Origin of the sequence: Streptomyces sp. NPDC060049, assembly GCF_042736715.1 — a bacterium.
In the GTDB taxonomy this organism is placed as follows: Bacteria; Actinomycetota; Actinomycetes; order Streptomycetales; family Streptomycetaceae; genus Streptomyces.
Genome location: NZ_JBHWVV010000008.1, coordinates 310,589 through 368,259, shown reverse-complemented (window position 1 = coordinate 368,259; position 57,671 = coordinate 310,589). Strand labels below are relative to the sequence as shown.

At 72.9% G+C, this 57,671-nt stretch carries 45 protein-coding genes (2 of these 45 running past the window's edge); 28 read left to right on the top strand and 17 right to left on the bottom strand.

What is annotated here, in order from left to right; genetic code table 11:
* On the top strand, positions 1–526 hold the 3' portion of the coding sequence (gene recX / locus ACFWBY_RS17935) for a recombination regulator RecX (RefSeq protein ID WP_385340298.1). It extends 113 nt beyond the left edge of the window; 526 of the gene's 639 nt are visible here — the last part of the coding sequence; the start codon falls outside the window, past its left edge; its stop codon occupies positions 524–526.
* 142 nt (positions 527–668) lie between these two features.
* Here the strand turns inward: recX and ACFWBY_RS17930 are convergent, their stop codons facing one another.
* The 8 genes from ACFWBY_RS17930 to ACFWBY_RS17895 all read right to left on the bottom strand — a co-directional run bounded on the left by ACFWBY_RS17930 (position 669) and on the right by ACFWBY_RS17895 (position 7,029).
* Entirely contained in the window at positions 669–1,058 is a 390-nt protein-coding gene (locus ACFWBY_RS17930) for a rhodanese-like domain-containing protein (protein WP_385340338.1), read from the bottom strand.
* A complete protein-coding gene (locus tag ACFWBY_RS17925) occupies positions 1,049–1,591 on the bottom strand; it encodes a cysteine dioxygenase (RefSeq protein ID WP_385340297.1) in 543 nt (180 codons plus the stop codon). Before ACFWBY_RS17925 ends, ACFWBY_RS17930 begins: the two co-directional genes overlap by 10 nt.
* Positions 1,592–1,659: 68 nt before the next feature.
* The gene (locus ACFWBY_RS17920; protein WP_385340336.1) at positions 1,660–1,707 is read right to left on the bottom strand and encodes a hypothetical protein; all 48 of its coding nucleotides are present in this window, start codon (positions 1,705–1,707) and stop codon (positions 1,660–1,662) included.
* Positions 1,708–1,778: 71 nt separating this feature from the next.
* On the bottom strand, positions 1,779–3,368 hold the full coding sequence (locus ACFWBY_RS17915) for an FAD-dependent monooxygenase (protein WP_385340295.1): 1,590 nt from the start codon (positions 3,366–3,368) through the stop codon (positions 1,779–1,781).
* A 263-nt stretch (positions 3,369–3,631) separates the two neighbouring features.
* The gene (locus ACFWBY_RS17910; protein ID WP_385340293.1) at positions 3,632–4,510 is read right to left on the bottom strand and encodes an amino acid ABC transporter permease; all 879 of its coding nucleotides are present in this window, start codon (positions 4,508–4,510) and stop codon (positions 3,632–3,634) included.
* Positions 4,507–5,181 (bottom strand): amino acid ABC transporter permease, encoded by a 675-nt coding sequence (locus ACFWBY_RS17905; RefSeq protein ID WP_385340291.1) that lies wholly within the window; start codon positions 5,179–5,181, stop codon positions 4,507–4,509. Before ACFWBY_RS17905 ends, ACFWBY_RS17910 begins: the two co-directional genes overlap by 4 nt.
* A 119-nt stretch (positions 5,182–5,300) precedes the next feature.
* Positions 5,301–6,155: a glutamate ABC transporter substrate-binding protein gene (locus tag ACFWBY_RS17900; RefSeq protein ID WP_385340290.1), complete on the bottom strand. Its 855-nt coding sequence runs from the start codon at positions 6,153–6,155 to the stop codon at positions 5,301–5,303.
* Positions 6,156–6,243: 88 nt separating this feature from the next.
* The gene (locus ACFWBY_RS17895) at positions 6,244–7,029 is read right to left on the bottom strand and encodes an amino acid ABC transporter ATP-binding protein (protein WP_385340288.1); all 786 of its coding nucleotides are present in this window, start codon (positions 7,027–7,029) and stop codon (positions 6,244–6,246) included.
* A 342-nt stretch (positions 7,030–7,371) separates the two neighbouring features.
* Between ACFWBY_RS17895 and ACFWBY_RS17890 the strand changes: the two genes are divergently transcribed.
* Positions 7,372–8,115, top strand: a complete 744-nt coding sequence (locus ACFWBY_RS17890) for a response regulator transcription factor (RefSeq protein ID WP_385340286.1) — start codon at positions 7,372–7,374, stop codon at positions 8,113–8,115.
* Between the two features lie 12 nt (positions 8,116–8,127).
* Positions 8,128–9,546 (top strand): ATP-binding protein, encoded by a 1,419-nt coding sequence (locus tag ACFWBY_RS17885; RefSeq protein ID WP_385340284.1) that lies wholly within the window; start codon positions 8,128–8,130, stop codon positions 9,544–9,546.
* Between the two features lie 8 nt (positions 9,547–9,554).
* Here the strand turns inward: ACFWBY_RS17885 and ACFWBY_RS17880 are convergent, their stop codons facing one another.
* Positions 9,555–11,651 (bottom strand): endo-beta-N-acetylglucosaminidase, encoded by a 2,097-nt coding sequence (locus tag ACFWBY_RS17880; RefSeq protein WP_385340335.1) that lies wholly within the window; start codon positions 11,649–11,651, stop codon positions 9,555–9,557.
* A 964-nt stretch (positions 11,652–12,615) separates the two neighbouring features.
* Here ACFWBY_RS17880 and ACFWBY_RS17875 point away from each other — a divergent pair.
* On the top strand, positions 12,616–13,584 hold the full coding sequence (locus ACFWBY_RS17875) for an ROK family protein (protein ID WP_385340333.1): 969 nt from the start codon (positions 12,616–12,618) through the stop codon (positions 13,582–13,584).
* A 22-nt stretch (positions 13,585–13,606) separates the two neighbouring features.
* On the opposite strand, the gene ACFWBY_RS17870 is transcribed toward ACFWBY_RS17875, so the two are convergent.
* Positions 13,607–14,602, bottom strand: coding sequence for a TAXI family TRAP transporter solute-binding subunit (locus ACFWBY_RS17870; RefSeq protein ID WP_385340282.1), 996 nt, complete (start codon positions 14,600–14,602; stop codon positions 13,607–13,609).
* A gap of 103 nt (positions 14,603–14,705) precedes the next feature.
* Between ACFWBY_RS17870 and miaB the strand changes: the two genes are divergently transcribed.
* Together miaB and ACFWBY_RS17860 are read left to right on the top strand one after the other, a co-directional pair.
* Positions 14,706–16,220, top strand: coding sequence for a tRNA (N6-isopentenyl adenosine(37)-C2)-methylthiotransferase MiaB (miaB, locus tag ACFWBY_RS17865; protein ID WP_385340280.1), 1,515 nt, complete (start codon positions 14,706–14,708; stop codon positions 16,218–16,220).
* 127 nt (positions 16,221–16,347) lie between these two features.
* The gene (locus tag ACFWBY_RS17860; RefSeq protein ID WP_385340279.1) at positions 16,348–17,055 is read left to right on the top strand and encodes a hypothetical protein; all 708 of its coding nucleotides are present in this window, start codon (positions 16,348–16,350) and stop codon (positions 17,053–17,055) included.
* A 266-nt stretch (positions 17,056–17,321) separates the two neighbouring features.
* Here the strand turns inward: ACFWBY_RS17860 and ACFWBY_RS17855 are convergent, their stop codons facing one another.
* Together ACFWBY_RS17855 and ACFWBY_RS17850 are read right to left on the bottom strand one after the other, a co-directional pair.
* A complete protein-coding gene (locus ACFWBY_RS17855; protein ID WP_385340062.1) occupies positions 17,322–17,567 on the bottom strand; it encodes an antitoxin in 246 nt (81 codons plus the stop codon).
* Between the two features lie 25 nt (positions 17,568–17,592).
* A complete protein-coding gene (locus ACFWBY_RS17850) occupies positions 17,593–17,808 on the bottom strand; it encodes a gliding motility protein (protein WP_385340060.1) in 216 nt (71 codons plus the stop codon).
* A 232-nt stretch (positions 17,809–18,040) separates the two neighbouring features.
* Here ACFWBY_RS17850 and miaA point away from each other — a divergent pair, with 232 nt between their 5' ends.
* The 6 genes from miaA to hflX all read left to right on the top strand — a co-directional run bounded on the left by miaA (position 18,041) and on the right by hflX (position 26,093).
* Positions 18,041–18,979, top strand: a complete 939-nt coding sequence (miaA, locus tag ACFWBY_RS17845) for a tRNA (adenosine(37)-N6)-dimethylallyltransferase MiaA (protein ID WP_385340058.1) — start codon at positions 18,041–18,043, stop codon at positions 18,977–18,979.
* A 125-nt stretch (positions 18,980–19,104) separates the two neighbouring features.
* Positions 19,105–19,686 (top strand): hypothetical protein, encoded by a 582-nt coding sequence (locus ACFWBY_RS17840; RefSeq protein WP_385340056.1) that lies wholly within the window; start codon positions 19,105–19,107, stop codon positions 19,684–19,686.
* A 69-nt stretch (positions 19,687–19,755) separates the two neighbouring features.
* Entirely contained in the window at positions 19,756–20,631 is an 876-nt protein-coding gene (gene dapF / locus ACFWBY_RS17835) for a diaminopimelate epimerase (RefSeq protein WP_385340054.1), read from the top strand.
* A gap of 140 nt (positions 20,632–20,771) precedes the next feature.
* Positions 20,772–22,853, top strand: coding sequence for a RelA/SpoT family protein (locus ACFWBY_RS17830; RefSeq protein ID WP_385340052.1), 2,082 nt, complete (start codon positions 20,772–20,774; stop codon positions 22,851–22,853).
* A 76-nt stretch (positions 22,854–22,929) separates the two neighbouring features.
* Complete coding sequence (locus tag ACFWBY_RS17825; protein WP_385340050.1) at positions 22,930–24,378, top strand: M1 family metallopeptidase; 1,449 nt, start codon at positions 22,930–22,932, stop codon at positions 24,376–24,378.
* 206 nt (positions 24,379–24,584) lie between these two features.
* Positions 24,585–26,093: a GTPase HflX gene (gene hflX / locus ACFWBY_RS17820; RefSeq protein ID WP_385340048.1), complete on the top strand. Its 1,509-nt coding sequence runs from the start codon at positions 24,585–24,587 to the stop codon at positions 26,091–26,093.
* 119 nt (positions 26,094–26,212) lie between these two features.
* Here hflX and ACFWBY_RS17815 read toward each other — a convergent pair whose 3' ends face one another.
* Entirely contained in the window at positions 26,213–27,382 is a 1,170-nt protein-coding gene (locus tag ACFWBY_RS17815; protein WP_385340046.1) for a trypsin-like serine peptidase, read from the bottom strand.
* 757 nt (positions 27,383–28,139) lie between these two features.
* Between ACFWBY_RS17815 and ACFWBY_RS17810 the strand changes: the two genes are divergently transcribed.
* The 5 genes from ACFWBY_RS17810 to ACFWBY_RS17790 all read left to right on the top strand — a co-directional run bounded on the left by ACFWBY_RS17810 (position 28,140) and on the right by ACFWBY_RS17790 (position 39,171).
* Positions 28,140–29,459, top strand: a complete 1,320-nt coding sequence (locus ACFWBY_RS17810) for a diaminobutyrate--2-oxoglutarate transaminase family protein (RefSeq protein WP_385340065.1) — start codon at positions 28,140–28,142, stop codon at positions 29,457–29,459.
* A 3,023-nt stretch (positions 29,460–32,482) separates the two neighbouring features.
* Positions 32,483–34,345, top strand: coding sequence for an IucA/IucC family protein (locus ACFWBY_RS17805; protein ID WP_385340044.1), 1,863 nt, complete (start codon positions 32,483–32,485; stop codon positions 34,343–34,345).
* A gap of 32 nt (positions 34,346–34,377) precedes the next feature.
* Entirely contained in the window at positions 34,378–35,049 is a 672-nt protein-coding gene (locus ACFWBY_RS17800; protein WP_385340042.1) for a GNAT family N-acetyltransferase, read from the top strand.
* A 131-nt stretch (positions 35,050–35,180) separates the two neighbouring features.
* On the top strand, positions 35,181–37,148 hold the full coding sequence (locus ACFWBY_RS17795) for an IucA/IucC family protein (protein WP_385340040.1): 1,968 nt from the start codon (positions 35,181–35,183) through the stop codon (positions 37,146–37,148).
* A 52-nt stretch (positions 37,149–37,200) separates the two neighbouring features.
* Complete coding sequence (locus tag ACFWBY_RS17790) at positions 37,201–39,171, top strand: ATP-dependent DNA helicase (RefSeq protein ID WP_385340038.1); 1,971 nt, start codon at positions 37,201–37,203, stop codon at positions 39,169–39,171.
* 125 nt (positions 39,172–39,296) lie between these two features.
* On the opposite strand, the gene lexA is transcribed toward ACFWBY_RS17790, so the two are convergent.
* Positions 39,297–40,088, bottom strand: a complete 792-nt coding sequence (gene lexA, locus ACFWBY_RS17785; RefSeq protein ID WP_385340037.1) for a transcriptional repressor LexA — start codon at positions 40,086–40,088, stop codon at positions 39,297–39,299.
* A 476-nt stretch (positions 40,089–40,564) separates the two neighbouring features.
* Between lexA and nrdR the strand changes: the two genes are divergently transcribed.
* From nrdR to ACFWBY_RS17750, 7 genes are all read left to right on the top strand, one after another.
* A complete protein-coding gene (nrdR, locus tag ACFWBY_RS17780; RefSeq protein WP_385340035.1) occupies positions 40,565–41,077 on the top strand; it encodes a transcriptional regulator NrdR in 513 nt (170 codons plus the stop codon).
* A gap of 139 nt (positions 41,078–41,216) precedes the next feature.
* A complete protein-coding gene (locus ACFWBY_RS17775) occupies positions 41,217–44,114 on the top strand; it encodes a vitamin B12-dependent ribonucleotide reductase (RefSeq protein WP_385340034.1) in 2,898 nt (965 codons plus the stop codon).
* A gap of 345 nt (positions 44,115–44,459) precedes the next feature.
* A complete protein-coding gene (locus ACFWBY_RS17770; RefSeq protein WP_385340032.1) occupies positions 44,460–45,314 on the top strand; it encodes an arylamine N-acetyltransferase in 855 nt (284 codons plus the stop codon).
* A gap of 32 nt (positions 45,315–45,346) precedes the next feature.
* Positions 45,347–45,952 (top strand): YdbC family protein, encoded by a 606-nt coding sequence (locus ACFWBY_RS17765; RefSeq protein WP_112451534.1) that lies wholly within the window; start codon positions 45,347–45,349, stop codon positions 45,950–45,952.
* A gap of 100 nt (positions 45,953–46,052) precedes the next feature.
* Positions 46,053–46,712 carry a histidine phosphatase family protein gene (locus ACFWBY_RS17760; protein ID WP_385340030.1) on the top strand — a complete coding sequence of 220 codons (660 nt, stop codon included), beginning with the start codon at positions 46,053–46,055 and terminating at the stop codon, positions 46,710–46,712.
* A gap of 11 nt (positions 46,713–46,723) precedes the next feature.
* Positions 46,724–47,635, top strand: coding sequence for an ADP-ribosylglycohydrolase family protein (locus ACFWBY_RS17755; protein ID WP_385340028.1), 912 nt, complete (start codon positions 46,724–46,726; stop codon positions 47,633–47,635).
* A gap of 551 nt (positions 47,636–48,186) precedes the next feature.
* Entirely contained in the window at positions 48,187–49,953 is a 1,767-nt protein-coding gene (locus ACFWBY_RS17750; protein ID WP_385340064.1) for a DUF4153 domain-containing protein, read from the top strand.
* Positions 49,954–50,105: 152 nt separating this feature from the next.
* Here ACFWBY_RS17750 and ACFWBY_RS17745 read toward each other — a convergent pair whose 3' ends face one another.
* Entirely contained in the window at positions 50,106–51,659 is a 1,554-nt protein-coding gene (locus ACFWBY_RS17745) for an MFS transporter (RefSeq protein WP_385340026.1), read from the bottom strand.
* 139 nt (positions 51,660–51,798) lie between these two features.
* On the opposite strand from ACFWBY_RS17745, the gene ACFWBY_RS17740 reads away from it, so the two are divergent.
* The 3 genes from ACFWBY_RS17740 (at position 51,799) to ACFWBY_RS17730 (ending at position 53,960) form a co-directional block, all read left to right on the top strand.
* Positions 51,799–52,401 (top strand): TetR/AcrR family transcriptional regulator, encoded by a 603-nt coding sequence (locus ACFWBY_RS17740; protein WP_385340025.1) that lies wholly within the window; start codon positions 51,799–51,801, stop codon positions 52,399–52,401.
* Positions 52,402–52,558: 157 nt separating this feature from the next.
* Positions 52,559–53,269, top strand: coding sequence for a ribonuclease HII (locus ACFWBY_RS17735; protein ID WP_385340023.1), 711 nt, complete (start codon positions 52,559–52,561; stop codon positions 53,267–53,269).
* 49 nt (positions 53,270–53,318) lie between these two features.
* A complete protein-coding gene (locus tag ACFWBY_RS17730) occupies positions 53,319–53,960 on the top strand; it encodes a hypothetical protein (RefSeq protein ID WP_385340021.1) in 642 nt (213 codons plus the stop codon).
* A gap of 160 nt (positions 53,961–54,120) precedes the next feature.
* On the opposite strand, the gene ACFWBY_RS17725 is transcribed toward ACFWBY_RS17730, so the two are convergent.
* Together ACFWBY_RS17725 and ACFWBY_RS17720 are read right to left on the bottom strand one after the other, a co-directional pair.
* On the bottom strand, positions 54,121–54,750 hold the full coding sequence (locus tag ACFWBY_RS17725; RefSeq protein WP_385340019.1) for a hypothetical protein: 630 nt from the start codon (positions 54,748–54,750) through the stop codon (positions 54,121–54,123).
* A 214-nt stretch (positions 54,751–54,964) separates the two neighbouring features.
* On the bottom strand, positions 54,965–57,124 hold the full coding sequence (locus ACFWBY_RS17720; RefSeq protein ID WP_385340017.1) for a RecQ family ATP-dependent DNA helicase: 2,160 nt from the start codon (positions 57,122–57,124) through the stop codon (positions 54,965–54,967).
* A 153-nt stretch (positions 57,125–57,277) separates the two neighbouring features.
* On the opposite strand from ACFWBY_RS17720, the gene ACFWBY_RS17715 reads away from it, so the two are divergent.
* Positions 57,278–57,671, top strand: the beginning of a protein-coding gene (locus tag ACFWBY_RS17715; RefSeq protein WP_385340015.1) for a DUF4192 domain-containing protein. The gene runs 884 nt beyond the window's last position; only the first 394 of its 1,278 coding nucleotides appear in the window; it begins with the start codon at positions 57,278–57,280; the stop codon falls past the right edge of the window.

Genomic DNA, 57,671 nt, shown 5'->3' with positions numbered 1-57,671 from the left:
CGACGGCCGTCAGGAGCTGCCGCCCCAGAGTCCCGAGGAGCAGGCGCGGGCCATCTGTCTGCGCCTGCTCACCGGGATGCCGCGCACCCGGCGGCAGCTCGCGGATGCCCTGGCCAAGAGGGACATCCCCGAGGAGGTGTCGGAGCAGGTCCTCTCCCGCTTCGAGGAGGTGGGCCTGATCGACGACGCCGCGTTCGCCGGTGCCTGGGTCGAATCCAGGCACCGGGGCAGGGGCCTGGCCCGCCGGGCGCTCGCACAGGAGCTGCGCACCAAGGGGGTGGACGCCGCCCTCGTGCAGGACGCCCTGGAGCAGCTGGACTCCGACCAGGAGGAGGAGACGGCCCGGGAGCTCGTGGAGCGCAAGCTCCGCGCCACCCGGGGCCTGGAGCGGGACAAGCGGATCCGCCGCCTCGCCGGGATGCTCGCCCGCAAGGGGTACCCGGAGGGCATGGCCCTGCGGGTGGTCCGCCGGGCGCTGGAGGCGGAAGGCGAGGACGCCGACGACCTGGGGTACCCCGGGAGCTGAGCCCCCTCCCGGGGTGGGAGCGGCACCTGCCCCGCCCAGCGGCACCTGCCTCGCCCACGCGGCACCTGCCCCGCCCGGCAGGACGCCCGTAGCCCCCGAACGGCGCGTCAGCGGCCGGAGCCCCGTGGCGCCCGGAGGCGCGTCAGGGAGGGGCGGTCACCGGCAGGCCCGCCGCACGCCAGGCCTGGAAGCCGCCCGTGAGGTCCGTGGCGTTGGCGAGGGACAGCGCGTGGAGCGAGGCCGCCGCCAGGGTGGAGGCGTAGCCCTCGTTGCAGATGACGACGATGCGGACATCGTGGTCCGTGGCCTGCGGCAACCGGTGGGAGCCCTCGGGGTCCAGACGCCATTCCAGCTCGTTGCGCTCGATCACCAGCGCACCCGGGATCAGACCGTCCCGCTCGCGCAGGGCCTGGTACCTGATGTCGACCAGGAGCGCCCCGGCCAGGAACTCCCTGTGCGCCTGGCCCGGTTCCACGCGGGTGTACGTCGCCCGGAGCCGCTCCACGAGGGCGTCGATGCCGCTCACTGCCAGTCCGCCGGGCGCTCGACCTGCTCCAGGGTCAGCACCGGGCCGGTGCGGCTGTAGCGGCGGATCAGGGGGAGCGGTGGGTCGTAGGCGTGGACGGAGACGGCGTGCTCGGTGCGGGACTCGTTCAACACCTCGTGCACGTGGTGCTCTCCGAAGGCGCGCCCGGTACCCGGCCCGAGGCCGCGCGTGCGGTCCACGTCGGGGGCCAGGGAGAGGGACCGCCAGCCCTCGGCGGGCAGGCGCACCGTCAGGGAGTTCTCGGTGAGGCGGCCCCGGGCGGTGGTGAACGCGCCCCGGGACTCGGCGTGGTCGTGCCAGCCGGTGCCGGTTCCCGGCGGCCAGCCGATCAGCCAGGCCTCGCTGCCGCCCGGGCCGTCGAGCCGGATCCAGGTCCGGCCCACGGGGTCGAGGGGGAGGGAGTCGATCAGCCCGGCGTCGGAGGCGACGCGGCGGGTGAAGGCGAGGAGTTCCGCCGTCGTGACCGGGGCAGGGGCGACGGCGGGCGAGGGCACGGCGGCGTGCGTGGGCGCAGACATGGAGGATGACCGTCCTGGAGGTTCGCGAGAGCGCGCGGCACACGGCGGGCGCGCGGGAGGAAGGCGAATCAGCGGGAAGGGCGACACACGCAGCCCGCGTAGCGGAGCAGGTCCATATGGACCCTCCGCCACAGGCGTACGTCGTTGCCGGTCATGTCGGCGAGTGAAGCACGAGTCGGGCGGACGGTCAATCGATCACAGGTGTCGGCGCGGGCGCCGCCGTGGGCGCGGAGGCGGCCGAGGGCGTGGCCGTGGGCGCGCCGTGGCGGACCGCGTCGGCTGCTTCGTACAGCTCCGCCGGCCGGACCCCGGCGAACGTCGCCGCGAGGTGTCCGTCGGGCCGCACGAGGAGCACGGTGTGCGCCGCCGCCCCCGGATAGCCGTCGGCGACGAGCAGGTCCGCCCGGACGGGGAGCGCGCTGACCGCCGCCGCGAGCCGGGGCATCAGGCCGGCGCCCAGCCAGTGCCGCCGGTCCCAGACCCCGGTGCCCGGGGCGACGAGGACGACCAGCAGCCGGCCCCGGCCCAGTTGGTCGCGCAGCGGCACCGTCGCGCCGTCGGGCGCGGTGACCGGGATGTTCGCGACGGGCCCGCCCGGCTCGGTGGCGGTGGGGACCTCACGGACGGCGACGGCCGGGGCGTACACCGGCTCCGCGCCCAGCGGGCCCCGCCCCAGGTGGCCGTCGGTCAGGAGGGATTCGGCGGAACGCGAGGCTCCGGGGAGGTAGGTGCGGATCCCGCCCGCCGCGCGCAGTGCGGGCATGGCCTGGTCGGCGGCGCGCAGTCGGGCGGCCACCGCCCTGCGGCGCTCGGCTTCGTAGCTGTCGAGGAGTTCCTCGGAGGCACCCTGGTGCCAGGCGAGGGCGAGTTTCCAGGCGAGGTTCTCGGCGTCCCGGAGCCCCTCCTCGACGCCCTGGGTGCCGAGCGCGCCGAGCAGGTGCGCGGCGTCCCCGGCGAGGAAGGCGCGGCCGTCGCGCCAGCGCCGGGCGAGCCGGTGGTGCAGGGTGTGGACCCCGGTGTCGAGGAGGTCGTACGGGGGTGTCGTGCCGCCGCACCACGCGGCGAGGGTGTCTCGGATGCGGGCCACCAGGGCGTCGGGGGTGACGAGGTCGCCGCGCGCCGGGAGCAGCCAGTCCAGCCGGTACACGCCGTCGGGCAGCGGCCGGGCGATGACCTCCTCGGGCGGGCTGCGGTGCAGCAACGCCTCGCCGGGCCAGGGAAGTTCGGTGCGCAGCGCGGCGACGGCGTGCCGCTCGACGGCGGTGCGGCCGGGGAAGCGGATGCCGAGGAGCTTGCGCACGGTGGAGCGGGCTCCGTCGCAGCCGACCAGGTAGCTGCCGCGCCACCACGTGGTCTCGGCGCCCCGGGTGTGGGCGGTGACGCCGTGGCCGTCCTGCTCCAGGGAGTCGAGCTTGCTCTCGGTGATCAGTTGGACCAAGGGGTGCGCGGTGGCGGCGTCGCGCAGTCCGCGCGTCAGGGCGTGCTGGGGCAGGTGGGCCGGGGCCGGGCCGTCCTCGAAGGTGATCCGCTGCGCGTCGCGGCCGCGCCGCAGGGTGCGCCAGGCGGCGAAGTACGTGCCCTCGTCGCGCAGGGTCGCGCAGCCCAGGCGGTGCACCATGGCGGCGGTGTCGGCGTGCAGGGCGACGGTGCGGGCGGGACGGGCTTCGTCCTTGCCGGGTCCGTCGTCGAGCACGACGCAGGGCACGCCCTGGCCGGCCAGGGCGAGGGACAGGGACAGCCCGACGGGCCCCGCGCCGACGACGATCACCGGGTCCATGATGTGGCTCCCGATGTCCGGTATGTGATCACAGAACGTATGCAACCCACTGGAGGTGCCTGCGTCAAGTGACGCCGGGCCGGACAATGCCGAGTGGTGCGGCGGATGAGTTCCGCCGCACCACACGTGTCCCGCCAGTGTACTGACCGACTGTCAGCCCGGACGCCCGAGGCCTGTCCGACCACATGTCCGAAGCCCCGCCGGACCGCCCCCGCCGGATCGTCCCGCCGGATTGCCCCGCCGGGGCCCTTCCGGGTCTGCGGTCAGATGCCGGCTGAGTTCTCGCCCGCGTCGAACTGGGCCACCGGGACGGTGGCGTCGGTGGTCCGCTTCGACTTCCGCAGCCGTCCTTCGAGCCAGGAGGCGAAGGTGGTGAGGGCGAAGTTCACGGCGATGAACAGCGCCGCGATCACGACCAGGGCGGCGATGGTGTTGCTGTAGTTCGCCGCGATCGGCCGGTACATCGACAGCAGTTCGGCCAGGCCCAGCACCGCTCCGCCGATCGCGGTGTCCTTGAGGATCACCACGAGCTGGCTGACCAGGGCCGGCAGCATCGCGGTGACCGCCTGCGGGAGCAGGACGTACCCCATGACCTGGCCCTTGCGCATGCCGATCGCCTTGGCCGCGTCGGTCTGGCCGTTCGGCAGGGACTGGACGCCGGCCCGGACGATCTCGCCGATGACCGCGGAGTTGTACAGCACCAGGCCGGTGATCACCGCGTACAGCGGCCGCATCTCGGAGCCGACGGCGGTGTACTGGACGTAGAAGGCGGAGCCGAAGAGCATCAGCATCAGCACCGGGATGGCACGGAAGAACTCGACCCAGACGCCCACGGCGGAGCGGACCCACGCGTGGTCGGAGAGCCGGCCGATGCCGAGCAGGGCGCCCAGCGGCAGGGCTATCACCATGGCGATGGCGCCGGCCCGCAGGGTCTCGCCGAGGCCGGGCACGAGGAACGTGGTCCAGATCTGCCCGTCGGTGACGAAGGGCGACCACTTGTCGGCGTCGAGCTGGCCCTTGTCCGACATGACGGACAGCACCCACCACAGGACGGCCGCGGCCGCCACGAGGAAGACGCCGCTGTAGATCCAGTTGCGGGCCTTGGCCTTGGGGCCGGGGGTGTCGTACAGCACGGAGGTCATCGCTTCACCGCCACTCGCTTGGCCACCCAGCCCAGGAGCAGGCCGGTGGGCAGGGTCAGGAGGACGAAGCCCAGGGCGAAGACCCCGAAGATGGCGAAGAGCGCGTCCGCCTCGTTCTCGATCATTTCCTTCATCAGCAGGGCCGCTTCGGCCACGCCGATGGCCGCTGCCACCGTGGTGTTCTTGGTGAGGGCGATCAGTACGTTGGCGAGCGGTGCGACGACCGCCCGGAAGGCCTGGGGCAGCACGATCAGGGTGAGCACCTGGAAGAAGCCCAGGCCCAGGGCGCGGGCCGCCTCGGCCTGCCCGACCGGGACCGTGTTGATGCCCGAGCGCAGCGCTTCGCAGACGAACGTGCCGGTGTAGGCGGTGAACCCGAGGACCGCGAGCCGGAAGCCGATGTCCTTGAAGGTGCTGCCGCCGAGCGTGACGCCGAGGGTCTGGTTGAGGCCCAGCGAACAGCCGATGATCAGCACGGTCAGCGGGGTGTTGCGCACGAGGTTGACGTACGCGGTGCCGAAGCCCCGCATCAGCGGGACGGGGCTGACCCGCATCCCGGCCAGGACGGTGCCCCAGATCAGCGACCCGACGGCCGAGTAGAGGGTGAGCTGAACCGTCACCCAGAAGGCTCCGAGCAGGTCGTACTGCCCGGAATCAAGAAAATCGAACACGATGGCCTGCGCTCTCCCAGGATGGCCAGGTTGGCCGGTGAGGCAACGCCGCCGCCCGTGACAGGCGGGCGGCGACGCCCCCTCACCGATGGATCAGCCGGCGAACGCCGGCCGCCGGGTCAGCTTCCTTCGGTGACCGCGGGAGCCGGCTCGCTCTTGTAGTTCGCCGGACCGAAGTTCTTCTGCACGGCCGCCTCCCAGGCGCCGTCCGCTTCCATCTTCTTGATGGCGGCGTTGACCTTGGTCTGAAGGTCCTTGTCGCCCTTCTTCAGGCCGATGCCGTAGTTCTCGTTGCTCAGGGTCAGCCCGACGAGCTTGAACTTGCCCTTGTTCTTGTCCTGCGAGGCGTAGCCGGCCAGGATCGAGTTGTCCGTGGTCAGGGCGTCGACGGACTTGTTCTCCAGGCCGGTGAGGCACTCGGAGTAGCCCGCCTGCTGGAGCAGGTCGGCCTCGGGGGCCAGCTTGGTCTTGACGTTCTGCGCCGACGTGGAGCCGGTGACCGAGCAGAGCTTCTTCTTGTTCAGGTCCTCGGCCTTGGTGATCGAGGTGTCGTCGGCGCGGACGAGCAGGTCCTGGTGCGCGAGGAAGTACGGGCCGGCGAAGTCGACCTTCTCCTTGCGCTTGTCGTTGATCGAGTAGCTCGCCACGACCAGCTTCACGTCGCCGTTGGCGATCAGGTTCTCGCGCTCGGCACTGACGGCCTGCTTGAACTCGATCTGGTCGGGCTCGTAGCCGAGCTCCGTGGCCACGTACGTCGCCACGTCCACGTCGAAGCCCGTGAACTTGCCGTCGGGGGTCTTGAGGCCCACGCCCGGCTGGTCGAACTTGATGCCGATGACGATCTTGTCCTTCTTGGACCCGCCCGACGGGCCGGCGTCACCGGCGGCCTTGTCGCTGTCGCCGCCACAGGCGGTCGCGGTCAGGGCGAGGGCAACGGCGATGGCGGCGGCCGCGCCGACCTTGGAGAGCTTCATGGTGGACTTCCCTCGAAGTGAGACGTGAGACAGACGTGAGACGTTGCCGGAAGGCGATCCGTCACCGGATCACTACCAGACGCGAAGCTCAGTGGTGCAGGATCTTCGACAGGAAGTCCTTGGCACGGTCGCTTCGCGGGTTGCTGAAGAACTGATCGGGCGTCGCCTCTTCGACGATCTTCCCGTCGGCCATGAAGACCACGCGGTTGGCGGCGGAGCGGGCGAAGCCCATCTCGTGCGTGACGACCACCATGGTCATTCCCTCGCGGGCGAGCTGCTGCATGACCTCCAGCACCTCGTTGATCATCTCGGGGTCGAGGGCCGAGGTGGGCTCGTCGAAGAGCATCACCTTCGGGTCCATCGCCAGCGCCCGGGCGATCGCCACGCGCTGCTGCTGGCCACCCGAGAGCTGCGCCGGGTACTTGTCGGCCTGCGAGCCCACGCCCACGCGGTCCAGCAGGGACTTCGCCTTCTCCAGCGCCGCCGCCTGGCTCATCTTGCGGACCTTGAGCTGGCCCAGCATGACGTTCTGCAGCACCGTCTTGTGGGCGAAGAGGTTGAAGGACTGGAAGACCATGCCCACGTCGGCGCGGAGCCTTGCCAGCTCGCGTCCCTCCGACGGCAGTTGCCTGCCGTCGACCGTGATGGTGCCCGAATCGATCGTCTCCAGCCGGTTGATGGTCCGGCACAGGGTGGACTTGCCCGACCCCGAAGGGCCGATGACCACGACGACCTCGCCCCGGGCGATGCTCAGGTCGATGTCCTGCAGCACGTGCAGCGCGCCGAAGTGCTTGTTGACGTTGTTCAGCACGACCAGGTCGTCCGCGGCACCGGCCGCGTCCCGCACGTCCTTGGTCACTGATACTCCGCTCATCGGCTTTTTGCTCCGTCCTCCTCGGTTGGGAGGACAGTAGTGACGTGACGTCCACAGCGTCAGCACATCTGAGGGAGAATTGAGCATAACGATCCGGCCTCGCACCGATACGCTCCGTACGCGCGGACGCGGCGCACCGACCACGGCCGTACCGGGTGGGTAACGGAAGCCCCCGTCGGACCGGAACCGCCTTGACGTGGCAGTCTGCATCGGCGTGGATGCTTGGTGGCCGCCGGGCGAACGAGCCAAGGCCGGCGACGGACGGCCGCGACGAAGACCAGTGACGAAGAACCAGTGCGAACGACCAGTGACGGACGAGGAAGAAGTGGTGAGGGGGACGGCATGAGACTGCTGCTCGTCGAGGACGACGACCACGTCGCCGCCGCCCTGTCAGCGATCCTCGCCCGGCACGGCTTCCGGGTGACGCACGCGCGCAGCGGTGAGGAGGCCCTGCAGGCCCTGCTCCCGGCCGGTGCCCCGCCGCAGGTGGCCCCGTACGGGGTGATCCTGCTCGACCTCGGACTGCCCGACCAGGACGGTTACGAGGTCTGCGGCAAGATCCGCAAGCGCACCAGTACGCCCGTCATCATGGTCACCGCGCGGGCCGACGTGCGCTCCCGCATCCACGGCCTCAACATGGGCGCCGACGACTACGTGACCAAGCCCTACGACACGGGCGAACTCCTCGCCCGCATCCACGCCGTCGCCCGCCGTACCGGGGCCTCCGAGGAGGCCGCCGCGGGCGGGAACGCCACGCCCGGCGTCGTCCGGCTCGGCCCCGTCTCCATCGAGCTGTCCACGCGCCGGGTCGGCGTGGACGGCACCGACGTACCGCTCACCCGCAAGGAGTTCGACCTGCTGGCCCTGCTCGCGCAGCGCCCCGGAGTCGTCTTCCGCCGCGAGCAGATCATCAGCGAGGTCTGGCGCACCAGCTGGGAGGGGACGGGCCGGACCCTCGAGGTGCACGTGGCCTCGCTGCGCTCCAAGCTGCGCATGCCGGCCCTCATCGAGACCGTCCGAGGCGTCGGGTACCGGCTCGTCGTCCCGCCGGCGCCGCCGGCCCAGCCCGCGCCACCCGCGCCCTAGCGGGGAGCCGCCGTGCGCGCCCGTCTGCTCCCCCTGCTCGTCGTCCTGATGGCGGGCGTCCTGCTCGCCCTCGGCCTCCCGCTCGCGGTGGCCTTGGCCGCCGGGCAGCAGCAGCGGGTGGTCGTCGACCGGATCGACGACAGTGCCCGCTTCGCCGCACTCGCGCAGTTCGTCATCGACGCCGAGGGCTCGGGCGCCGGCGGAGCCGACGAGCGCCGTGACACCCTCCAGCGCGAACTGGCCCGCTACCACGAGCTGTACGGCATCCGCGTCGGCATCTTCCTGCGCAACGACAACGCCATGGTCCGCTCCCCGGGCTGGTGGGAGCTCCCGGCGGAGGGGGAGGGCCGCCGCGCTTTCCTCGAGGCACTCGCGGGCCGGCGCAGTCACGATCCGGGCCAGGTGTGGCCCTGGCAGACCCACGGCAAACTCCTCGTCGCCTCCCCGGTCGTCCTGGACGGGGACGTGGTCGCCGTCGTCGCCACCGAGTCGCCCACGGACCAGATGCGGGCCCGGATCCTGCGGGGATGGCTGCTGATCGCCGGCGGACTCGGCGCCGCCATGCTCGTGGCCTTCGGCGCCGCGCTGCGGCTGACCAGCTGGGTGCTCAAGCCCGTACGGACCCTGGACGCGGCCGCGCACGGCATCGCCACCGGTCGGATGAACTCCCGGGTCGCGGCGGCCGGCGGCCCGCCGGAACTGCAGCGCCTGGCACGCTCGTTCAACGAGATGGCCGACAATGTCGAAGAAGTCCTGGAACAGCAGCGGGCGTTCGTCGCGGACGCCTCCCACCAGCTGCGCAACCCGCTCGCGGCGCTGCTCCTGCGGATCGAGCTCCTCGCCCTCGAACTGCCCGACGGCAACGAGGAGATCGCTTCCGTACGGACCGAGGGGAAGCGCCTGACGCAGGTCCTGGACGACCTGCTGGACCTGGCGCTGGCCGAGCACGCCAGCGCGGAGATCAGCCTCGTCGACATCGCGGCCCTGGCCGCCGAGCGGGTCACCGCCTGGCGGCCCTACGCCGAGGAGAAGGGCGTGCGGCTCACCGGGACGGGGCGGGCCGCGGCCGCGGGCTGGGCCGATCCGATCGCGCTCTCCAGCGCGCTCGACGCCGTCATCGACAACGCCCTCAAGTTCACCCCGGAGGGCGAGGACGTCGAGGTGAGCCTCAGCGTGGTGGGCGACCAGGTGCGCGTCGTGGTCGCCGACCGGGGGCCCGGCCTCACCGAGGAGGAGCTGCTCCGCGTCGGCGACCGGTTCTGGCGCAGTGGCCGCCACCAGAACGTCAAGGGTTCGGGGCTCGGCCTGTCCATCTCCCGTGCCCTGCTCGCCGCGGGCGGCGGGTCCCTCTCCTACGAGACGAACCCGCCGCACGGGCTGCGGGTGACGGTGGCGGTCCCGCGCAGCGACCCCGCCGCCCTGCGCGAGTGACGCGTGCTTCAGCGGGCCCCGGTCCAGGTGAGGGTGGTGCGGGCGGGGGCGGAGACGGCGTACAGCTCGTCCACGGACCGGACTTCGAAGACGGCCGACCTCTCGCGGCCGGCGCGCTCGACGGCCGGTAGGTACAGGGCGGTCGCGCAGGTGCCTCCGAGGAAGCGGCGGGTGCCGTCCGGCAGGAGGCGGGACACCTCGTAGTGGCGCAGCGGGTGGTCCGGGCCGGCCGGCCGCTGCCAGGACAGCCGCAGGGCCGCCGTACCGGACTGCTGGACCGAGGCGGTCACGGCCGGTGTCCCCGGAGTGCCCGGGCGGGGCCGGGCGGCTGCGTCGCGTACCGCCAGGGCGCCGAGCCGCCAGCGCACCGGCTCCGTCCCGAGCCGCGTGATCCGTACGGCCAGACCGTGGGCGGTCGCGCCCGCCAGGTCCGCCAGCCGGACCCGGGCCCTGCTCCAGCCCCGCGCGGGGCCGGGGCCCTTCGCCTCCAGCCAGGTGTACGGGACCTCCTGCCCCGGGGCGGCCGGCTCGCGCGTGGCGACCCCGAGCTCGACGGTGACCGGGCCCGACTCGGTGGCGTGGACCAGCTCGACGACCGTCGAACGGGTCAGCGGCAGCCGGGTGGAGTGCAGCCCGACGGCCGCCGGAGCGGTGAGTTCGCCGGCGACGAGGAGGCTGGAGCCGCCGCGCCAGGCCCTGGCGAAGTCGAGGGTGACGTCGGGGCGGATTCCGGCGGTGTCCACCACCCATCGGCGGCCCGGGAGCCGGTCCTGGAGACCGAGATGGTTCCACGGAGTGTCGGAGACGGCCTTGCCGTCCTCGTACCAGCCTTCGCCGTGACCGGTGTTGAAGGAGCAGGCGAAGGGCAGGGCGGTGACGGTGGACCGGTCGGCGACGACGGTGGCGGGCGCCCGCCAGCCGCCTTCGGGGCCGGGGCGTGCCGGGTCCAGTGACTCGCCCGTCCAGAACCGGTCGTCGGCCCGGTGGAAGGCACCGGGGGAGCGGTCGGCGAGGTGGTTGCGGGTCCACTCGGGCCGGTAGAAACCGTAGGAGACGACGTGGTCGCGGTCGCGCGGGACGATCGCGTCCCAGTCGACCTGGGCGTTCCAGCCGTGGGATTCCGTGTCCACGGCCGCCCACAGTTCGTGGCGGTCGCGCCCCAGGCCGTCCGCGAGCGCGCCGGAGGCGGCCAGCTTCGCCGGGGTCCAGCGGAAGTCCACGAACATGGTGTCCGCGACCTTGCCCCGGCGGTCTTCGAAGAACTCCTGGTTGAGCTCGTTCAGCGCGCCCTGCCAGCCGACCCGGCCGGTGGAGTTCATCGCGTCGTACCACGTGACGCGCAGTCCGTGCGGCTCACCGGCGGCGCGCAGGGCGCGGAGGAACCGCTGGGTGAGGGACGCGAGTCGGCTGTCGCCTCCCCCCGTCTCGGCGTTGACGAACCAGCCGTCGAACCCGTACGTCCGCGCCACCAGGGCGAGCTGCTCGGCGACGGGGAAGCGGCCGAGGGAATCCCGCTGGACCAGGTCCCGGGTCCACTGGAGGTCGCCGCCGTAGGCCACGGGCGGCAGGAAGACGTTGCCCAGCACCCGCACGCCGTTGCGGTGCGCGGCGTCGACGACGGGCGCGTTCGGGGCGAGCACGATGCCCTCGCCGCTGGACCCGCCCCAGAAGACCAGCTCGTCGATGTACGCCCAGTGCGTCAGGGCGTAGTGGTCGGCGGTCGCCGAGCCCTGGGACGGGTTCCCGGCGGTGCTCCCGAAGGAGACGAGCGAGGCGATGCGGGCCTGGCCGGCGCGGGCGGAGGTGTTCGGCGGCACCGTGGTGAAGCGGGGCGCCAGCGGCACCGTCGAGGTGTTGTGCGCCAGATCCGGGTCGGTCCCGGGGCTCCAGCGCATGAGGGAGCGCCAGGTGATGCCGGGGCCCGGGACGCCGTCGGGCAGCGAGTCCGGGAACCAGTACGAGGCGTACGGGGCCGGGCCGGCGGGGGCTGCCGGAGCCCCGGGCGCCGCGGCGGCGGGCCCCGCGGCTTTGGCGAGCAGCCCGGCGGCTCCGGTACCGGCCGCGGCGGCCAGCACCCCGCGCCGGGTGGGCCGTGCCGGGGTCATCGGCGGGGTGCCCGGCGCGGCGGCGGCCGGTGCTGCCGCGGTACGGGCGGTACGGGGGTCGGCGCCGTTGCCGGACTCGGACATGCGGGTTCTCCTCCGTCGGGGCCGGTCAGGACCAGGGGCGGGGACGTCGGACACGTGCAGGGCCTCGCTGAGGCTGCGGGCGCCCAAGCGCGCAGCTTCCCCGGCGAGTTCGGCCGTGGCCACCGACGGCCGTTCCCCGTGGGCGGTGAGCGCCGCCCACGGGCTCGAACAACGTCCCGCCGGGCGCGCACACCGAGCGCTCCTGCGCGGCCCGGCCCCGCCGACGTCCACGGCCGGTGGTGGAACCAGCCGCGCGCCGGCGTGTGGTCGGCGCCGAAGCGCGGCGTGCGCGCGGGCTCCGGTGCGCGGGCGGGCGGGGACGCGGAGGTGTCGTCGGGCATGCAGGGTCCCGGAGTTCGGGGGGAACGCGCCGGATTCCCGTAAGCTGCCGTCCCCCGCCGCGGATAGTCAACACGGTCCCTGTCGCCGGAGCTTGCAGGTGGCCCGATCGAGTCCCCGGCCTCCCGGCCGCGGTGCCCATGGGCTTCGGCCCTGCCGGCAGACGGGGCGGGGCCACCGGACGGCAGAGCAGCTGATGCGGTTCAGCTGTCGTTGTTGGCGTGTTGCCGACCGAGACGGGCATGGCATGGCCCGCAGCCCACCATCAAGGACATCGCCCGCCAAGCCGGTGTGGGGCAGAGCGCGGTCTCCTTCGCGCCCCACGCCGGCCGGGCGTCTCCCAGGACACCCGCGCCCGTGTCCGCCGGGGCGCCGAGGAGCTCGGCCGGCAGGCCTGCGCGGCCCGTCGAGGGCACGCGAGAGCGGGCGGCCCCGGCTCGAGGCCCGCGAGAGTACGGCGCCGCCCCCGGCCGCATACTGAATCCGAGACCCTTCCTGGAGCGCTGCCGTGACCTCTCCCACACCTGCCCCCACCTCCGAGCTGCCCGGCCCCCGTGCCCGCGCGGGGGCCGAAGCCGGCCTGACGGTCGCGATCGACATCGGCGGTACGAAGATCGCCGGTGCGCTGGTCGACCGCGACGGCACGATGACGGCCACCACCCGCCGCCCGACCCCGCGCGGCACCGACGGCGACACCGTCTTCGCCGCCGTCCGGGAGGTCGTCGCCGAACTGGCGCAGTCCCCGCTCTGGCCCTCGGCGGTCTGCTGCGGCATCGGCAGCGCGGGCCCGGTGGACGCCGTGCTCGGCACGGTCAGCCCGGTCAACATCGGCGCTTGGCGGGGCTTTCCCGTCCAGGCCCGGGTGGAAGCGGAGCTGGCGCGGCACGGAGCCCGGATCCCGACGGTACTGGCCGGCGACGGGGTGGCGATGACCGCCGCGGAGCACTGGCTGGGCGCCGCGCGGGGGCACGCCAACGCCCTGTGCATGGTGGTCTCCACGGGCGTCGGCGGCGGGCTCGTCCTGAACAACCGGCTCCACCCCGGGCCCACCGGGAACGCGGGCCACATCGGCCACATCAGCGTCGCTTTCGACGGGGAGCCGTGCGTCTGCGGCAGCCGCGGCTGCGTGGAGTCCCTCGCCTCCGGCACCGCCATCGCGCGCTGGGCCCTGGCCCGGGGCTGGACCCCGGCCGGGGACGCCACGGCCGCCGGAGTGGCGGCCTCTGCCGCGGCGGGCGACCCCCTCGCGCTGGCCGCCTTCGACCGGGCGGGCCGGGCACTGGCCGCTGCCATCGCGGCCACCGCCACCCTGGTCGAGACCGACATCGCCGTCGTCGGAGGCGGCGTCGCCGCCGCCGGAGACACCCTCTTCGGGCCGATCCGCACGCACCTCGCCTCGTACGCGACCCTGTCCTTCGTCAAGGACCTCCAGGTCGTTCCGGCGACGCTGGGCACCCACGCGGGCCTGATCGGCGCGGCCGCCGCGGCGACCATGCTGCTGTCCCCCTGAGCGCCCCCCGGGGGGACGGGGGCTACGGCTTGACGGAGCGGTAGTAGCGGGCCGCCCCCGCGTGCAGCTCCAGCGGGTCCGTGTAGATCGCCGTCCGCAGGTCCACCAGCTGCGCCGCGTGCACCTTGCGCCCGATCTCGTCCCGGCTGTCGATGACGGTGCGGGTGAACTGCGCCGTCAGCTCGGCGCCCGTGTCCTCCCTGGTCACCAGCAGGTTCGGCACCGCCACCGTGGCCACCGCCGAGGTGTTGCGGGCGAGTGCGTAGGCGTCCTGCGGCATCACCGCCGCCCGGTAGTAGCGCGCCGGGCTGCCGCTCGCCTGGAGGGCCTCCACCAGGTCGCCGAGCTGCACGAGCCGGATCTCGAACCGCTCCGAGAGCTCGCGCACGGCGTTGGTCGGCAGTCCGCCCGACCAGAAGAACGCGTCGATCCGGCCGGCCTCCAGTTCCGCCGGCATGGTGTCGATGCCGATGGACACCGGGGTGACGTCGCGGGCCGGGTCCAGCCCCGCCGCCGTGAGCAGCCGCTCCGAGATCAGCCGCACGCCCGAGCCGTTCTGGCCGACCGCGACCCGCTTGCCGCGCAGGTCCCGGGCCGACTGGACCGGGGAACCGGTGGGCACCACGAGCTGCACGTAGTCGTCGTAGAGGCGGGCACATCCGCGGAGCCGGTCCGCGCCGGGCTTCCGGTCGAGCCGGTACTTCGACACCGCGTCCGCCGTCGCCACCGTGAAGTCCGCCGTGCCGTCGGCCACCCGCTGCAGGTTCTGCTGTGAACCCTCGCTGGGATCCAGCCGCACGCGCACCCCGGGCATGTTCACCGCGAGCTCCTGCTCCAGCAGCTGCCCGTAGCGGTGGTAGACGCCGGTCTGGACCCCGGTGCTGAAGGTGAGGTCGCCCGTCAGCTCGGGCTCCCCGAAGGGCCGCAGCCACCATATGAGCGCGCACAGGACGGCCAGCACGGCCACCAGGGCCCGCAGGGCACGGCGCCTGCTGATCCGGGGCGGTACGAGAGGCATGGCCGCGATCCTGCCACCGACCCGCGCTCCTGTCACGGCCCGACCGCCCGCCCCGGCCCGCCGGCCGGGCCCGACTGCCCGACCCGACCCTTACCCTTGCTGGGTGAGCACCGAGGGCGAGGCGACTGTTGTGAAAACGTACGAGGTCCGGACGTACGGCTGTCAGATGAACGTGCACGACTCCGAGCGGCTGTCCGGGCTGCTGGAGGACGCCGGGTACGTCCGCGCCCCCGAGGGGTCCGACGGCGACGCCGACGTCGTCGTGTTCAACACCTGCGCCGTCCGCGAGAACGCCGACAACAAGCTCTACGGCAACCTCGGCCGCCTCGCCCCCATGAAGACCAAGCGCCCCGGCATGCAGATCGCCGTCGGCGGCTGCCTCGCGCAGAAGGACCGCGACACGATCGTGGACCGCGCCCCCTGGGTCGACGTGGTCTTCGGCACGCACAACATCGGCAAGCTGCCCGTCCTCCTGGAGCGCGCGCGCATCCAGGAGGAGGCGCAGATCGAGATCGCCGAGTCGCTGGAGGCGTTCCCCTCCACGCTGCCGACCCGGCGCGAGTCCGCGTACGCGGCCTGGGTCTCGATCTCCGTCGGCTGCAACAACACCTGCACCTTCTGCATCGTCCCGGCGCTGCGCGGCAAGGAGGAGGACCGCCGTCCCGGCGACATCCTCGCCGAGGTCGAGGCCCTGGTCGCCGAGGGCGTCTCGGAGATCACCCTGCTCGGCCAGAACGTGAACGCCTACGGCTCCGACCTGGGCGACCGCGAGGCCTTCTCCAAGCTGCTGCGCGCCTGCGGCGCCATCGAGGGCCTGGAGCGCGTCCGCTTCACCTCCCCGCACCCGCGCGACTTCACCGACGACGTGATCGCGGCGATGGCCGAGACCCCGAACGTGATGCCGCAGCTGCACATGCCGATGCAGTCCGGATCGGACACGATCCTGAAGGCGATGCGCCGCTCGTACCGCCAGGAGCGCTTCCTCGGCATCATCGAGAAGGTCCGCGCCGCCATCCCGCACGCAGCGATCTCCACCGACATCATCGTGGGCTTCCCCGGCGAGACCGAGGAGGACTTCCAGCAGACGATGCACGCCGTGCGCGAGGCCCGCTTCGCGAACGCCTTCACCTTCCAGTACTCCAAGCGCCCCGGGACCCCGGCCGCCGACATGGAGGGCCAGATCCCCAAGGAGGTCGTCCAGGAGCGGTACATGCGCCTGGTCGCACTCCAGGAGGAGATCTCCTGGGACGAGAACAAGAAGCAGGTCGGCCGCACCCTGGAGGTCATGGTCGCGGAGGGCGAGGGCCGCAAGGACGGCGCCACGCACCGGCTGTCCGGGCGCGCACCCGACAACCGCCTCGTGCACTTCACGAAGCCGCCGGAGCAGGTCCGCCCCGGCGACGTCGTGACCGTGGAGATCACCTACGCGGCGCCCCACCACCTGCTGGCCGAGGGCCCGACCACGTCGGTGCGCCGCACGCGTGCGGGCGACGCGTGGGAGAAGCGCAACGCGGCCCCGGCGCAGCCGAAGGGCGTGCTGCTCGGGATCCCCACCCTGGGCGTACCGGCCCCGCTGCCCGTGGCGGCGTCGGGCTGCGCGGTGCCCGCGTCTTCCTGACGCGGCTCCGGGTCCCGGGGATCTCCGCAGGCCCAAGGAGGCCCATGGAGGTCCGCGGAGGTCAGGAAGCTTCCCGGGGCGGCGCGAGGACATCTCGGGACGGCCGGGTGCGGCTACGCTGCAGATCATGCTCGTAGCCGCTGCCGTCTGCCCCGCCCCGCCGATGCTCGTGCCCGAGGTCGCCGCGGGAGCCGCCGCCGAACTGGCCGACGCCCGTACCGCGTGTTCCGACGCGCTGTCCGTGCTCGCCGCCTCCCGGCCCGACCTGCTCGTGGTCGTCGGAGCCTGTGACGAGGAGCGGGCCGGCTCCTATCCCCAGGGCGCTCGGGGCACCTTCCGCGGCTTCGGAGCCGGGACCGAGGTGACGCTCGGCGAAGGCGGCGAAGGTCCGCGGCCGCTGCCCGCACCGCTCGCCGTCGGCGCCTGGCTGCTCGGCCGGGCGGGCTGGGGCGCCGCACCCGTGGAAGGGCTCGCGGTCGCCGGCCCGCTGGACACGGCCCGGTGCCTGGCGGCCGGCCGGGAGCTCGCCGCGCGCGACGCCCGGGTCGCACTGCTCGTGATGGGCGACGGCAGTGCCTGCCGGTCCCTCAAGGCCCCCGGCTACCTCGACGACCGCGCCGCCGCCTTCGACGCCGCCGCCGCCCGCGCGCTCGGCGCCGCCGACGTGGCCTCGCTCGCCGCCCTCGACGCCGGACTCGCAGGCGAGCTCCAGGCCGCCGGGCGGGCCGCCTGGCAGGTCCTCGCGGGCGCCGCCGAGGGCGCCGGCCTCGAAGGGCGGCTGCTGTACGAGGACGCGCCGTACGGGGTCGGATACTTCGTCGCCGCCTGGTCGTAGCCCCGACCGCGCAACGACACGACCGGGTACGGCCGACCGGGTCACGACAGAGGGGCGGGGGGGGGGGGGCCGGGGGGGGGGGGGGGGGCGGGGGGCCCCCCCCCCCCCCCGCCCCCGGCCCCGGGCCCCCCGCGGGGGGGGGGGGGGGGGCGGGGGGGCGGCGCCCCCCCCCCCCCCCAACCCCACGGCCGGCGGCGGCCCGGGCGCCACCCCCCCGGGGGGCCCCCCCCCCCGGGGGGGGGCCCCCCGCCCCTCTCGTCACCGCGTCAGGAAGCCGCAGGCGGCGTCTGCCCGCCGGGGGTGTCCTTGTGCGCGATCTTGCCCAGGGCACCCTTCGCCTTGTCCGCGCCGCTAGAGATCTGGCCGTGGTACTTGCCCTTGGTCTTGGAGTCGACGGCCTTGGCCATCTTGTCCAGATTCTGGGTGATCTTGCCCTCGTGCTGCTGCGCGAGGTCGCCGACCTTGTCCTTGGCGGGCGCGAGCTTGGCCTTGAGATTGTCCAGCAGGCCCATGGGTCACCTTCCCTTGGCGGGGTAGCTACGTACGGGCACCCTCGCCGGCCTCGCTGTCCGCGGCGACCTCCGCCGACTGCTGCTTCGGGATGTCGACGGCTTCCGCCGCGCTCTCCTCGGCCGCAGCCGGCCCGGTCTCGGCCTGGTCGGCCGTCGCGGACTCCGCCGTCAGATCCGCGGCGGCGACCTCTTCGGTCGTCGCCTGGCTCTTGCGGCCGAGAAGCCGGTCCAAAATGCCCATGTCTACTCCTATTAACGTTACTCGTGTGAGTGAAGTTCCGCCGTGGACAAACCCGTGGACGTACGCGTCCACGGACCGTGGACCGACCGGCCTGCGCCGATCCGGAGCCGGGCGTACAAGAGGCGCGCGCCGGGCTGGAACCCCGCCAAGGCAACGACCCCGGTTCGGCCCCGTCACGTAGCTCGATCGGGTACATGGCAGTGCCTTGACGGGGGGCTGCGAGACTGGGGCGGTGAGGAAAGCAGCCCCCGCCCCGCGGGTCATCGCCGTCGTAGGACCCACCGCCGCCGGAAAGTCGGATCTGGGGGTGGCCCTGGCCCGTCATTTCGACGGCGAAGTCGTCAACGCCGACTCGATGCAGCTGTATCGGGGGATGGACATCGGCACCGCCAAGCTGACGACCGAGGAGCGCGGCGGCGTCCCGCACCACCTCCTCGACATCTGGGACGTCACCGAGACGGCGAGCGTCGCCGAGTACCAGCGACTGGCCCGCGCCGAGATCGACGCGCTACTCGCCCAGGGTCGTACGCCGGTCCTCGTCGGCGGCTCCGGCCTGTACGTGCGCGGCGCGCTCGACGCCATGGAGTTCCCCGGGACCGACCCCGAGATCCGGGCCCGCCTGGAGGCCGAGGCCACCCTGCGCGGCCCGGGCGCCCTGCACGCCCGGCTCGCGGCCGCCGATCCGGCCGCCGCGCAGGCGATCCTGCCCAGCAACGGCCGCCGCATCGTGCGCGCGCTGGAGGTCATCGAGATCACCGGCCGGCCGTTCACCGCGAACCTGCCCGGCCACGAGTCCGTCTACGACACGGTCCAGATCGGTGTGGACGTGGCCCGGCCCGAGCTCGACGAGCGGATCGCGCTCCGCGTGGACCGGATGTGGGAGGACGGGCTGGTGGAGGAGGTCCGCGCGCTGGAGGCCGTGGGGCTGCGCGACGGGATCACCGCGTCCAGGGCGCTCGGCTACCAGCAGGTGCTCACCGCGCTCGCCGGCGAGTGCACGCTGGAGGAGGCCCGGGCCGAGACGGTCCGCGCCACCAAGCGCTTCGCGCGCCGCCAGGACTCGTGGTTCCGCCGCGACCCGAGGGTGCACTGGCTCAGCGGGGCCGCCGCTGACCGGGGGGAACTCGCCGGACTCGCGCAGTCGTTGGTCGAACGAGCGGTCACAGCCTGATCACGTGATGGCATCGGGACGCCCCGCGCGCCCGTTCGGGGCCTGACGGCGTGCCATCATCGAACTTCCGCCGGTGCCGTCACCGGCGGTGAACGACGGCGTACGAAGTTCGAGTGGGAGGGCGCGTGGCGATGGAGGCCGGCCCTCGCGACACCGGTCGGGACGACACCCGACGGGAAACGGACCCGATGCTTCACGGTGAGCTCGCCGGGGCACAGGACGGGTTCGGCGGCGATGACCTCGGATCGGACGGCCTCGGGGCGGACAGCCTCGGGGCGGACGGCCTCGGGCTGCCCGCGGAGCCCGCGCGGCTGACCCCCGACGGCCCGGACGCGCCCGACTCCGCCGAGGCGGAGGCCGCCGGCGCCCCCGCCTTCGAGGTCGAGCTGCGCCCGCAGCGCAGACTGCGCCTGTGGCAGATCGCCCCCATCGTCGTGCTGGCCGCCTCCGGATCCCTGATGTTCGCCTTCCCGCTCGCCTTCGAGTTCGGTGACGGCGGAGCGGTCGTCGCCATGCTCGGGTTCCTGATCAGCTGCTGCGCGGGCGGCTGGGGCATGATGGCCGCGCGCCGCGTGGGCTACGCCCTGCCCGGGCTCCCCGCCCGCGGCTCCGGCCGGCTCCCCGACTGGCGGGTGGCCGCTCTGTACGCGCTGGTCGTGCTGGCCGTCGTGGCGCTCGCCGTATACCGGGTGGCCCGGCTCCGCTAGACGGGCCTAGGGCCGCCTCACCCGGCAGGACCCCGGTCCTGGCCCGTCGCGGCTCGGTACCATGGGCGGGTGACGCAGACGAGCCTCTCCTTCCTCAAGGGCCACGGCACCGAGAACGACTTCGTGATCGTCCCGGACCCGGACAACGCCATCGAGCTGCCGGCGTCCGCCGTCGCCCGGCTCTGCGACCGGCGGGCCGGGATCGGCGCCGACGGCGTACTGCACGTCGTCCGCTCCGCCGCGCACCCCGAGGCGGCGCACATGGCCGGCGAGGCCGAGTGGTTCATGGACTACCGCAACAGCGACGGCTCCGTCGCCGAGATGTGCGGCAACGGCGTTCGTGTCTTCGCCCGCTACCTCCAGCACGCGGGCCACGCCGAGGCCGGCGACCTGGCCGTCGCCACCCGGGGCGGCGTCAAGCGCGTGCACCTCGACAAGGCCGGTGACGTGACCGTCTCCATGGGCCGCGCCGAGCTGCCCGACGGCGAGGTCACCGTCTCCGTCGGAGACCGTTCCTGGCCCGCGCGCAACGTCAACATGGGGAACCCGCACGCGGTGGCGTTCGTCGACAGCCTGGACGACGCCGGGAAGCTGCTGGACCCGCCCCCGTACAGCCCGGCGTCCGCCTACCCGACCGGGGTCAATGTCGAGTTCGTCGTCGACCGGGGCCCCCGGCACGTCGCCATGCGCGTCCACGAGCGAGGCTCCGGCGAGACCCGCTCCTGCGGCACCGGTGCCTGCGCGGTCGCCGTGGCCGCCATCCGCCGCGACGGCGCGGACCCGGCCGTCACCGGCGCGCCCGCCACGTACACCGTCGATCTGCCCGGCGGCACCCTGCACATCACCGAACACCCCGACGGGCGGATCGAGATGACCGGACCCGCCGTCATCGTGGCCGAGGGCGAGTTCGATCCCGCCTGGCTCGCCGAAACGGCTTTCGTCTAGAGCCTCCCTCTAATGGGTGATCCGTTTCACGCTGAGCGAGAGGTGGACTGCGCCACGTGGTGGGGTCGGTAGCATCAGGCACCGGCCCTGAGGGCGCACCCCATGCCCGCCACCGCCGGTCGAAGCCGCCGGAGGTGCCCATGAGTGCAGAGGCCACGAACCCCGAAGCACGCCCCGAAGAGCGCCCAGAACTCCGCAGACGGGGCCGAACCAGGCTTGACCTGCGACGACTTGGGCGCGCCGCACTGCTCGGCCCCACGTCCAGGGACCGGCTGCCGGACGCGATCGGCCACGTCGCCGAAGCGCACCGCGCCCACCACCCGGACGCGGACCTGTCCGTACTGCGCCGCGCGTACCTGCTCGCCGAGACCTCGCACCGCGGCCAGATGCGCAAGAGCGGTGAGCCGTACATCACACATCCGCTCGCCGTCACGCTCATCCTGGCCGAACTCGGGGCCGAGACCACCACCTTGACGGCCTCCCTGCTCCACGACACCGTCGAGGACACCGACGTGACCCTCGATCAGGTCCGCGAGGAGTTCGGCGAGGAGGTCTGCTTCATCGTCGACGGCGTCACCAAGGTCGAGAAGATCGACTACGGGGCGGCCGCCGAGCCCGAGACCTTCCGCAAGATGCTCGTCGCCACCGGCAACGACGTCCGCGTGATGTCCATCAAGCTCGCCGACCGGCTGCACAACATGCGCACCCTCGGGGTGATGCGCCCCGACAAACAGGCCCGCATCGCCAAAGTCACCCGGGACGTGCTCATCCCGCTCGCCGAACGGCTCGGCGTCCAGGCCCTGAAGACGGAGCTCGAAGACCTGGTCTTCGCGATCCTGCACCCCGAGGAGTACGAGCACACCCGCGCCCTCATCGCGGCCCACGCGGGGGACCGCGACCCGCTGCCCGCCATCGCCGACTCCGTACGGACCGTCCTGCGCGAGGCCGGCATCGCCTCCGAAGTCGTGGTGCGGCCCCGGCACTTCGTCTCCGTGCACCGGATCGCCCTCAAGCGCGGGGAGCTGCGGGGGTCCGACTTCGGCCGCCTGCTGGTCCTCGTGGCCGAGAACGCGGACTGCTACGGCGTGCTCGGGGAGCTGCACACCTGCTTCACCCCGGTCGTCTCCGAGTTCAAGGACTTCATCGCCTCCCCGAAGTTCAACCTCTACCAGTCGTTGCACACGGCCTTCGCCACGCCCGAGGGGTACGTCGCCGAGGTGATCGTGCGGACCCGGCAGATGCACCGGGTCGCGGAGGCGGGGGTGGTGGCGCTCGGGAATCCGTACACGGCCCCGCCCGCGGCCGAGCCGGCCGACTGCGACGAGGAGCGGGTGGACCCGACGCGGCCCGGCTGGCTGTCGCGGCTGCTCGACTGGCAGCAGTCCGCGCCCGACCCCGACACCTTCTGGAACGTGCTGCGCTCCGAGCTGGCGCAGGACCGCGAGATCACCGTGTTCCGGGTCGACGGCGGCACGCTGGGCCTGCCGGCCGGCGCCAGCTGTATCGACGCCGCCTACGCGCAGCACGGCGAGGCGGCCCACGGCTGTATCGGCGCCCGGGTCAACGGGCGCCTGACCTCCCTGTCCTCCCGGCTCTCGGACGGGGACACCGTCCAACTGCTGCTCTCCCACGACGCCTCCTCCGGGCCGGCCGCCGACTGGCTGGACCACGCCAGGACCCCGGCCGCCCGGATCGCCATCAGCAGCTGGCTGGAGTCCCATCCCGACGGCGCCGGGCCCGCCGCGGCCGCGCCGCGGGCGCCACTGTCCGTGGTGGGGGCCCGGGGTGGTGGCGGCAACGCCGTCGCCGACCTGCCGGACGCCACCGTGCGGCTCGCGGGGTGCTGCACGCCGGTGCCACCGGACGTGGTCGAGGGGTTCGTCGTACGGGGCGGCGTCGTCACCGTGCACCGGGTGCGCTGCGCGACGGTGGCCCAGATGCGGGCGGTGGGGCGCACCCCCGTCGCCGTGCACTGGCGGGCGACCGCGGACTGCCGGGTCACCCTGCTCGCCGAATCGTTCGGCCGCCCGCACCTGCTCGCCGATCTGACCGAGGCCATCGCCCGCCAGGGGGTCGAAGTGGTCTCCGCGACCGTGGAACCGCCCGTCGAGCAGCGGGTCCGACACTCCTACACCCTCCAGCTGCCCGACGCGGCGGGACTCCCGGCCCTCATGCGTGCCATGCGGGACGTGCCGGGCGTCTACGACGTCAGCCGGGCGTAGCCCGCCCGACCCGTTCGAGTGGAGCCGTCCGCGCGCCGGGCGCGGGAAGGTGGCGGGCGCTGATATGCGGTAGTGGATGCAGCCCACCTCCCCGCGCCTGCGCGCCGCCCTGCTGGCCGCGGCCTCCCTCACCCTCGTCGCCGCGGTCCTGCCCCCGCCCAAGGCGCTCGGCATCGGCGACCCGTTGTTCCCGGAGCTAGGGAACCCGGGCTACGACGTGCTCTCGTACGACCTGTCCTTCGCGTACAAGAACAACAGCAGCCCCCTCGACGCGGTCACCGTCATCGACGCGCGCACCCTCACGCGGCTCGAATCCGTCAACCTGGACTTCACCCACGGAAAAGTGGCCTCCGTCGAGGTCAACGGGGAGCCGGCGCAGTTCGCGAGCGCGGGGGAGGACCTCGTGCTCACGCCCGCGCGGCCGGTCGCCGCCGACTCCGCCCTGCACATCGCCATCCGGCACACCAGCGATCCGCGCGGCCGCGGCGACGGCGGCTGGGTGGTCACCGAGGACGGGCTGGCGATGGCCAACCAGGCCGACGCCGCCCACCGGGTCTTCCCGTGCAACGACCACCCCGCCGACAAGGCGTACTTCACCTTCCGCATCACCGCGCCGGCCGGGCTGACGGCCGTCGCCAACGGCCTGCCGGGCATGTTCCCGGCCCACCGGACGGGCACCGCGACCACGTGGTCGTACCGGACCCTGCATCCGATGGCCACCGAACTGGCCCAAGTCTCGATCGGCGACTCGGCCGTCGTGCACGGCACCGGGCCGCACGGACTGCCGCTGCGCGACGTCGTCCCTGCGGCCGACCGGGAACGTCTGGAGCCGTGGCTGAAGAAGACGGCCGGGCACATCGAATGGATGGAGGCACGGGTCGGCCGCTACCCCTTCGAGAACTACGGGGTGCTGATCGCGAAGGCCAAGACCGGCTTCGAGCTGGAGACGCAGACGCTGTCGCTGTTCGAGAGCGGACTGTTCGCGGGGAGCGGGGGATATCCCGACTGGTACGTCGAGTCCGTGATGGTGCACGAACTGGCCCACCAGTGGTTCGGCGACAGCGTGACCCCGCGCGCCTGGTCGGACCTGTGGCTCAACGAGGGCCACGCCACCTGGTACGAAGCCCTGTACGCGGACGGCCTCGGCAAGTACTCCCTGGAGCGGCGCATGCGCGAGGCGTACCAGCGCTCGGACCAGTGGCGCGCGGCCGGCGGGCCGCCGGCCGCGCCGAAGCCGGCCGCCCCGGGCCAGAAGATCGGGTTGTTCCGGCCGGCGGTCTACGACGGGGCCGCGCTGATCCTGTACGCGCTGCGGCAGGAGATCGGGGCCGAGGCCTTCGACCGCGTGGAGCGTCGCTGGGTGAGCGAGCACCGGGACGCGGTCGCGGGCACGCAGGACTTCGTACGGCTGGCGTCCGAGGAGGCGGGACGCGACCTGGGGGCCTTCCTGGAGCCGTGGCTGTACGGGAAGAAGACGCCGGCCATGCCGGGGCATCCCGAGTGGAGCGGCCCGAAAAGCGTGTGACGCGTGCGGAACGGGCATGCCACCATCGACGAGGCCGTTCTCCGGGGCTCCGCGCGACGGGGGCTCCGCTTCGCGCGGGCAGCCGGGGAATCTCCCGGGAGTGTCACGCGTTGGACGTGACAGTGTTATGTCACGCGCGGGAGTAGCTTTGGCCTTGGCTCCGCTTCGCCTGACGCGGACGCATTCGAATACGACGTAAGGATCCAATGACCTCCTCTTCTTCCCCTTCCCAGGACGCGCGGGACGACGCACAGACTGCGGCGGACTCGCAGAGCTTCACCGAGAGCCTTCGGGCCGACGCCCTGATGGAAGAGGACGTCGCCTGGAGCCACGAGGTCGACGGTGACCGGGACGGCGCGCAGTACGAGCGCTCCGAGCGCGCGGCCCTGCGCCGCGTGGCCGGCCTCTCCACCGAACTCGAGGACGTCACCGAGGTCGAGTACCGCCAGCTCCGCCTGGAGCGGGTCGTACTCGTGGGCGTGTGGACCTCCGGCACGGCGCAGGACGCGGACAACTCCCTCGCGGAGCTCGCCGCCCTCGCCGAGACGGCGGGCGCACTCGTACTCGACGGCGTGATCCAGCGCCGCGACAAGCCCGACCCGGCCACCTTCATCGGTTCCGGCAAGGCCCGCGAGCTGCGCGACATCGTCATGGAGAGCGGCGCCGACACCGTCGTCTGCGACGGCGAGCTCAGCCCCGGCCAGCTCATCGCCCTCGAAGACGTCGTCAAGGTGAAGGTGGTCGACCGGACCGCCCTCATCCTCGACATCTTCGCCCAGCACGCCAAGTCCCGGGAGGGCAAGGCACAGGTCGCGCTCGCGCAGATGCAGTACATGCTGCCGCGCCTGCGTGGCTGGGGTGCCTCGCTGTCCCGGCAGATGGGCGGCGGCGGCGGTGGCGGCATGGCCACCCGAGGCCCCGGTGAGACCAAGATCGAGACCGACCGGCGCCGGATCCGCGAGAAGATGGCGAAGATGCGCCGGGAGATCGCGGAGATGAAGACCGGCCGCGACATCAAGCGGCAGGAACGGCGCCGCAACAAGGTGCCCTCGGTCGCCATCGCCGGATACACCAACGCAGGCAAGTCCTCGCTGCTCAACCGTCTCACGGGCGCGGGCGTACTCGTGGAGAACGCGCTGTTCGCCACGCTCGACCCGACCGTGCGCCGGGCCGAGACGCCGTCCGGCCGGATCTACACCCTGGCCGACACGGTCGGCTTCGTCCGGCACCTGCCCCACCACCTCGTCGAGGCGTTCCGCTCCACGATGGAGGAGGTCGGCGACTCCGACCTCATCCTGCACATCGTGGACGGCTCGCACCCGGCTCCGGAGGAGCAGCTGGCGGCGGTCCGCGAGGTCATCCGCGAGGTCGGCGCCGTCAAGGTGCCCGAGATCGTGGTGATCAACAAGGCGGACGCGGCGGACCCGCTGGTCCTCCAGCGCCTGCTGCGGATCGAACGGCGCTCCATCGCCGTCTCGGCGCGCACCGGCCAGGGCATCGAGGAACTCCTCGCGCTCATCGACGCCGAGCTGCCGCGGCCGGCGATCGAGGTCGAGGCCGTCGTGCCGTACACGCGCGGCTCCCTGGTCGCCCGCGTGCATGCCGAGGGTGAGGTGATCTCCGAGGAGCACATCGCGGAGGGCACCCTGCTCAAGGCGCGGGTGCACGCGGAACTGGCGGCGGAGTTCGCTCCGTACGTGCTCGCGAAGCACTGACGCGGCGGCCCCCGGGTCGCGCCGCACACGAAGAGGGCCCCCGCGGTGCGGGGGCCCTCTCCTGTCATGCGGTACGTTCGCGGGACCGCCGCCCGGTCACGAGACCGGGGACCGTCCGGCTACTTGAACTTGCCGCTCACCGCGTCGAAGATGCCCTTCGCCTCCGGACCCAACCGGGGCCCGGCCAGCCAGCCGGCCTTCGCGGGGCCGATCGAGGTGTTCGACACCAGCGCCGGCTTGCCGTCGGCGCCCGCCGCGACCCAGCCGCCGCCCGAGGAACCGCCGGTCATCGTGCAACCGATGCGGTACATCGCCGGGTCGGTCGTGTTCAGCGCCAGCCGGCCCGGCTTGTCGGTGCACTGGAAGGCCTTCTGGCCGTCGAACGGAGCGGCCGCCGGGTAACCGGTGGCCGTCATGTTCGCGATCTTGGGCGTGGTCGGAGCGGTGAACTCCACCGGGAGCGCCGTACCGACCGTCTCCTCCAGGGACTTGCCGCCACCCTTCTCGGGGGTCACGTGCAGCACCGCGAAGTCGTACGGAGCGCCCGCGCCGCCGGTCGGGCCGCCGGTCGCGATCCACTGGTCGGACGTCTGCGCCCAGTCGCTCCACCACACGCCGTAGGGGGCCACTTGCTCCCGGGGCGCGCCCTTGAGCGCGGCCGCCGGCTTGCCCGCGTTGTTGTACGACGGGACGAAGGCGATGTTGCGGTACCAGCCGCCGGACTTGCCCGCGTGCACGCAGTGGCCGGCCGTCCAGACCATGTTGGACTTGCCGGGGTGGGCCGGGTCCTTGACCACGGTCGCCGAGCAGACCATCGAGCCCTCGGGGCCGTCGAAGAAGACCTTGCCGGAGGCCGGGACGCTCTGGTGGTAGGGCGGGTTCACGGCCTTGGCCGCCACCGGGGCCGGGACGGGATCGGTCACGCCCTGGTCCTTGCCCGCGTCGGGGTCGACGGCCGGGGGCTGCGGGGTCTTGTCGGCATCACGCATCCGGTCCGGGTCCCACAGGTCCTCGATGATCGGGTTGATGTAGTCGCCCGCCTCGCGGAGCCAGTCCTCCCTCTTCCAGTCCTTCCACGCACCCCCCTTCCACTTCTCCAGGTCGATGCCGTGCTCCTTGAGCTTGTCCTTGAGGCTGTCCGGGATCTTCACCCCGTCCAGGCTGGTGGGCAGGCTCGCCGCCACGGTCGGCTTGGCGTCGGTCTCACCGTCGCCGGGCCCGCACGCCGCGGCGGTCAGCGCGAGCGCGGCCGAGCACAGGATCGCGGTGACCGGTCGGATCGGTCGCATGTCGTGAATCCCCCTGGTGGTTCGGGATGGTGCATGGGTGGCTGCCTGGATGGCGCCTGGGTTGCAGCACCCCACTATGCCGCTGCCGAGGGGGACGGCACAGGCCGGGGCGACGGTTCCGCCGGCGGGGGCCGAATCCCCGCGCGGGACAAGGATCTTGGGGGTACCCGTGATCCGCCGCCGCCACCGTCGTTGGTACGCACGGGGGATGGGGGAGCCGCGTTGGTGTTCGAGGCGCGCTCCGGGAGAGAACCGTGCGGGAGGAGCGACATCCGTGGCTTTGACGAGCGGGCAGGCCGAGGCCGCGGCGCACGTCCTGCCCCGGGCCGGCCGGGGACCGCAGGCCGGCCGGGGACCTGGTACGGACGTGGGGCCGGAGGCGGTCCCGGACGCCGGGGGCATGGTGGGAGCGGCCGCGGGGCTGGTTGCGGGTCGGGCGGCGGATCCGGTGGCGTCGCCGGCCGCGGGGCCGGTTTCGGGTGGGGCGGCGGGGCCGTATTCGGGTCGGGCCGCGGGGCCTGGTGCGTCGCCGGCTGCGGGGCTGGTAGCGGGTCGGGCGGCGGATCCGGTGGCGTCGCCGGCCGCGGGGCTGGATTCGGGTGGGGCGGCGGGGCCGTATTCGGGTCGGGCCGCGGGCCCTGGTGCGTCGCCGGCCGCGGGGCTGGTAGCGGGTCGGGCGGCGGATCCGGTCGAGCCGCCGGCCGCGGGGCCGGTTGCGGGTCGGGCCGCGGGGCCTGGTGCGTCGCCGGCCGCGGGGCTGGTAGCGGGTCGGGCCGCGGGGCCGGTTGCGGCGTCGGGTGAGGGCATCTTGCGGCGGCAGGCCCAACGGGAGTCCGCCGCGCGGACGTACGCGCGTTCCCTGCCCATCGTCCCGGTCCGCGCCCGCGGACTGACCATCGAGGGCGCGGACGGACGGCGCTACCTCGACTGCCTCTCCGGCGCCGGCACCCTCGCCCTCGGCCACAACCACCCGGTGGTGCTCGAAGCCATCCGCGGAGTGCTCGACTCCGGGGCGCCGTTGCACGTCCTGGACCTGGCGACTCCGGTCAAGGACGCCTTCACCACGGAGCTCTTCGCGAACCTGCCCGCCGGGCTGGCCGCCGACGCCCGCATCCAGTTCTGCGGCCCGGCGGGTACGGACGCCGTGGAAGCCGCACTCACGCTCGTCCGCACCGCCACCGGCCGGTCGGGACTGCTCGCCTTCACCGGGGCCTACCACGGCATGACCGCCGGGGCATTGGAGGCCTCGGGCGGTGCGAGGGACGTACGGGTGACCCGGCTGCCGTATCCGCAGGACTACCGCTGCCCGTTCGGGGTCGGCGGCGCCGAGGGGGCGGAACTGTCGGCCCGTTGGACGCAGTCCCTGCTGGACGACCCCAAGGGCGGAGTGGCCCCGCCCGCCGGGATGATCGTCGAACCCGTCCAGGGCGAGGGAGGCGTCCACCCCTCCCCGGACGCCTGGCTGCGCACGATGCGGGAGATCACGGCGGAGCGGGGGATCCCGCTCATCGCCGACGAGGTCCAGACGGGGGTCGGGCGGACCGGAGCCTTCTGGGGCGTCGACCACGCCGGGGTCGTGCCCGATGTGATGGTGCTGTCCAAGGCCATCGGCGGCAGCCTGCCGCTCGCGGTCATCGTGTACCGGGCGGAGCTGGACCAGTGGGCTCCCGGAGCCCATGCCGGGACCTTCCGAGGCAACCAACTGGCCATGGCGGCGGGCACCGCGACACTGGCCTACGTCCGGCGCAACGGCCTCGCGGACCGCGCACGGGTCCTGGGCGCGCGGATGCTGGCCTCCCTGCGCGGCCTGGCCGCGCACCACGCCGCCATCGGGGACGTACGGGGCCGCGGGCTGATGATCGGCGTCGAACTCATCGACCCCGACACCGGCGAAGCCGCGCCCGCCCTCGCGGTGGCCGTCCGCCAGGCGTGCCTGGACCGGGGCCTGATCGTCGAACTCGGAGGCCGCCACTCCAGCGTCGTCCGCCTCCTGCCTCCGCTGACCCTGACCGACGAACAGGCCGCGGCCGTCCTCGACCGCCTCGCCGACGCCATCCCCGCCGCCACCCGCCGCTAAGGACCCCCATGCCCGACCCCATCCACCCCGGCCTCCCACAGCCCCCCCGGCCCCCGGCCTACCCCGCCCCGGCGTCCCCGGCCGTCCCGGTGGCCTGGGCTGCCCCGGCTGCCACGGCCCTGGCCGCCCCCGCCCCGGCTGCCACGGCCCTGGCCGCCCCCGCCCCGGCTGCCACGGCCCTGGCCGCCCCCGCCCCGGCTGCGCCGGCCGTCCCGGCCGCCCCCGCCCCGGCTGCGCCGGCCGTCCCGGCCGCCCCCGTCCCGGTGGCGCCGGCCTCGGCTGCCCCGACCCCGACTCTGGCCGCCCCCGCCCCGGCCGTCCCGGCTGCCCCAGTGGCCTCCGCCTTGGCCGCCCCCGTCCTGATGGCCCCGGTGCCGGCCGCCCCCGTCCAGGTGGCCCCGGCTCCCCTGGCCGCCCCCGTCCCGGCGGCCCAGGCGGCCCCCGCCCTGGCCGCCCCAGTCCCGGTAGCCCCGGCTGCCCCCGCCCTGGCCGCTCCCCTCCTGGTGACCCCGGATGCCCCTACCCCGGCCGCCCCCGCCTCGGCTGCCCTGGCCGTCCCGGTGGCCCCGGCTGCCCCAGCCGTCCCGGCTGGCCCCGCCTTGGCCGCCCCCGTCCCGGTGGCCTCGGCTGCCCCGATCCCGGCCGCCCCTCCGAGAGTCGTAGGTCCGCCCGCAACCCCGGCCGCGCTGGACGCCGCTTCCCCGACGCCACCCCCTCCCGGACCGAGCAGCGCATCCCCGCCTCCGGCGCCGGGCGGACCGGGCTTGCCGAACGGAGCCCCCCCAACCTCCACACCCCTTCCGCCGGGCGGGCGGCCCGGCCTGACCGCGCCGGGCAGCGCCTGGACGCCTCCTTCCGCGCAGGCCGCGCCCGGTTTTGTGGGGCTGCCTCCGCTCGCGCAGGCCAGGACGGGCGGAGTCTTCCCGACGCCTACGCCGGGCGGGCAGGTCGCGGGGGACACTGCTCTGCCGTTGTTTCCGGCCCCCGCCGGCCTTGCGCTGAAGTCACCCGACTCGGCCACGCCGGACGGGCCACTGCCGCCGCTTGCGACTCCCGCGCGGCCCGGGTCGGCGGGAGCTTCGCCGACCTCGCCGTCTTCGCCGGTCGCAGCCGGGGGCGCGGCCGCCGGGCCCGGCCTGTGGGCGTCGCCCGCCGCCCCGGCCGCGACTGCGCTGGGCGCGTCCGGGACGGCGTTGGCGTCCTCCGCGCCGACGATGTCCGGCGGCCCTCTGCCCTCCGTATCGGCCTCCAGCGCGGCTGAGGCTTTCGCCCTTCTGCCGGTGTCGCCGCGCCCTACCGTGCCTGCCGGGTCCCTGCTGTCACCGAGGCCTCAGGCGGTGGCCTCACCGGGCGAGGCTTCGCCGCCCCTGCCACTTCCGGATGGTGCCGCAGTGCCTGACTTCGAAGCATCGCCGTCTCACGCTGCCGCGTCCCCTCAGCCCGCGGCTGCGCTGGGCGATCCGTCCCCGTCGGCTTCTGCGCATGCCGCGCCGAGCAGGCCTCTGCCGTCCCTGGAGGCCCCCGGCGGGTCTGAGGCACCCGGCCTCGCGCCATCCAGGCCGGATACTGCCGTCTCCGCCCCGATCCCGGCCATCCCGCTGCCGACCCCGCCGACTCCCGGTCTCGCTGTGTCCGACGAAGATCAGCCCTCCTTGTCGCCCTCGGCCGGGGTCGGAGTCGCCGCCCGCCAGCTGCTGCCGCCGGACGGCCCGCAGCAGACTCAGCCGGTCCCCGTACCCGCCGAGCCGGGCGAAGCGGAGTCCGCCTCGTCGGCTTCTGCCGGGGTCGGGGTCTCGGCCCGCCGGCTACTGCCGCTGGGGGGCCCGCAGCAGACTCTGTCGGCACCCGTAGCCGCTGTGACCGGCGAAGCGCAGTCCGCCTTGTCGGCCTCCGCCGGGGCTCTGGCTTCCGGTCGATGGCCGACTCTGTCGGGTTCCGCGCTGCCGGGCGGGTCGCTGTTGACGATGTCGACTTCCGCGTCGGCCGTTCCGGGCGGGACCGAGCCGTCGGTGTCGGGCGGGCCGGACCCGGACCGGGCCGCCGTGACTGGGCTCGCGCTCCGGCGGGCCGCCCCTGTCGACTCCCGCGTTCGGTCCGCTGGTGACGTGGCAGCCCTCACCTCGGCGGCCGCCGACGGGATGCTGCCGACGCCGTCCGGGTCCCCTACTTCCGAGCGGCCCCCGACCGCGTCTGCCGAGCCCCTGCCCCCGTCGGGTGCTACCTACCGCACCCCGGCCGGGGCGGGCACGGAGCCCGTCCCGGCCGCCGCCACTCCCGTGGGGGCGGCAGCTCCGTCGGCCCCCGCCCCGGCCCCCGTGCCGGCCGCTTGGAGTGGGCCCGCGCTCGCCACGCCCCCTCATACCGGCATGCCGGCAACCACGTCCGGCCCGGCCGCGCTGCCCCCGACTGCTTCCGGCGCGGCAGCACCGGACATCGGCGCCCGGGCCGCCGCCGCCGGCAGCGAATCCAGGACACCGCTGTCGGGTCCGGCGCCGGCGACTCCCTCCGGCACCCCATCTGCGGCGGACCGTACCGCCTCGCCTGACCCCGTCGTCTCGCCCCCTGGGTCTGATGCGGCAGCCCAGGCTTTCCCAGCCGCGCCGGAAGCCCGGCCCGCTTCGAGTCTCGCCGCGGGGACCGCGGCGCCGCCGCCGGTCGGGCCCTGTCCGGCGCCCTCCGGCGCCGCCGACCCGGCTGCGCCCACCGCGGGGCAGGGGCAGCGGGACGGGCTGTCGGAGGCAGCACGGCCGGGGGCATTGCCGGGGTGGCCCGCCCAGTCGCCCGCCCCCGCTGGGTCCTGGGCTCCGCCGGCTCCGGCCGCCGGCGCCGTGAAAACGCCCGGGTCCACCGGGGACGCGGCGACCTCCGCACGCCGCGAGCCGTCTCCGACGTGGTCCGGCGCCTGCGAACCGCCCGCGCAAGACACCACCTCCCCGGGCCCATCCGGGCCCCCGGATGCCCTACCGGCATCCGGGGACCGGCCCGCTCCGCCCGCCGGGCTGACCGCCGAGTCCCTGCCGGGCATGCCCGGCCAGGGCATGCCGTGGCCGGCGGCCGAGCCGCGGCCCGGAGGGGAGACCGCCACCGTGCCGCGGCAGAAGGACGGCACGGTACGACCCCGCGCGGGCGCGGGCGACCCACTGGACCACCCCGAACCCCGGGTCGCCGCCGAGGCCGCGACCGTGGAGGGCCTCCTGCGGTGCTGGGTCCGCGAGACCGGACTCGGTCAACCGGCCGGTCCCGTGCTGCGCGTTCCCCTGCCCGCGACCGGCGCCGCGCTGCTCGTCGCCGTCCGCTACTGGTCCGCAGCCGGCTGGCACCGCTTCGGCCCGGCCCGGATCGAAGGCGCCCCCGCCGCCGCCCCCGCAGTGGACGCCGTCACGCTCGCCGCGCTGATCTCCCGCGAAGGCAGCGCCGCGGCCGCCGATGCCGCGCCCGCCAGTGCGGCACTCGGTAGTGCGGACCTCGTCGGCCGGGTCGCCGACTCGGTGCACCGGACCGCCGAGTTCATCGACGACCGCCGCCGGCGCCCGGCCGCCCCGAGCCCCGTGGCCGCGAACCGGTTCCTCACCGCCGAACAGTCCCTCCTCCTGGGCCACCCGCTGCATCCGACCCCGAAGAGCCGCGAAGGCCTCTCCGAAGCCGAAGTGCGCTGCTACTCACCCGAACTGCACGGCTCCTTCCCCCTGCACTGGATGGCGGTCGAGCCCGCCGCCCTCGCCACCGACTCTGCCTGGACCGAGCGGGGTCGCCCGGTCTCCGCCGCCCGACTGCTGGGCCGCCTCGCCCCCGGCCTTTCGGTGCCCGACGGCGCCACCCCCCTTCCCCTTCACCCCTGGCAGGCCCGTGACCTGCTGCAGCGTCCCGCGGTCGCCGCCCTTCGCGACGCCGGACTCCTGCACGACCTGGGCCCGTACGGCGAGCCTTGGTACCCCACCTCCTCCATCCGTACCGTCCACCGGCCCGGTGCCCCCGCGATGCTCAAGCTCTCCCTGGGCCTGCGCATCACCAACTCCCGCCGTGAGAACCTCCGCAAGGAACTCCACCGGGGCGTCGAGGTGCACCGGCTGCTCCGCACCGGCCTCGCCGAGCAGTGGCAAGCCGCCCACCCCGGCTTCGACATCGTCCGCGACCCCGCCTGGGTCGCCGTAGACGCCCCGGACGGCACCCCCGTCCCCGGGCTCGACGTCATGCTCCGCCACAACCCCTTCCGCCCGGACGACGACGCCCTTTGCATCGCCGCACTCACCGCACCCCGCCCGTGGCCGGGGCGGACCACCATGACCTCCCGTCTCGCCGAGACCGTCGCGCGTCTCGCCGCGACCACCGGACGGACCACGTCCGCCGTCTCCGCCGAGTGGTTCCTGCGCTATCTCGACCACGTCGTCCTGCCCGTCCTCGCCTTCGACGCGCTCGCCGGCATCGCCCTCGAAGCGCACCAGCAGAACACGCTGGTCCTCCTCGACCCGGCCGGCTGGCCGGTCGGCGGCCGCTACCGCGACAACCAGGGCTATTACTTCCGTGAATCACGCCGCGCGGAACTCGAACGCCGCCTCGCCGGCATCGGCTCCGCCAGCGACACCTTCGTCTCCGACGAGGTGACCGATGAACGGTTCGCCTACTACCTCGGCATCAACAACGTGCTCGGCCTCATCGGTGCCTTCGGGTCCCAGCGGCTCGCCGACGAGCGCGTCCTGCTCGCCGCCTTCCGCCGCTTCCTCGGCAAAGCCAAGGGCCTGGGCCCGCTCCCTGCGCGGCTGCTCGACTCGCCCACCCTGCGCTGCAAGGCGAATCTGCTCACCCGCCTGGGAAACCTCGACGAGCTGGTCGGCCCCGTCGACACCCAGTCCGTTTACGTCACCATCGCCAACCCCCTTCACGATTGACGCGTCCGTACCGACACGGAGAAGAGCCCTCGATGCCCTCCACCGCCTTCCACACCGATGCGCCCCACACCGATGCCTCCCGCACCGCCGCGCCGCATCTCACCGCCCGGCAGCTGCCCCTGCTCGCCGAAGCGGATCTGCTCGACTCCCCGGCGGGCTGGGGCTGCATCACCACACGCGCCGGAGCCTTCCGCCTGGAACCCCTACGGCTCGACCGTGACCTGGACCTGCTCGCCCGGTGGATGAACGACCCGGATGTGGCTGCTTACTGGGAACTCGCCGGCCCCGCCGCCGTCACCGCCGCCCACGTGCGGGCACAGTTGGACGGGGGCAGCCGCAGCATCCCTTGCCTCGGCCTCCTCAACGGCACGCCGATGAGTTATTGGGAGATCTACCGGGCCGACCTCGACCCGCTCTCCGCGCACTACCGGGCGCGCCCCCACGACACGGGTATCCACCTGCTCATCGGGGACGGCACGAACCGCGGCCGCGGTCTGGGCACCATGCTCCTGCGCGCCGTCGCCGACCTGGTGCTCGACAACCACCCTCGTTGCATGCGCGTCATCGCCGAACCGGACATCCGCAACACCCCCTCCGTATCAGCCTTCCTGAACTCCGGTTTCCGCTGTTCCACGGAGATCGAACTGCCCGGCAAGCGCGCGGCGCTGATGATCCGCGAGCGGGCGCTGCGCAATCTCCTCTGAGTGCCGCTCCGCACGTCCCGGATCACACACGCACACCCACCCGCCTCCCGCTCTCCGTGTGCAGCGTCCGTATCTCTCACATCGAAAACTCTGCGTCGCGCAGCAAAGTTCCCGAGCTTCCGAGGAGTCCCGTGCAGAATTTCTCCGCAGCCCCAGACTCCGCAGGCGCCCGCTTCTCGGACACCGTCCTCCCATCGCCGCAGCACCCGTGCACCCCGCCCGAACTGAATGGTCCGACCTGGGACGCGGCTGCCCGCCGCCTGCTCGCCAAGATGCTCGGCGAGTTCGCCTACGAGGAGATCATCAGCCCCGTCCCCGCGCCGGGTGCTTCCGCCGACGCCTGGACGCTGACCCTCGACGACGGCAGCAGTCTCGGCTTCCGAGCCCGCCGCCGCGCGTACGGCAGCTGGCACATCACCCCCGACACCATCACCCTCACATCGGCGCCCGCCCCGCCCACCACCGCCCCATCGGCCGAAGCCCCATCGGCCGAAGCCCCGTCGGCCGACGCCGCCCCGCCACCTGCCACCCCGCCACCCGCCGCCCCGCCGGCCCCCGGCACCCCGATCGCCTTCGGCGACCCGTACGCCTTCCTCATCCGCACCCGCGGCCTCCTCGGTCTCGACGGCGCCACCCTCGGCCACGTGGTCCGCGAGCTCAGCGCCACCCTCGCCGCGGATGCCCGTATCCACCACACCGCGCTCACCGCCGACGTCCTCGGCGACCTCGACTACGCCGCCCTCGAAGGCCATCAGACCGGGCACCCGTGGCTCGTCCTCAACAAGGGACGGATCGGGTTCTCCGCTTCCGACGCCGCCGCCTGGGCCCCCGAGGCCCGCACGGGCCAGCGCCTTCCCTGGCTCGCCGCCCACACCTCCCTCGCGCACTACCGCGGCACCGCCGGCCTGGAGGACCCCGCACGCCTCTACTCCGCCGAGCTCGACCCGATCACCCGTGACCTCTTCGACCGGACCCTGCGCGACCGCGGTCTCGACCCGCGCGGCTACCTCTACCTCCCGGTCCACCCCTGGCAGTGGGACGAGGTCCTCCTCCCGCTCTTCGCCCCGGCCGTAGCCGCCGGCACCCTGGTACCGCTCCCCGCGGACCCCGACGTCCGCCTCCCCCAGCAGTCCGTCCGCACCTTCCTCAACGTCACGCGCCCCGACCGCCACAGCGTCAAACTGCCGCTCTCCGTCTTCAACACCATGGTCTGGCGCGGCCTGCCCTCGGACCTGGCCCTCGCCGCACCCGCCGTCACCGCCTGGATCCACTCCCTCCGCGACGCGGACCCCTTCCTCCGAGACGAATGCGGAGTGATCCTGCTCGGCGAAGTCGCCTCCGTCACCGTCCGCCACCCCGTCTACGACGCGCTCCCCGACGTCCCCTACCAGTACAAGGAGCTCCTCGGCGCGATCTGGCGCGAGCCGCTGACCGGCCACCTCGCCCCCGGCGAGCGCGCTCGTACCCTCGCCTCGCTCCTCCACACCGATCCCCGCGGCCGGTCCTTCACCGCCGAGCTGGTCGCCCGGTCGGGCCTCGCCCCCACCGCCTGGCTCCAGCACCTGTTCGCCGCCCTGCTGCCCCCGCTGCTCCGCTTCCTCTACCGCTACGGGACCGTGTTCTCCCCGCACGGCGAGAACACCGTCGTGATCTTCGACGCGCACGATGTCCCGGTCCGGCTCGCGGTCAAGGACTTCGTGGACGACATCAACATCAGTGCCGAGCCGCTGCCCGAACTGGCTTTTATGCCCGAGGATGTCCGGGCCGTACTGCTCGCCGAGCCCGCGGACTACCTGCCGCAGTTCATCCACTCCGGGCTCTTCGTCGGAGTCTTCCGCTACCTCTCGGCCCTCTGCGAAGACTGCCTCGGAGTCCCCGAGGACACGTTCTGGTCCCTCGTACGGGCGGAGATCCTGCGCCACCACGCCCGCTTCCCGGAGCTCGAGGAGCGCTACGAGCGCTTCGACCTCCTCGGCGAACGCATCGTCCGGCTCTGCCTCAACAGGAACCGCCTGTACGAGGACGGCTACCGTGACCGCCCCGACCGGCCGCACGCCGTGCGGTACGGCACCGTGCCGAACCCCTTGTACCGGCCGTGAGTCCTCATTGGTGCGGTCGGTGTCGGTGGCGCCCCGTAGGGTTGGCACTGCTATGACGAAGCCCTCCCTCCCCGACCTGCTGCACGCCGCCGTCACCGCCGTCGGCGGCACGGAGCGCCCCGGCCAGGTGGCCATGGCCGAAGCCGTCGCCGAAGCGATCGACGACAACTCCCACCGCCTCATCCAGGCCGGTACCGGTACGGGCAAGTCCCTCGGCTACCTGGTGCCGGCCCTCGCGCACGGCGAGCGCGTGGTCGTCGCCACGGCGACGCTGGCCCTTCAGCGCCAGCTCGTCGAGCGCGACCTGCCCCGGACCGTGGAGGCGCTGCATCCGCAGCTCCGCCGCCGCCCGCAGTTCGCCATGCTCAAGGGCCGTTCCAACTACCTGTGCCTGCACCGCCTCCACGAGGGTGCCCCGCAGGACGAGGAGGACGGCCTCTTCGACCAGTTCGAGGCGGCCGCCCCGACCAGCAAGCTGGGGCAGGACCTGCTGCGCCTGCGCGACTGGGCGGACGAGACGGAGACCGGCGACCGCGACGACCTGACCCCGGGCGTCTCCGACAAGGCCTGGTCGCAGATCTCCGTTTCCTCCCGCGAGTGCCTGGGCGCGACGAAGTGCGCGTACGGCGCCGAGTGCTTCGCGGAGGCCGCCCGCGAGCGGGCCAAGCTCGCGGACGTGGTCGTCACCAATCACGCGCTCCTCGCCATCGACGCCATCGAAGGCGCCCCCGTGCTCCCGCAGCACGAGGTACTGATCGTCGACGAGGCCCACGAGCTGGTCTCACGGGTGACCGGGGTCGCGACGGGCGAGCTCACCCCCGGCCAGGTCAACCGCGCCGTGAAGCGGTCGGCGAAACTCGTCGACGAGAAGACCGCGGACTCCCTGCAGACTGCTTCGGAGACCTTCGAGCGCGTCATGGAGCTGGCGCTCCCCGGTCGGCTGGAGGAGATCCCCGAGGACCTCGGCTACGCACTGATGGCCTTGCGCGACGCCTCGCGCAACGTGATCTCGGCGATCGGCAACACGCGGGACAAGTCCGTCCACGACGAGGACGCCGTCCGCAAGCAGGCCCTCGCCGCGGTCGAGAGCGTGCACGGCGTCGCGGAACGGATCATGACCGGCTCCGAGTACGACGTTGTCTGGTACGAACGCCACGACCGCTTCGGCGCCACCCTCCGGGTCGCTCCGCTGTCGGTCTCGGGCCTGTTGCGCGAGAAGCTGTTCGAGGACCGCTCGGTGGTCCTGACCTCGGCCACCCTCAAGCTCGGCGGCGACTTCAACGGTGTCGCGGCGTCGATGGGTCTGTCCCCGGAGGGTGTCGAAGGGGACGACGTACCGCTGTGGAAGGGCCTGGACGTCGGTTCGCCGTTCGACTACCCGAAGCAGGGCATCCTCTACGTCGCCAAGCACCTGGCCACCCCCGGCCGTGAGGGCACGCGCGGCGACATGATGGACGAGCTCGCCGAGTTGATCGAGGCGGCCGGCGGCCGCACCCTCGGACTGTTCTCCTCGATGCGCGGCGCGAAGGCGGCCGCCGAGGAACTGCGCTCCCGGCTCGACCATCCGATCCTGCTCCAGGGCGAGGAGACGCTGGGCGAGCTGATCAAGAACTTCGCGGCCGATCCGAAGACCTGCCTGTTCGGCACGCTGTCGCTCTGGCAGGGCGTGGACGTTCCCGGCGCCAGCTGCCAGCTGGTGGTCATGGACAGGATTCCGTTCCCGCGCCCCGACGACCCGCTGATGAGCGCCCGGCAGAAGTCGGTCGAGGAGCGCGGCGGGAACGGCTTCATGGCCGTCGCCGCGACACATGCGGCGCTGCTCATGGCCCAGGGCGCGGGCCGGCTCGTACGGGCCACCGGTGACAAGGGCGTCGTCGCGGTCCTGGACCCGCGGCTGGCCACGGCCCGGTACGGGAGCTTCCTGCGGGCCACCCTGCCGGACTTCTGGTACACCACGGACCGCAACCAGGTCCGCCGTTCGCTGGCTGCGATCGACGCCGCCGCACGGGCCGAGGACAACTAGTGGTGCGGCCGGGAAGGTGTGCCGGGCGCTGCGACCCGGTGGACCTGCCCGGTGGCGGCACGAGACACAAAGCAGCTCCGGGACCGGCGCAGTAGGTCCCGGAGCTGGATGGGGGCGCGGGGAATTCAGACCCGGCGCAGTACCGCGACGACCTTGCCGAGGATGGTGGCCTCGTCGCCGGGGATCGGCTGGTACGCGGCGTTGTGCGGGAGCAGCCAGACGTGGCCGTCCTCGCGCTTGAACCGCTTGACCGTGGCCTCGCCGTCGAGCATGGCGGCGACGATGTCGCCGTTCTCCGCGACGGGCTGGCGACGGACCGTGACCCAGTCACCGTCACAGATGGCGGCCTCGATCATCGAGTCGCCGACGACCTTCAGGCAGAACAGCTCACCGTCACCGACCAGCTGGCGGGGGAGGGGGAACACGTCCTCCACCGACTCCTCGGCGAGGATCGGGCCACCGGCCGCGATCCGGCCGACCAGGGGCACGTAAGAGGCGGCGGGCTTGCCCGTGGTGTCCGTGGGCTGCGAGCTGGGCTGGTCGGAGCCGCGTACCTCGTACGCCCGGGGGCGGTGCGGGTCGCGGCGGAGGAAGCCCTTGCGCTCCAGGGCCATGAGTTGGTGTGCGACCGACGAGGTGCTCGACAGGCCGACGGCCTGGCCGATCTCCCGCATCGACGGCGGGTAACCGCGCCGCTGCACCGAGTCCCGGATGACCTCGATGACCCTCCGCTGGCGGTCCGTGAGCCCGGAGCTGTCGGCGCGGATGCCTGGAGGTCGCCCTGGCATCGAGCGTGCGGGCCGTACGGGCTCCGCCTCCGGGTTCGGGCTTGCGTCATTCATGGCATGCACCGGCTCGAGTCGGCTCTGGGAGCGGTTCTGGGCAGTGATGGTGGCACTGTCTGCGGTGGTGGTCACGTCGGCCCCTCTCGAAATGTTCTCCCTAGCTGGACAACGGTAGTAGCTTTCGAAAGGTTGCGCCAAACACACGTTCGAGTGAAAAATCCGAGATCACCCGCCGTGGTCAGAACGGGGGGTGTATAGCCGGCGATCGGGCCATCCGAGCCGAACGCGGGTTCGGCTTCGGAGCCACTGCTTACGGTACCCTTCCGGGTCGGGTCGCCGCCGTTCCGGTCTGCGCCAGTGTGGCACCGCGAGGCCACGTATCCAGCCATTGGGCGCGGCGACACGCAGAGCGCCGCAAATCCAGCGCAACCCAAGATCTAGTGGTTGGATGAGCGCTGCCACCCAGAAGTTGTGGTCCTCGGTCTGCTGAGGTCCCCGGCATCGCATATGCTTGTGGCTGCTTCCCGAGCCCCCGACAGAGCTTCGACTCTGCCGTTCAATGGTCTCGTGAGGTGATTCAGTCGTGCCAAGAGGAGGGTGAGGGAACCATGCACTGCCCCTTCTGCAGGCACCCCGACAGCCGTGTCGTCGACAGTCGGACCACCGACGACGGCACGTCGATCCGCAGGCGCCGTCAGTGCCCCGACTGCTCCCGTCGCTTCACGACTGTGGAGACGGCCTCGCTGATGGTGATCAAGCGCAGCGGGGTGACCGAACCCTTCAGTCGTACCAAGGTCATCTCCGGCGTGCGCAAGGCGTGCCAGGGGCGGCCGGTCACCGAGGACGCCCTCGCCAAACTCGGCCAGCGGGTCGAGGAGGCGCTGCGCGCCACCGGGAGCGCCGAGCTGACCACGCACGACGTGGGTCTGGCCATACTCGGCCCGTTGCAGGAGCTCGACCTGGTCGCGTACCTCCGGTTCGCGTCCGTTTACAAGGCGTTCGACACACTCGAAGACTTCGAGACCGCCATCGCGGAACTCCGCGTGCCGCGGCCTCACCCCGAAGGGTGCGAGCCCGGTGGGACCGCTCCGGTCCCCGTGCCCGCCTCCGCCGCCGACTGACCGGACGGCCCGCGGCGCGCTGCACTCGCAGTGCGGAGCGGCCGGTTGGACCGGCGAAGAGACGTAGATACAAGACACAGCACCGTGCCGCGGAATAACGCTGGCACTTTAGGGCGTTTTGCCCGCATTGGGAGGCGGCATGACAGAGACGGCGAGCAGCTCGGCACGAGGTTCCCGCGCCAAGGGAACCAAGACTGCCAAGAGCGGCCTGCGTATCGAGCGCATCCACACCACCCCGGGCGTGCACCCGTACGACGAGGTGAACTGGGAGCGCCGCGACGTCGTCATGACCAACTGGCGCGACGGCTCGGTCAACTTCGAGCAGCGTGGCGTCGAGTTCCCCGACTTCTGGTCGGTGAACGCGGTCAACATCGTTACCAGCAAGTACTTCCGCGGCGCGGTGGGCACCCCGCAGCGTGAGACCGGTCTGAAGCAGCTCATCGACCGGATCGTGAAGACGTACACGAAGGCAGGCGAGGACTTCGAGTACTTCACGTCGCCCGCCGACGCGGAGATCTTCGAGCACGAGCTGACCTACGCCCTCCTGCACCAGATCTTCAGCTTCAACTCGCCGGTCTGGTTCAACGTCGGCACGCCCCAGCCCCAGCAGGTCTCCGCCTGCTTCATCCTTGCCGTCGACGACTCCATGGAGTCGATCCTCGACTGGTACAAGGAAGAGGGCATGATCTTCAAGGGCGGCTCCGGCGCCGGCCTGAACCTCTCCCGCATCCGCTCCTCCAAGGAGCTGCTCTCCTCCGGCGGCAACGCCTCCGGCCCGGTCTCCTTCATGCGAGGCGCCGACGCGTCCGCCGGAACGATCAAGTCGGGCGGCGCCACCCGCCGCGCGGCCAAGATGGTCGTCCTGGACGTGGACCACCCGGACGTCGAGGACTTCATCGCGACCAAGGTGAAGGAAGAGGAGAAGATCCGCGCCCTGCGCGACGCGGGCTTCGACATGGACCTGGGCGGAGACGACATCACGTCCGTCCAGTACCAGAACGCCAACAACTCCGTCCGTGTGAACGACGAGTTCATGACGGCCGTCGAGAACGGCACCGAGTTCGGCCTGCGGGCCCGCATGACCGGTGAGGTCATCGAGACGGTCGACGCCAAGGCGCTCTTCCGCAAGCTCGCCGAGGCCGCATGGGCCTGCGCCGACCCGGGCATCCAGTACGACGGTGTGATCAACAACTGGCACACCTGCCCCGAGTCCGGCCGCATCACCGCGTCCAACCCCTGCAGCGAGTACATGCACCTGGACAACACGTCCTGCAACCTCGCCTCGCTGAACCTGATGAAGTTCCTCGACGACGACGGCAAGGGCAACCAGTCCTTCGACGCCGAGCGCTTCTCCAAGGTCGTCGAGCTGGTCATCACCGCGATGGACATCTCCATCTGCTTCGCGGACTTCCCGACGCAGAAGATCGGCGAGAACACCCGCGCCTTCCGCCAGCTGGGCATCGGCTACGCCAACCTCGGCGCCCTGCTGATGGCCACCGGCCACGCGTACGACTCGGACGGCGGCCGCACCCTCGCCGCCTCGATCACCTCGCTGATGACCGGCACCGCGTACAAGCGCTCCGCCGAGCTGGCCGCGATCGTCGGCCCGTACGACGGCTACGCCCGCAACGCCGAGTCGCACAAGCGCGTCATGAAGCAGCACGCCGACGCCAACGCCGTCGCCCCGCGCACCGAGGACCTGGACAACGTCATCTGGGCCGCGGCGACCGAGGCCTGGCAGGACGTCATCCGCCTCGGCGAGAGGAACGGCTTCCGCAACTCGCAGGCCTCCGTCCTCGCGCCGACCGGCACCATCGGTCTCGCGATGTCCTGTGACACCACCGGTGTCGAGCCGGACCTGGCCCTGGTCAAGTTCAAGAAGCTCGTCGGCGGCGGCTCGATGCAGATCGTCAACGGCACCGTCCCGCAGGCCCTGCGCCGCATGGGGTACCAGGAAGAGCAGATCGAGGCGATCGTCGCCCACATCGCCGAGCACGGCGTGGTCGTCGACGCCCCGGGGCTGAAGACCGAGCACTACTCGGTCTTCGACTGTGCGATGGGCGAGCGCTCCATCTCCGCGATGGGTCACGTCCGGATGATGGCCGCGATCCAGCCCTGGATCTCCGGCGCGATCTCGAAGACGGTCAACATGCCGGAGACGGCGACCGTCGAGGAGATCGAGGAGATCTACTTCGAGGCGTGGAAGCTGGGCGTCAAGGCGCTCGCGATCTACCGCGACAACTGCAAGGTCGGTCAGCCCCTCTCCGCGAAGAAGAAGGAAGAGGAGAAGGCCGAGGTCACCGAGAAGACCGAGGAGACCATCCGCGCGGCGGTCGAGAAGGTCATCGAGTACCGCCCGGTCCGCAAGCGCCTCCCGAAGGGCCGCCCGGGGATCACCACCTCCTTCACGGTCGGCGGCGCCGAGGGCTACATGACCGCGAACTCCTACCCGGACGACGGTCTGGGCGAGGTCTTCCTGAAGATGTCCAAGCAGGGTTCGACCCTCGCGGGCATGATGGACGCCTTCTCGATCGCCGTCTCGGTCGGTCTGCAGTACGGCGTCCCGCTGGAGACGTACGTCGCGAAGTTCACGAACATGCGCTTCGAGCCGGCCGGCATGACGGACGACCCGGACGTGCGGATGGCGCAGTCGATCGTCGACTACATCTTCCGTCGCGTGGCGCTCGACTTCCTGCCCTTCGAGACCCGCTCGGCCCTCGGCATCCACTCCGCCGAGGAGCGTCAGCGCCACCTGGACACCGGTTCCTACGAGCCGCTCGAGGACGAGCTCGACACGGAGTCCCTGACCCCGTCGGCCCCGCTCGCGGCGGTTCCGCCGGTCGCCCCGGCCCCCAAGCCGGTCGCGGTCGCCCCGATCCCGGCCCCCAAGACGGCGCACTCCAACGCCGAACTGGTCGAGATGCAGCTCGGCGTCTCCGCCGACGCCCCGCTCTGCTTCTCCTGCGGTACGAAGATGCAGCGCGCCGGCTCCTGCTACATCTGCGAGGGCTGCGGCTCCACCAGCGGCTGCAGCTGATTCAAGGCGTAACCCAGGGGTGAAACTCCTGGTCAGGGCGGTGGAGCCGATCTTTCGGCGCCACCGCCCTCGGCGTTGTGCTGTCTGGTTGGCCCGCGCTGCGACACTCGGATCCCGCCCCCGCCCCGGCAGTCGGCCATCGGGCTCCGCGACGTTCGGTGTCCTCCGCTACGGCGAGCACACCAGTGCTGCCGCCGTACCTGACCGAGGAGACTCCCGCGGCGGAAGCCGCTACCGGCCCCGGGGTGAGGGCCCCTTCGGACGGGGCCGGGCGGTCGAAGATAGGGGTGGTGCGCAGGGCGTTCGTACCGATCATGGTGGGGGGCGGTACCACCGGAGCGCCCCTTGTCGTCTGATGCGGGGAGCGGGGAAGCCATGTGGAGCGGTGACGAACTGGATCTGGACGCCTATCTGGCGAGGATCGGCTGGAGCGGCGGGGAACTCCGGGCGGACCTCCCCACGTTGAAGGCAGTACACCGGGCCCACACCGGTGCGATCACCTTCGAGAGCCTGGACGTTCTCCTCGGCCGCCCCGTCGAGCTGGAGGTCAAGGCGATCGAGGACAAGCTCGTGCACACCCGCCGCGGAGGCTACTGCTACGAGCAGAACACGCTGCTCGCCGCCGCCCTGGAGCGGATCGGCTTCGAGGTCTCCGGGCGCGGTGCCCGCAACCGCACCCGGGGGGACTCCTTGCTCGCGGTGACGCACGCGATGCTCGTCGTCACCGTGGAGGGGGAACCGTGGCTCTGCGACGCCGGGTTCGGCTGGCAGACGCCTCGTGAGCCCGTGCCGCTGGCACACCCGGGCACCGAAGTGCGGCAGGGGGAGTGGGTGTTCCGCGTCCGGGAGGAGGCGGACGGAGTCCTCGTGCTCTGCGTCCCGCGCGAGGGCACCTGGCGCGACCTGTACGCCTTCTCGCCGCAGCCCTACCACCCCGTCGACTACGTCGTGCTGAACCACTACACCTCCTCCCACCCCCGCTCCGCCTTCGTCGGCCAGGTCATCGTCCAGCACCCGGGCGACCGCGCCCGGGTGGCCCTCGTGGGGCGGGAGCTCACCCGTCTGCTTCCCGACGGGCGGACCGAGCGGCGGGAGGTCGGGGCGGAGGAGCTGCTCGCGCTGCTCGACCGGGAGTTCGGGCTTCGACTGCCCGAGCGGGACGGAGCGGAACTCCTGCGGATGTACTGCGCTGGGGACTGACCCGGGCCCCGCCGGGCCCGTACGATGGCGCAGTGCTGGTCAAGTGGATTCGCTGCACGGTGACGGACCGACGCGGGTTCGAGCGCGGGCAGCGCAAATGGGCGGGGCTGCCCGGCGAACCGGGATTCCGGGGGCAAGGCGGCGGCTGGAGCCGGGGCCGGCAGGGGGTCGCGCACGTCTTCGCCTTCTGGGAGAGCCGTTCCTTCTACGACTCCTTCATGGCCCGCTCGCACGACAGGCTGGCCGCTTCGCAGAACGGTACCTACACCGACGCGCGGGTCACGCTCTTCGACCACCGCTTCGATGTGAAGACGGGATTCGAGCCCCGCTTCACCGACGCCGACGTCGTCCGGGTCGCCCACACCCGGGTGCGGGAGGGCCGGGTCGACCACTTCGCCCTCATGCAGGAGAAGGTGTGGAACCCCGCCATGGCCGGCTCGCCCGGCATGGTCCGGGGTCTCTTCGGCGAGGCTCCCGGGCGTGAGTTCCTCGTGCTGTCGATGTGGCACGCGGCGGCCGAGCACGGAAAGTACCGCCAGGAACGCGTCGAGCGGCTCTCCCTGCGCGCCCAGATCCAGGCCGATGTGGAAGCCCTCACCGGAGACGTCGTCGACCTCGAACCCTCCTGGACGGTGTGACCGCGGAGAGCCGGTCCGACGAGCCGGTTGTATGGCTGCGGCCGGCCAGACCGGCGTGGCCCCGTCGGTCTGCCCGCCGGTGGCCGAATAGGGTCGTGGGATGGTTCGACCACGGCGCATCGTCCTTGTCCGGCACGGGGAATCGGAGGGCAACGCCGATGACACGGTGTACGAGAGGGAACCCGACCACGCCCTGCGGCTGACCCCTACCGGCCGCCGGCAGGCCGCGGAGGCCGGTGTCCGGCTGCGGGAACTCTTCGGCGACGAGTCCATCAGCGCGTACGTCTCCCCGTACCGCCGGACCCTGCAGACCTTCCGGGAACTGCGGCTGGACCCGGCGCGCGTGCGGATGCGCGAAGAGCCGAGGCTGCGCGAGCAGGACTGGGGCAACTGGCAGGACCGTGACGACGTACGGCTGCAGAAGGCCTACCGGGACGCTTACGGGCACTTCTTCTACCGCTTCGCGCAGGGGGAGTCGGGAGCGGACGTGTACGACAGGGTCGGCTCATTCCTGGAGAGCCTCTACCGCAGCTTCGAAGCCCCGGACCACCCGGAGAACGTCTTGCTCGTGACGCACGGGCTGACGATGAGGTTGTTCTGCATGCGCTGGTTCCACTGGTCCGTGGCCGAGTTCGAGGCCCTCTCCAACCCCGGGAACGGCGAATTCAGAGTCCTTCTGCTCGGTCCCGACGGCCGCTACCGGATGGACCGCCCGTTTGAGCGGTGGACCACACCCGAGCCCTACGACCTGGACGGCTAGAGTGACGAGGGATGACCTCTGACTCCTCCTCCGAAAGGCGCTACGCACGCGCCATGGCCAGCCTCCGCGGACTGGCCCTGGGTGACGCCCTGGGTTCCCAGTACTTCGTCCCCGTGAACTACCCGCTGCTCAAGCGGCGCGAGCTGCCCACCGGAAGCGATCCGTGGCAGTGGACGGACGACACCGAGATGGCCTGCTCGGTGGTGGCCGTACTCGCCGCGCACGGCCGCGTGGACCAGGACGCGCTGGCCGCTTCCTTCGCCCACCACCACGACTTCGACCGCGGCTACGGGCCCGCGGTGAACCGGATGCTGCGCCTGATCCGCGAGGGCGCCGACTGGCGCACGCTCGCCGCCGAACTGTTCAACGGGCAGGGATCGTGGGGCAACGGCGCGGCCATGCGGGTCGCCCCGCTGGGCGCCTGGTACGCCGACGATCCGGAGCAGGCCACCCACCAGGCGGAGATCTCCGCCTACACCACCCATCAGCACCGCGAAGCGGTGTGCGGCGCGATGGCGGTGGCCGCCGCGGCCGCCCTGGCCGCCGCTCCCGCCGGGCCGCCGAAGGCCGCCGACCTGCTGGACGGCGTCGTCGCACTGGTACCGCGCAGCGCGGTGGGCGCCGGTCTGCGCCGGGCGCGCGACATGCTGGACTACGGCGACGCCACGACGGTGGCGGCCGTACTGGGCTGCGGGCGGCGCACCAGCGCCCACGACACGGTGCCGTTCGCCCTGTGGTCGGCGGCACGGAACCTGGACGACTACGAGCGGGCCTTCTGGACCACCGCCCAGGTCGGCGGAGACGTGGACACCACCTGCGCGATCGTCGGCGGGGTACTGGGGGCGCGCGGGGACGCGGTGCTGCCGCAGCCCTGGCTCGCGCGGACCGAGGCCCTGCCGGCGTGGCTGCCGGAGACGGCCTGAGCCGTCTCTTTCGGATCGTGCCGGGCCCTCGGTGTCCGGCGCCGCGCCTGGCCGCGTTGACGGGGCGCCCGAGTACTCCAGTACACGGGCGCCCCTCCGCCTTGCCATGCACGGCACCGCGGGCTCGGCCGGCAACCGAAAGAGACGGCTTGGCCGCAGGGCGCCCCGCGCTGCCGCCGACGGCCGGGGCGGGGCGAAACGCCCCCTTCCGATTGTCACGGTCCTGACACAGAGCTCTTTTGAGCCTGTTCAAAACCGCTGCTCACCGGCCTACTCTGTCCGCTTCGCCGCCCCCACTGGGAAAGCCGGGGGCGGCTGGACAGGGGAGGGGAGCCATGTCGGAGAACACCGACGGGAAATCCGGCGGGAACGCCGGCGGTAGCGCGGGAGGCGACTCCGGCAGTAGCGCGGGTGGGAACGCCGCCGGTAGCGCGGGCGGGGGCGTCGGCGGAATCGCGGGCGCGAGGACCGAGGCAGCTGCGGGCTCTGCGGGCGGGGGCGCCGCCCAGCAGGACGCGCCCGCACTCGGCGCGGCGGCGGGCCCGGCCCCGATCGCGGGTGAAGCCGTTGGGGCGGAGGCCGGACCGGCCTCGAAGGGCGGCGCAGGAACCGAGCCGCAGGTCCCGTCACCACAGGCCTCAGCGACTCAGGCCTCAGCGCCTCAGGCCTCAGCGCCTCAGGCCTCCGCGCCACAAGCCCCTGCCGCGCAGGGCACCGCGCAGCCCACCCCCGCGGCGCCGGCCCCGGCTCCGCCCGGTTGGGATCCCCGGGCCTGGCAGACCCATCAGCTGCGCAAGCAGCGTGCCGCCGCCGGTGCGTGGTCGCTGGCTCCGCTCGCCTGGGCCGAGGCGGCCCGGCCCGCAGCGGTGGGGCCCATGCCGGCAGCCGTGCTCGGTGGCGCCCTCGCCTCCGGCGCCGCCGTGGCCCTGTTGCTCGGCGACGGGCTCGGCCCCGGTCTGCTGCTCGCGGTGGTACCGGCCCTCGTCGGCGCATACCTCGCCGCCCGCAGGGCCGGGCGCACCGCCCGCCCGTGGACGGGGGTCTGGGCGCTCGGCTGCCTCGCCCTGCTCGCCGTACCGGGCCTGCGGGACTCCGCCTGGCCCTCCACGCTGGCCCTGCTCGCCGCCGTCCTGACCGGAGCGCTCGCCCTGCACGGCAGCCGCAGTTGGCCCGGCATCCTGCTGAGCCCGGTGGGCTTCCTGGACTCCGCGGTCCTCGGGGTGCGCTGGCTCTGGACCGGGGTGCGCTCACGGTCCAGCGGCAACCGGGAGCGTTGGCTGCCCGTGGCGAAGGCCGCCCTGGTAGCGGTTGCCCTGCTGGTGCTCTTCGGCACGCTGTTCGCCTCCGCCGACGCCGCCTTCGCGGACCTGCTGAGCGGGCTCACCCCCGAAGTCAGCGGTGTGGACGGGCCGGTCCGCTTCCTGCTCTTCCTGCTGGGCACCGTCCTCGCGGTCACCGTCGCCCGTACCGCAGCCGGGCCCTCGCGCTGGGACCGCGTCGAGGTGGCTCCGGGCAAGGCGCGTTCCCGCGTGGAGTGGGCGCTTCCTCTGGTCGTGCTCAACTTGCTCTTCGCCGGGTTCAACGCCGTTCAGCTCACGGTCCTGTTCGGTGGCTACCGCGAGGTCCTCGAAGCCACCGGCCTCACCTATTCCGAGTACGCCCGCCAGGGCTTCTGGCAGCTGCTCTGGGCCACCCTGCTCACCCTCGCCGTCATCGCGCTCGCCCTGCGGTGGGCCCCGCGCGGCGGAGCGGGCGACCGCCGCCTGGTGCGCGCCGTGCTCGGCACGCTGTGCGCGCTGACCCTCGTCGTGGTCGCGTCCGCGCTGCACCGCATGGACCTGTACGTCGACGCGTACGGGCTGACGCGGCTGCGCGTGTCGGTGGCCGGTGCGGAACTGTGGCTCGGACTGGTCATCGTCCTGATCATGGCCGCCGGGGTGTTCGGCGCCCGGTGGCTGCCGCGCGCGGTCGCCGGGAGCGCGGTGGCCGCCGTACTGGCCTTCGGGCTGATGTCCCCGGACGGGATGATCGCGGAGGGCAACGTCGCGCGGTACGAACGGGACGCAAAGATCGACTTGGCGTACTTCCAGTCCCTGTCGGCGGACGCGGTGCCCGGGCTGGACCGGCTGCCCGAGCCGCAGCGGTCCTGCGCCCTGCGCGGGATCAACAACGACCTGGCGCGGGCGGGCGACGTGCCCTGGTACGCCATGAGCCTGGGGGAGCGCCGGGCCCGGCAGATCCTGCGCGAGCGCCCGGTGAAGGCCTCGTACGAGGAGTGCCGGCGCCTGGGCGCCTTCCACGGGCGCACGGAGTACTAGGCCCGACCCGAAGGGCCCGAGCAAGCGGTCCCGTACAGGGCCCGGGCGAGGGGTTCCCCGCGCACGGGCCCTCGTACGGGCGGCGGCCCCGCGACCGGCCGGTGCCGGTCCTGTCGTCACCGTGGGGCCGGGCAGTTCGGGAACGCTGGGGCTCAGGCGGCCGGACCGGGCCCGGTGGCCGCCCCGTTGAGGGCCTCCAGGTCGCTCCTGCGCACACGGATCACCAGCAGCGCAGTGACGAGCGCTACGCCCGCCATGGCCACGGCCGCGATGAAGGCGGTCGCGATCCCGCGGGTGAGGACCACGTCCCCCCAGGGGTCGGCCATCCGGCCCGTCTGCCGGAAGAGCGCCGCCTGGGCCTGGTCGGCGTGCGCCATGAAGTCCGGGGCCTGCTTCCCGGACTCGTTCCTGCTCGCCGTGCCGAAGACGGTGACCAGGATGGACAGTCCCAGCGAGCCGCCGACCTGCTGGCTGGCGTTGAGCAGCCCGGACGCCGCGCCCGCCTCCTGAGGGGCGATGCCGGAGACGGCCGTCAGGGTGAGGGTGACGAAGTTGAGGCCCATGCCGAAGCCGAACAGCAGCATCGGGCCCAGTACCCCGGAGAGGTAGGAGCTGTCGGGCTCGATGAAGGTCAGCCACGCCAGGCCCACGCCGGTGAGCGCCGACCCGGTGACCATGAACGGCTTGGGGCCGAAGCGGGGCAGCAGGCGCTGCGAGATCCCGGCGGCGGTGATGATGGCGACCGTGATCGGCAGGAAGCCGATGCCGGACTGGATCGGGGAGAAGCCCAGCACGTTCTGCACGAACTGGACGATGAAGAAGAACATCCCGAACATCGCGGCGGCGAGGCTGAGCATGACCACGTAGGTGCCGGTGCGGTTGCGGTCGGCGAACATGCGCAGCGGGATGATCGGATCGGGGGCCCGGGACTCGATCAGCACGAACGCGGCGAGCAGCGCGACGGCGACGCCGAAGGAACCGACGGTCAGGCCGTCGCTCCAGCCGTCCTGGGAGGCACGGATGAATCCGTAGACGAGCGAGGCCATGCCGCCGGTGGAGGTGAGCGCCCCGGCGATGTCGAAACGGCCGGGATGACGGTCGGACTCGCTGATGTAGAGCGGGGTCAGGAACGCGATCAGCAGCCCTATCGGCACGTTGACGAAGAAGACCCAGCGCCAGTCGAGCCACTCGGTGAGCATGCCGCCGGCCAGCAGCCCGATGGCGCCGCCGCCCGCGGAGACGGCGGCGAACACACCGAAGGCGCGGTTGCGTTCGGGCCCCTCGGGGAACGTCGTGGTGATCAGGGCGAGCGAGGTCGGCGAGGCGATGGCGCCGCCGACGCCCTGGAGGACGCGGGCGGCGAGCAGCTGCCACGGCTCCTGGGCGAAACCGCCGAGCAGCGAGGCCAGGGTGAAGAGCAGGATGCCGGTCAGGAACACGCGCCGGCGGCCGAGGATGTCGCCGGCGCGGCCGCCGAGCAGCAGCAGGCCGCCGAAGGCGAGCGTGTAGGCGCTGATCACCCAGGACAGGTCGGTGGTGGACATGTCGAGGTCGGTCTGCATGTGCGGGAGCGCGATGTTCACGATCGTCGCGTCGAGGACGACCATGAGCTGGCAGGCGGCGATGACGGCGAGCGCCACTCCAGTGCGCCCCTCCCGGCGGGCCGCGCCCGGTATTCGGGACTTGGAGAGCTGAGGAGTCGTCACTGTGGATCCCCCCAAAGTGAAATAGTGAACTCAGGCGTTCACATCGAGCCACGCTAGGAGTCCGCCTTAGTGAACGCAAGCGTTCACTAAGGCGGAAAATGCGTGCGAGGGTCGCGCGAGCCGGGCGGAGGTAACGGGAGTGATGGGTTCGCGCTGGTCACAGGCGCCCGCGGCACGCAGGCGCGGGCCCGAGCTCGAACGGGCGATTCTCGACGCCGTGTTGGAGCAGCTGGGCGCCGTGGGCTGGAACGCGCTCACCATGGAGGGTGTGGCCTCCGGTGCGCGCACCGGGAAGGCGGCGCTGTACCGGCGCTGGCCCTCGAAGGCGGATCTGGTGGCCGACGCGCTGCGGACGCGGCTGCCGCCGCTCGGCCAGATCCCGGACCTGGGATCCGTGCGCGAGGACCTCTACGCGCTGTGCGTGCGGATGCGGGACGTCATGCGCTCACGAGCCGGTCAGGCTCTGCATGTCGTGCTTCACGAGTGCGACCCCAGTCATGCGGGCCGCTTCCACGGCCTGATCTGGTCCGGGCTGCACGAACCGGCGCACCGGCTGATCGGCGAGCTGGTGCGGCGGGGAATCGACCGCGGGGACGTCCGGACGGACGCGACAGGTCCGTTTCTCGTCGAGGTCATTCCGGCGATGATGATGTACCGCGCGAAGGTGTGCGGGAGCGAATGGCGGGACGCGGACATCGCCGAGATGATCGACGAGGTGATGGTGCCGCTGCTCAGGGTGTGAGACGGGCGGGGACCGGGAGGCGCCCCGGGAAGGCTCGGGGTGTATCGGGGGAAAGGTCCGGGGAGGGGCCGCGGAGCGGTCGGGGTGGAATCGGGGAAGGCTCGGGGAGGGGTCGGGGTGTGCAGGCGGCTCGGGGCGGCGTAATCTTGCTGGCGCCATGCCGTACGAAGCACCCACTCACACCGTCGAACGCTCCCTCCGAGCGACAACCGGCGCCAAGGTCATCGCCGGGGTCGACGAAGTCGGACGAGGGGCCTGGGCCGGTCCCGTCACCGTATGCGCGGCGATCACCGGTCTGCGCCGGCCGCCCGCGGGACTCACCGACTCGAAACTGCTCACCCCCAAGCGACGCGACGCGCTCGTCGTCGTCCTGGAGGAATGGGTCACGGCCTATGCCCTGGGGCACTCCTCGCCGGAGGAGATCGACGCGCTCGGCATGACCGCCGCCCTGCGCCTCGCCGCGGTGCGCGCCCTCGATGCGCTGCCCGTGCGGCCCGACGCGGTGATACTCGACGGCAAGCACGACTACCTGGGTGTGCCCTGGCAGGTCCGGACGGTGATCAAGGGTGACCAGTCCTGTGTCGCCGTCGCCGCGGCCTCGGTGATCGCCAAGGTCCGGCGCGACCGGATGATGGCCGAAATCGGTGAACAGGGCGGCGGGATCGAGGACTTCGCTTTCGCCGCCAACGCCGGATATCCCTCGCCCGTGCACCGGGCGGCGCTCGAGGAGATGGGGCCGACCGCGCACCACCGGCTCTCGTGGTCCTACCTCGACGCGCTGCCCCGTTGGCGCCACCTCAAGAAGGTGCGCCGCAGCGAGGAAGCGATGGAGCTGGAAGACGGAGGCCAACTCGGCTTCGATTTCTGATCGCACGCACGTGCCACCAGCCGGTACGTTTCGTACCGGTGTTTGAAAGATGTCAACTCCTGCCTTTCACCCCCGCCCCGAGGAGCCTCAGATTCCCGAGAGTGCCCAGGGTCCCCGCGTCACGCCGGCCGCGAGCCGCACCGCGCAGACCCCCCGTCCCGTACCTGGTCCGCGTCCCGCCGCCGTTCCCCGGCCCGGACGCCCCGGCCCCGTCCGGCCCGCACCGCCCGTGCAGCGTGCGCCGCAGGCCGCCCCCGGACCCGTTCCCGCAGCCGCCACCGCACCGTCGGTCTCGGCGGCGGTACCGCAGGTCCAGCTGATCCCGGCGTCCGCCGAGGGTGCGCTGGACGCGGCCGAAGAAGCCGTGGACCTGCTGCTCGACACCGGGCGCGCGCCCGGCGACATCCTGGTGCTCACCACCGGCGACCCGCACCCGTGGGCCGCGCACGAGCTGTCCTTCGGCGAGGCCGCCTACTGGGCCCTGCACGACGCCCGGGACGACGTCTTCTACGCGGACGCGACGCAGGCGCAGCGTGCCGCGGGCCGTCCCGTCGTGGTCTTCGCGGCCAACGGCGGACCGGCCGACGCAGCCGCCGCGACCCTGCCGGCCGCGCTCGCGCGGGCGGGTGCGCTGCTGATCGTGTGCGGCGAACCGCAGCAGATCAACTCCGTGCTGGGTGCGGGCGTCTGACGCCCTGCAGTCCCGCACGGTCGAGGGGCGGGCGGGGCGAACAGCCCGCCCTGCCGCAGTCCGAGGCCTGACCAGCCGTACGCCCGACCCCGGGTGTACGGCAGTTGGGCGTGCCCGCGCACACAGGGCGTCTCCCAGCGGCGCGGCGCTCCTACGGGGTTCAGCGCGCGGCGGTGCGGCGCAGGGCCTCCGCCGCTCCGCCGCCCGTGCGCAGGGCGAGCGGGGCGAACCCGGCGGCTGTTTCGCCGAGGCGCTCAGGCCGTGAGTCCGAGCTGGGCCGGCGGCCGCCGCGGCCTTCGCCCAGGACCTGCCAGCCGCCGCGGGTCAGCGTGATGTACGCGCCGCAGCGCAGCCCGTGCAGGGTGCAGGCGTCCCGCAGCCCCCACATCCAGGCGCCGTCCTCCTCGGTCCACCGGTCGTCGCCGTCGCGGCAGTACAGCAGCACAGCGGTCCGCACCGGGGTCCGCCGCCGCAGGTCGTGCGGGATGACCCGGCGCAGGCGCGAGAGCAGGGCGTTGCGGTAGTCCCAGCCGTCGGCCGAGTCCGAGCGCTGCACGAAGGAGGCGCTCGCGACGAGTCGCTCCTCGGGGCCGAGCACGGCTATGACGGCGGTGGACGGTACCGGGCTGTGGCGCGAGTGCAGACCGCTGACGACCTCGCGCGGATTGCGCAGCAGCGGGACGCCCGACGCCGTCCACTCGGAGGGTTCCAGCAGCCTGCCGTGCCGGCTGGCGCCGCCGGTGGCCGTGATCAGGGACGTGGTCGAGGGCGGGGCGAATCCGAAGGTCACGGTCCTCCCTTCGGGTACACGCCCGCGGACGGGCACGGCTGGAGTGCGGGCACGCCGCGGCTCGCCCCGGAGGGTGCCGTCGAGCCGAGCGGGAGCACTGCAATTCTCGCGTGGCCCGTGAGCATGCGGCAACGAGCAATTGACGCCGTCGACCGGAATTCGCCGGTATGCCGTTCATATCCTTGCCCCGCCACGCCGAAGATGACTCATTCGGCTACGGCTGAAGCGCCAGTACCAGCGGGAACACCCCCTTGGCGCCCGCCCGCCGCAGCAGCCGGGCGGCGACCGCGAGGGTCCATCCGCTCTCGGCGCGGTCGTCGACGAGCAGGATCGGACCGGCCGTCTCCCCCAGCGCCGCGGCCAGTTCCGGCGGAACGGTCAGAGCCTGGTGGAGGCCGCGCACCCGCTGGGCGCTGTTCGAGGAGGGCAGGCCGAACTCCGGTGCCTGGTCCGTGTAGGCGATCGTGCCGAGCAGGGGCATCCGTCCGACCTCCGCGATGCGCGCGGCCAGTGAACCCACGAGTTGGGGGCGACCGCGCGAGGGCAGCGCGACCACTGCGACCGGACGCGCGGTCGCGTCCGCGGCCCCGGAGGCCCAACCGCCCGGGCCGCGGGCCCAGTCGGCCAGAACGGCCACGACAGCCTGTGTGACGTCGTCCGGAACGGGCTGGTCCGGCGCTCCCGGCGCGAGCATGGGGCGCAGCCGGTTGCCCCAGCCGATGTCGGAGAGTCGGCCCAGCGCACGGCCCGTGGAGGCCTGCTCGCCCGCCGGGATACGGCCCTTGAGGTCGACGCCGACCGCCGCGAGACCCGTCGGCCACATCTTGCGGGGCTCCAGTTCCACACCCGGCCGGCCGAGCTCCCCGCGGGCCGTGTCCAGCGCGGTCGAGGAGACCTCCGCCGTGAACCGGGCCCCCGCGCAGTTGTCGCAGCGGCCGCAGGGCGCGGCCTCCTCGTCGTCGAGCTGGCGGCGCAGGAACTCCATGCGGCAGCCGGTGGCCGCCGCGTAGTCCCGCATGGCCTGCTGCTCGGCGGCCCGCTGCCGTGCCACCCAGGCGTAGCGCTCGGCGTCGTACGCCCACGGTTCGCCCGTCGAGGTCCAGCCGCCCTTGACCCGGTGCACGGCGCCGTCGACGTCGAGAACCTTGAGCATCGTTTCCAGCCTGGTGCGCCGCAGGTCGACCAGCGGCTCCAGGGCGGGCAGGGACAGCGGCCGGCCGGCGTCGGCCAGTACCTCGAGGGTGCGGCGCACCAGCTGTTCCGGCGGGAAGGCGACGGAGGCGAAGTACTGCCAGATCGCCTCGTCCTCGCGCCCCGGCAGCAGCAGCACCTCCGCGTGCTCCACACCGCGGCCGGCGCGGCCGACCTGCTGGTAGTAGGCGATGGGGGATGAGGGTGAGCCGAGGTGCACGACGAAACCGAGATCGGGCTTGTCGAATCCCATGCCGAGCGCCGAGGTGGCCACCAGGGCCTTGACGCGGTTGGCCTGCAGGTCGTTCTCGGCCTGCTCGCGGTCGGCGTTCTCCGTCTTGCCGGTGTACGAGGAGACCGTGTGGCCGCGGTGGCGCAAGTACGCGGTGACCTCCTCGGCAGCGGCCACGGTCAGGGTGTAGATGATCCCGGAGCCGGGGAGATCGCCGAGATGGTCGGCGAGCCAGGCCAGCCGGTGCGCCGCGTCGGGCAGTGTCAGCACCGCCAGACTGAGGCTCTCGCGGTCCAGGGGGCCCCGGAGGACGAGCGCGTCCGTCCCGGCCCCGGTACCCAGCTGCTCCGCCACGTCGGCGGTGACCCGGGCGTTGGCCGTGGCGGTCGTGGCCAGGACCGGGACGCCCGGCGGGAGATCGGCCAGCATGGTGCGCAGGCGGCGGTAGTCGGGGCGGAAGTCGTGCCCCCAGTCGGAGATGCAGTGGGCCTCGTCCACCACGAGCAGACCGGTCGCGGCGGAGAGCTTGGGGAGCACCTGGTCGCGGAAGTCTGGATTGTTGAGCCGCTCGGGACTCACCAGCAGGACGTCGACCTCGCCCGCGGCGATCTCGGCCTGGATCGACTCCCAGTCCTCGGGGTTGGCCGAGTTGATGGTCCGGGCGTGGATCCCGGCCCGTGCGGCCGCTTCCACCTGGTTGCGCATGAGAGCGAGCAGCGGTGAGACGATCACCGTGGGGCCGGCTCCGCTCGCCCGCAGCAGCGAGGTGGCGACGAAGTACACGGCGGACTTGCCCCAGCCGGTGCGCTGCACCACCAGGGCCCGGCGCTTGTCCGCGACGAGGGCCTCGATCGCCCGCCACTGGTCCTCGCGCAGCCGGGCCCGCCCCGTGGGGTCGCCCACGAGGCGGGCTAGTACGGAGTCGGCCGAGGACCTCAGGTCTGCGTTCATACCCCCATGCAACCCGATGGCTCTGACATACCGCGAATGCCGCTCTGGGCCTGTGGATGTTGAAGGGTGGATTTGTTCGAGATCCGTTCGAGGTCGGCTCCGGAGTTATCCACAGGGGTTTCCGGATTCGGCCGCGCACGGGACCTTCGGGGCATGACGAACAACCACGAACCACGCATCCCGTCCGACCGGTCTTCCGCCGGCCACTCCGGAGCCGCCGACGCGCCCCGGATCCTCCTGCGCAGTCCCGCCGAACTGGCGGACGCGCTGCCCTACATGCTCGGCTTCCACCCGACCGACTCCCTCGTCATGGTCGCCGTCCACGGCGAGGGCGGACGCTTCGGAGGCCGCCTGCGGGTCGGTATCCCTCCCGCCTCGACGGAATGGGAGGACACCGCACGGCAGGTCGCCGACTGCCTGATCCGAGGCAGTGAGCGGCGCGGCACCAAGCCCGACGGCATCATCGTCTTCCTCTGCCAGGATCCGCGCGGGGACGAGGGCGCGCAGCGGGTGATGACCCGGCTGCGTCCGCTCGCCCAGGGGATCC

What these genes read in the sequence shown, in the direction of transcription:
- ACFWBY_RS17925 (WP_385340297.1), bottom strand. Translation starts at nt 1,591, where the DNA reads ATGTCTGCGCCCACGCACGCCGCCGTGCCCTCGCCCGCCGTCGCCCCT.
- ACFWBY_RS17915 (WP_385340295.1), bottom strand. Translation starts at nt 3,368, where the DNA reads ATGGACCCGGTGATCGTCGTCGGCGCGGGGCCCGTCGGGCTGTCCCTG.
- ACFWBY_RS17910 (WP_385340293.1), bottom strand. Translation starts at nt 4,510, where the DNA reads ATGACCTCCGTGCTGTACGACACCCCCGGCCCCAAGGCCAAGGCCCGC.
- ACFWBY_RS17900 (WP_385340290.1), bottom strand. Translation starts at nt 6,155, where the DNA reads ATGAAGCTCTCCAAGGTCGGCGCGGCCGCCGCCATCGCCGTTGCCCTC.
- ACFWBY_RS17895 (WP_385340288.1), bottom strand. Translation starts at nt 7,029, where the DNA reads ATGAGCGGAGTATCAGTGACCAAGGACGTGCGGGACGCGGCCGGTGCC.
- ACFWBY_RS17890 (WP_385340286.1), top strand. Translation starts at nt 7,372, where the DNA reads ATGAGACTGCTGCTCGTCGAGGACGACGACCACGTCGCCGCCGCCCTG.
- ACFWBY_RS17880 (WP_385340335.1), bottom strand. Translation starts at nt 11,651, where the DNA reads ATGACCCCGGCACGGCCCACCCGGCGCGGGGTGCTGGCCGCCGCGGCC.
- ACFWBY_RS17870 (WP_385340282.1), bottom strand. Translation starts at nt 14,602, where the DNA reads ATGCCTCTCGTACCGCCCCGGATCAGCAGGCGCCGTGCCCTGCGGGCC.
- ACFWBY_RS17860 (WP_385340279.1), top strand. Translation starts at nt 16,348, where the DNA reads ATGCTCGTAGCCGCTGCCGTCTGCCCCGCCCCGCCGATGCTCGTGCCC.
- ACFWBY_RS17855 (WP_385340062.1), bottom strand. Translation starts at nt 17,567, where the DNA reads ATGGGCCTGCTGGACAATCTCAAGGCCAAGCTCGCGCCCGCCAAGGAC.
- ACFWBY_RS17850 (WP_385340060.1), bottom strand. Translation starts at nt 17,808, where the DNA reads ATGGGCATTTTGGACCGGCTTCTCGGCCGCAAGAGCCAGGCGACGACC.
- ACFWBY_RS17830 (WP_385340052.1), top strand. Translation starts at nt 20,772, where the DNA reads ATGAGTGCAGAGGCCACGAACCCCGAAGCACGCCCCGAAGAGCGCCCA.
- ACFWBY_RS17825 (WP_385340050.1), top strand. Translation starts at nt 22,930, where the DNA reads ATGCAGCCCACCTCCCCGCGCCTGCGCGCCGCCCTGCTGGCCGCGGCC.
- hflX (WP_385340048.1), top strand. Translation starts at nt 24,585, where the DNA reads ATGACCTCCTCTTCTTCCCCTTCCCAGGACGCGCGGGACGACGCACAG.
- ACFWBY_RS17815 (WP_385340046.1), bottom strand. Translation starts at nt 27,382, where the DNA reads ATGCGACCGATCCGACCGGTCACCGCGATCCTGTGCTCGGCCGCGCTC.
- ACFWBY_RS17805 (WP_385340044.1), top strand. Translation starts at nt 32,483, where the DNA reads ATGCCCGGCCAGGGCATGCCGTGGCCGGCGGCCGAGCCGCGGCCCGGA.
- ACFWBY_RS17800 (WP_385340042.1), top strand. Translation starts at nt 34,378, where the DNA reads ATGCCCTCCACCGCCTTCCACACCGATGCGCCCCACACCGATGCCTCC.
- ACFWBY_RS17790 (WP_385340038.1), top strand. Translation starts at nt 37,201, where the DNA reads ATGACGAAGCCCTCCCTCCCCGACCTGCTGCACGCCGCCGTCACCGCC.
- nrdR (WP_385340035.1), top strand. Translation starts at nt 40,565, where the DNA reads ATGCACTGCCCCTTCTGCAGGCACCCCGACAGCCGTGTCGTCGACAGT.
- ACFWBY_RS17775 (WP_385340034.1), top strand. Translation starts at nt 41,217, where the DNA reads ATGACAGAGACGGCGAGCAGCTCGGCACGAGGTTCCCGCGCCAAGGGA.
- ACFWBY_RS17760 (WP_385340030.1), top strand. Translation starts at nt 46,053, where the DNA reads ATGGTTCGACCACGGCGCATCGTCCTTGTCCGGCACGGGGAATCGGAG.
- ACFWBY_RS17755 (WP_385340028.1), top strand. Translation starts at nt 46,724, where the DNA reads ATGACCTCTGACTCCTCCTCCGAAAGGCGCTACGCACGCGCCATGGCC.
- ACFWBY_RS17735 (WP_385340023.1), top strand. Translation starts at nt 52,559, where the DNA reads ATGCCGTACGAAGCACCCACTCACACCGTCGAACGCTCCCTCCGAGCG.
- ACFWBY_RS17730 (WP_385340021.1), top strand. Translation starts at nt 53,319, where the DNA reads ATGTCAACTCCTGCCTTTCACCCCCGCCCCGAGGAGCCTCAGATTCCC.
- ACFWBY_RS17720 (WP_385340017.1), bottom strand. Translation starts at nt 57,124, where the DNA reads ATGAACGCAGACCTGAGGTCCTCGGCCGACTCCGTACTAGCCCGCCTC.